This window comes from Pseudomonas sp. B21128, assembly GCF_044218865.1.
Classification (GTDB): Bacteria; Pseudomonadota; Gammaproteobacteria; order Pseudomonadales; family Pseudomonadaceae; genus Aquipseudomonas; species Aquipseudomonas iridis.
This window is the reverse complement of record NZ_CP162590.1, coordinates 4,715,383-4,771,604: the sequence shown is the minus strand read 5'-3', so window position 1 is coordinate 4,771,604 and position 56,222 is coordinate 4,715,383. Positions and strand designations below refer to the sequence as shown.

53 protein-coding genes (1 of these 53 running past the window's edge) are annotated in these 56,222 nt (G+C 59.5%); 22 read left to right on the top strand and 31 right to left on the bottom strand.

Annotated features, from left to right (window positions below; all coding sequences use genetic code 11):
- Positions 1-494 precede the first annotated feature (494 nt).
- From AB4P91_RS21380 to AB4P91_RS21370, 3 genes are all read left to right on the top strand, one after another.
- Positions 495-1,979: an NCS1 family nucleobase:cation symporter-1 gene (locus AB4P91_RS21380; RefSeq protein ID WP_395603621.1), complete on the top strand. Its 1,485-nt coding sequence runs from the start codon at positions 495-497 to the stop codon at positions 1,977-1,979.
- 158 nt (positions 1,980-2,137) lie between these two features.
- Positions 2,138-3,421 carry a Zn-dependent hydrolase gene (locus AB4P91_RS21375; RefSeq protein ID WP_395603620.1) on the top strand — a complete coding sequence of 428 codons (1,284 nt, stop codon included), beginning with the start codon at positions 2,138-2,140 and terminating at the stop codon, positions 3,419-3,421.
- A gap of 126 nt (positions 3,422-3,547) precedes the next feature.
- On the top strand, positions 3,548-4,459 hold the full coding sequence (locus AB4P91_RS21370; protein WP_395603619.1) for a bifunctional oligoribonuclease/PAP phosphatase NrnA: 912 nt from the start codon (positions 3,548-3,550) through the stop codon (positions 4,457-4,459).
- A 10-nt stretch (positions 4,460-4,469) separates the two neighbouring features.
- Here AB4P91_RS21370 and AB4P91_RS21365 read toward each other — a convergent pair whose 3' ends face one another.
- Positions 4,470-5,240, bottom strand: a complete 771-nt coding sequence (locus AB4P91_RS21365) for an alpha/beta hydrolase (RefSeq protein ID WP_395603618.1) — start codon at positions 5,238-5,240, stop codon at positions 4,470-4,472.
- Positions 5,241-5,352: 112 nt separating this feature from the next.
- Here AB4P91_RS21365 and AB4P91_RS21360 point away from each other — a divergent pair, with 112 nt between their 5' ends.
- Positions 5,353-6,297: an aldo/keto reductase gene (locus tag AB4P91_RS21360; RefSeq protein ID WP_191624509.1), complete on the top strand. Its 945-nt coding sequence runs from the start codon at positions 5,353-5,355 to the stop codon at positions 6,295-6,297.
- Here AB4P91_RS21360 and AB4P91_RS21355 read toward each other — a convergent pair.
- Positions 6,294-7,193: a LysR family transcriptional regulator gene (locus tag AB4P91_RS21355; protein ID WP_042558738.1), complete on the bottom strand. Its 900-nt coding sequence runs from the start codon at positions 7,191-7,193 to the stop codon at positions 6,294-6,296. The genes AB4P91_RS21360 and AB4P91_RS21355 overlap by 4 nt on opposite strands.
- A gap of 198 nt (positions 7,194-7,391) precedes the next feature.
- Between AB4P91_RS21355 and AB4P91_RS21350 the strand changes: the two genes are divergently transcribed.
- Positions 7,392-7,868, top strand: coding sequence for a cupin domain-containing protein (locus AB4P91_RS21350; protein WP_395603617.1), 477 nt, complete (start codon positions 7,392-7,394; stop codon positions 7,866-7,868).
- 484 nt (positions 7,869-8,352) lie between these two features.
- Here the strand turns inward: AB4P91_RS21350 and paoC are convergent, their stop codons facing one another.
- The 4 genes from paoC to AB4P91_RS21330 form a co-directional block, all read right to left on the bottom strand.
- On the bottom strand, positions 8,353-10,551 hold the full coding sequence (paoC, locus tag AB4P91_RS21345; RefSeq protein ID WP_395603616.1) for an aldehyde oxidoreductase molybdenum-binding subunit PaoC: 2,199 nt from the start codon (positions 10,549-10,551) through the stop codon (positions 8,353-8,355).
- Positions 10,548-11,501 (bottom strand): xanthine dehydrogenase family protein subunit M, encoded by a 954-nt coding sequence (locus tag AB4P91_RS21340; protein ID WP_150596658.1) that lies wholly within the window; start codon positions 11,499-11,501, stop codon positions 10,548-10,550. Before AB4P91_RS21340 ends, paoC begins: the two co-directional genes overlap by 4 nt.
- Entirely contained in the window at positions 11,498-12,121 is a 624-nt protein-coding gene (paoA, locus tag AB4P91_RS21335) for an aldehyde dehydrogenase iron-sulfur subunit PaoA (protein WP_395603615.1), read from the bottom strand. Before paoA ends, AB4P91_RS21340 begins: the two co-directional genes overlap by 4 nt.
- Before the next feature lie 353 nt (positions 12,122-12,474).
- Positions 12,475-14,229 (bottom strand): L-lactate permease, encoded by a 1,755-nt coding sequence (locus tag AB4P91_RS21330; protein ID WP_395603614.1) that lies wholly within the window; start codon positions 14,227-14,229, stop codon positions 12,475-12,477.
- 243 nt (positions 14,230-14,472) lie between these two features.
- On the opposite strand from AB4P91_RS21330, the gene AB4P91_RS21325 reads away from it, so the two are divergent.
- Positions 14,473-14,679, top strand: coding sequence for a hypothetical protein (locus AB4P91_RS21325; protein ID WP_395603613.1), 207 nt, complete (start codon positions 14,473-14,475; stop codon positions 14,677-14,679).
- Between the two features lie 57 nt (positions 14,680-14,736).
- Here AB4P91_RS21325 and AB4P91_RS21320 read toward each other — a convergent pair whose 3' ends face one another.
- A complete protein-coding gene (locus AB4P91_RS21320; protein ID WP_042558746.1) occupies positions 14,737-15,012 on the bottom strand; it encodes a hypothetical protein in 276 nt (91 codons plus the stop codon).
- Between the two features lie 303 nt (positions 15,013-15,315).
- Between AB4P91_RS21320 and AB4P91_RS21315 the strand changes: the two genes are divergently transcribed.
- Positions 15,316-16,398: a hypothetical protein gene (locus AB4P91_RS21315; RefSeq protein ID WP_395603612.1), complete on the top strand. Its 1,083-nt coding sequence runs from the start codon at positions 15,316-15,318 to the stop codon at positions 16,396-16,398.
- 2 nt (positions 16,399-16,400) lie between these two features.
- Positions 16,401-16,754: a DUF1428 domain-containing protein gene (locus AB4P91_RS21310; RefSeq protein ID WP_042558747.1), complete on the top strand. Its 354-nt coding sequence runs from the start codon at positions 16,401-16,403 to the stop codon at positions 16,752-16,754.
- A gap of 243 nt (positions 16,755-16,997) precedes the next feature.
- On the opposite strand, the gene AB4P91_RS21305 is transcribed toward AB4P91_RS21310, so the two are convergent.
- Positions 16,998-17,192: a hypothetical protein gene (locus AB4P91_RS21305; protein WP_150595484.1), complete on the bottom strand. Its 195-nt coding sequence runs from the start codon at positions 17,190-17,192 to the stop codon at positions 16,998-17,000.
- 107 nt (positions 17,193-17,299) lie between these two features.
- Here AB4P91_RS21305 and thpR point away from each other — a divergent pair, with 107 nt between their 5' ends.
- Positions 17,300-17,839 (top strand): RNA 2',3'-cyclic phosphodiesterase, encoded by a 540-nt coding sequence (gene thpR / locus AB4P91_RS21300; RefSeq protein ID WP_150688651.1) that lies wholly within the window; start codon positions 17,300-17,302, stop codon positions 17,837-17,839.
- A gap of 236 nt (positions 17,840-18,075) precedes the next feature.
- Here the strand turns inward: thpR and AB4P91_RS21295 are convergent, their stop codons facing one another.
- The 5 genes from AB4P91_RS21295 to AB4P91_RS21275 all read right to left on the bottom strand — a co-directional run bounded on the left by AB4P91_RS21295 (position 18,076) and on the right by AB4P91_RS21275 (position 23,338).
- A complete protein-coding gene (locus tag AB4P91_RS21295) occupies positions 18,076-19,173 on the bottom strand; it encodes a polyamine ABC transporter substrate-binding protein (RefSeq protein ID WP_395603611.1) in 1,098 nt (365 codons plus the stop codon).
- 107 nt (positions 19,174-19,280) lie between these two features.
- The gene (locus tag AB4P91_RS21290; RefSeq protein WP_150595481.1) at positions 19,281-20,156 is read right to left on the bottom strand and encodes an ABC transporter permease subunit; all 876 of its coding nucleotides are present in this window, start codon (positions 20,154-20,156) and stop codon (positions 19,281-19,283) included.
- Positions 20,153-21,034: an ABC transporter permease subunit gene (locus AB4P91_RS21285; RefSeq protein WP_395593791.1), complete on the bottom strand. Its 882-nt coding sequence runs from the start codon at positions 21,032-21,034 to the stop codon at positions 20,153-20,155. Before AB4P91_RS21285 ends, AB4P91_RS21290 begins: the two co-directional genes overlap by 4 nt.
- A gap of 29 nt (positions 21,035-21,063) precedes the next feature.
- Positions 21,064-22,206: a polyamine ABC transporter ATP-binding protein gene (gene potA / locus AB4P91_RS21280; RefSeq protein ID WP_042558752.1), complete on the bottom strand. Its 1,143-nt coding sequence runs from the start codon at positions 22,204-22,206 to the stop codon at positions 21,064-21,066.
- 370 nt (positions 22,207-22,576) lie between these two features.
- Complete coding sequence (locus AB4P91_RS21275) at positions 22,577-23,338, bottom strand: gamma-glutamyl-gamma-aminobutyrate hydrolase family protein (RefSeq protein WP_395603610.1); 762 nt, start codon at positions 23,336-23,338, stop codon at positions 22,577-22,579.
- Between the two features lie 282 nt (positions 23,339-23,620).
- Between AB4P91_RS21275 and AB4P91_RS21270 the strand changes: the two genes are divergently transcribed.
- The 4 genes from AB4P91_RS21270 to AB4P91_RS21255 all read left to right on the top strand — a co-directional run bounded on the left by AB4P91_RS21270 (position 23,621) and on the right by AB4P91_RS21255 (position 29,065).
- On the top strand, positions 23,621-24,997 hold the full coding sequence (locus tag AB4P91_RS21270) for a glutamine synthetase family protein (RefSeq protein ID WP_042558754.1): 1,377 nt from the start codon (positions 23,621-23,623) through the stop codon (positions 24,995-24,997).
- Between the two features lie 253 nt (positions 24,998-25,250).
- Entirely contained in the window at positions 25,251-26,741 is a 1,491-nt protein-coding gene (locus AB4P91_RS21265; RefSeq protein WP_150596652.1) for an aldehyde dehydrogenase, read from the top strand.
- Between the two features lie 52 nt (positions 26,742-26,793).
- Positions 26,794-28,077: an FAD-binding oxidoreductase gene (locus tag AB4P91_RS21260; protein ID WP_150595477.1), complete on the top strand. Its 1,284-nt coding sequence runs from the start codon at positions 26,794-26,796 to the stop codon at positions 28,075-28,077.
- Between the two features lie 439 nt (positions 28,078-28,516).
- Positions 28,517-29,065 carry a cupin domain-containing protein gene (locus AB4P91_RS21255; protein ID WP_042558757.1) on the top strand — a complete coding sequence of 183 codons (549 nt, stop codon included), beginning with the start codon at positions 28,517-28,519 and terminating at the stop codon, positions 29,063-29,065.
- Between the two features lie 173 nt (positions 29,066-29,238).
- Here AB4P91_RS21255 and AB4P91_RS21250 read toward each other — a convergent pair whose 3' ends face one another.
- The 5 genes from AB4P91_RS21250 to AB4P91_RS21230 all read right to left on the bottom strand — a co-directional run bounded on the left by AB4P91_RS21250 (position 29,239) and on the right by AB4P91_RS21230 (position 33,591).
- Positions 29,239-30,060, bottom strand: coding sequence for an FRG domain-containing protein (locus AB4P91_RS21250; protein WP_395603609.1), 822 nt, complete (start codon positions 30,058-30,060; stop codon positions 29,239-29,241).
- Positions 30,061-30,339: 279 nt separating this feature from the next.
- Complete coding sequence (locus AB4P91_RS21245) at positions 30,340-31,032, bottom strand: nucleotidyltransferase domain-containing protein (protein ID WP_395603608.1); 693 nt, start codon at positions 31,030-31,032, stop codon at positions 30,340-30,342.
- Positions 31,032-32,126, bottom strand: a complete 1,095-nt coding sequence (locus AB4P91_RS21240; protein ID WP_395603607.1) for a pentapeptide repeat-containing protein — start codon at positions 32,124-32,126, stop codon at positions 31,032-31,034. Before AB4P91_RS21240 ends, AB4P91_RS21245 begins: the two co-directional genes overlap by 1 nt.
- Before the next feature lie 233 nt (positions 32,127-32,359).
- A complete protein-coding gene (locus AB4P91_RS21235) occupies positions 32,360-32,650 on the bottom strand; it encodes a fructose-bisphosphate aldolase (RefSeq protein WP_395603606.1) in 291 nt (96 codons plus the stop codon).
- Positions 32,651-33,159: 509 nt separating this feature from the next.
- Complete coding sequence (locus AB4P91_RS21230; RefSeq protein ID WP_150596649.1) at positions 33,160-33,591, bottom strand: hypothetical protein; 432 nt, start codon at positions 33,589-33,591, stop codon at positions 33,160-33,162.
- A 164-nt stretch (positions 33,592-33,755) separates the two neighbouring features.
- Between AB4P91_RS21230 and AB4P91_RS21225 the strand changes: the two genes are divergently transcribed.
- The 4 genes from AB4P91_RS21225 (at position 33,756) to AB4P91_RS21210 (ending at position 36,417) form a co-directional block, all read left to right on the top strand.
- Positions 33,756-34,145, top strand: a complete 390-nt coding sequence (locus AB4P91_RS21225; RefSeq protein ID WP_150595473.1) for a hypothetical protein — start codon at positions 33,756-33,758, stop codon at positions 34,143-34,145.
- 15 nt (positions 34,146-34,160) lie between these two features.
- A complete protein-coding gene (locus tag AB4P91_RS21220) occupies positions 34,161-34,583 on the top strand; it encodes an HD domain-containing protein (RefSeq protein ID WP_395603605.1) in 423 nt (140 codons plus the stop codon).
- Between the two features lie 85 nt (positions 34,584-34,668).
- Complete coding sequence (locus tag AB4P91_RS21215) at positions 34,669-35,688, top strand: AbrB family transcriptional regulator (RefSeq protein ID WP_395603604.1); 1,020 nt, start codon at positions 34,669-34,671, stop codon at positions 35,686-35,688.
- 282 nt (positions 35,689-35,970) lie between these two features.
- Positions 35,971-36,417 (top strand): hypothetical protein, encoded by a 447-nt coding sequence (locus AB4P91_RS21210; protein ID WP_395603603.1) that lies wholly within the window; start codon positions 35,971-35,973, stop codon positions 36,415-36,417.
- On the opposite strand, the gene AB4P91_RS21205 is transcribed toward AB4P91_RS21210, so the two are convergent.
- From AB4P91_RS21205 to AB4P91_RS21195, 3 genes are read right to left on the bottom strand one after another with little or no spacing between them, the layout of a single operon-like run.
- The gene (locus AB4P91_RS21205) at positions 36,402-37,427 is read right to left on the bottom strand and encodes a DUF2955 domain-containing protein (RefSeq protein WP_395603602.1); all 1,026 of its coding nucleotides are present in this window, start codon (positions 37,425-37,427) and stop codon (positions 36,402-36,404) included. The genes AB4P91_RS21210 and AB4P91_RS21205 overlap by 16 nt on opposite strands.
- Positions 37,417-38,547 carry an HlyD family secretion protein gene (locus AB4P91_RS21200; RefSeq protein ID WP_395603601.1) on the bottom strand — a complete coding sequence of 377 codons (1,131 nt, stop codon included), beginning with the start codon at positions 38,545-38,547 and terminating at the stop codon, positions 37,417-37,419. The genes AB4P91_RS21205 and AB4P91_RS21200 overlap by 11 nt, the downstream gene beginning before the upstream one ends.
- Entirely contained in the window at positions 38,540-40,093 is a 1,554-nt protein-coding gene (locus AB4P91_RS21195) for an efflux transporter outer membrane subunit (protein ID WP_395603600.1), read from the bottom strand. The genes AB4P91_RS21200 and AB4P91_RS21195 overlap by 8 nt, the downstream gene beginning before the upstream one ends.
- A gap of 119 nt (positions 40,094-40,212) precedes the next feature.
- On the opposite strand from AB4P91_RS21195, the gene AB4P91_RS21190 reads away from it, so the two are divergent.
- Positions 40,213-40,731 (top strand): transporter suffix domain-containing protein, encoded by a 519-nt coding sequence (locus AB4P91_RS21190; RefSeq protein WP_150595466.1) that lies wholly within the window; start codon positions 40,213-40,215, stop codon positions 40,729-40,731.
- 326 nt (positions 40,732-41,057) lie between these two features.
- The gene (locus tag AB4P91_RS21185) at positions 41,058-41,843 is read left to right on the top strand and encodes a DeoR/GlpR family DNA-binding transcription regulator (protein ID WP_150596644.1); all 786 of its coding nucleotides are present in this window, start codon (positions 41,058-41,060) and stop codon (positions 41,841-41,843) included.
- A 127-nt stretch (positions 41,844-41,970) separates the two neighbouring features.
- On the opposite strand, the gene AB4P91_RS21180 is transcribed toward AB4P91_RS21185, so the two are convergent.
- The 5 genes from AB4P91_RS21180 to AB4P91_RS21160 all read right to left on the bottom strand — a co-directional run bounded on the left by AB4P91_RS21180 (position 41,971) and on the right by AB4P91_RS21160 (position 48,368).
- The gene (locus tag AB4P91_RS21180) at positions 41,971-43,254 is read right to left on the bottom strand and encodes an NAD(P)/FAD-dependent oxidoreductase (protein WP_395603599.1); all 1,284 of its coding nucleotides are present in this window, start codon (positions 43,252-43,254) and stop codon (positions 41,971-41,973) included.
- Between the two features lie 148 nt (positions 43,255-43,402).
- Positions 43,403-44,767: a glutamine synthetase family protein gene (locus tag AB4P91_RS21175; RefSeq protein WP_395603598.1), complete on the bottom strand. Its 1,365-nt coding sequence runs from the start codon at positions 44,765-44,767 to the stop codon at positions 43,403-43,405.
- A gap of 502 nt (positions 44,768-45,269) precedes the next feature.
- Positions 45,270-46,169 carry a bestrophin family protein gene (locus tag AB4P91_RS21170; protein ID WP_395603597.1) on the bottom strand — a complete coding sequence of 300 codons (900 nt, stop codon included), beginning with the start codon at positions 46,167-46,169 and terminating at the stop codon, positions 45,270-45,272.
- Positions 46,170-46,204: 35 nt separating this feature from the next.
- Positions 46,205-47,203 carry a GTP 3',8-cyclase MoaA gene (gene moaA / locus AB4P91_RS21165; protein WP_047300730.1) on the bottom strand — a complete coding sequence of 333 codons (999 nt, stop codon included), beginning with the start codon at positions 47,201-47,203 and terminating at the stop codon, positions 46,205-46,207.
- A 313-nt stretch (positions 47,204-47,516) separates the two neighbouring features.
- Positions 47,517-48,368, bottom strand: a complete 852-nt coding sequence (locus AB4P91_RS21160; RefSeq protein WP_395603596.1) for a CAP domain-containing protein — start codon at positions 48,366-48,368, stop codon at positions 47,517-47,519.
- A 199-nt stretch (positions 48,369-48,567) separates the two neighbouring features.
- On the opposite strand from AB4P91_RS21160, the gene AB4P91_RS21155 reads away from it, so the two are divergent.
- Entirely contained in the window at positions 48,568-49,188 is a 621-nt protein-coding gene (locus tag AB4P91_RS21155; RefSeq protein WP_395603595.1) for a cell wall hydrolase, read from the top strand.
- Here AB4P91_RS21155 and AB4P91_RS21150 read toward each other — a convergent pair.
- On the bottom strand, positions 49,185-50,072 hold the full coding sequence (locus AB4P91_RS21150) for a LysR family transcriptional regulator (RefSeq protein ID WP_395603594.1): 888 nt from the start codon (positions 50,070-50,072) through the stop codon (positions 49,185-49,187). The genes AB4P91_RS21155 and AB4P91_RS21150 overlap by 4 nt on opposite strands.
- A gap of 103 nt (positions 50,073-50,175) precedes the next feature.
- Between AB4P91_RS21150 and AB4P91_RS21145 the strand changes: the two genes are divergently transcribed.
- Entirely contained in the window at positions 50,176-51,588 is a 1,413-nt protein-coding gene (locus AB4P91_RS21145) for an MFS transporter (RefSeq protein ID WP_395603593.1), read from the top strand.
- 209 nt (positions 51,589-51,797) lie between these two features.
- Here AB4P91_RS21145 and AB4P91_RS21140 read toward each other — a convergent pair whose 3' ends face one another.
- Positions 51,798-52,511 (bottom strand): murein L,D-transpeptidase catalytic domain family protein, encoded by a 714-nt coding sequence (locus AB4P91_RS21140; RefSeq protein ID WP_150595458.1) that lies wholly within the window; start codon positions 52,509-52,511, stop codon positions 51,798-51,800.
- Between the two features lie 151 nt (positions 52,512-52,662).
- Between AB4P91_RS21140 and AB4P91_RS21135 the strand changes: the two genes are divergently transcribed.
- Positions 52,663-54,279, top strand: a complete 1,617-nt coding sequence (locus tag AB4P91_RS21135; protein WP_395603592.1) for a murein L,D-transpeptidase — start codon at positions 52,663-52,665, stop codon at positions 54,277-54,279.
- A gap of 3 nt (positions 54,280-54,282) precedes the next feature.
- Here the strand turns inward: AB4P91_RS21135 and AB4P91_RS21130 are convergent, their stop codons facing one another.
- The 3 genes from AB4P91_RS21130 to AB4P91_RS21120 all read right to left on the bottom strand — a co-directional run.
- The gene (locus AB4P91_RS21130) at positions 54,283-54,798 is read right to left on the bottom strand and encodes a DoxX family protein (RefSeq protein WP_150595456.1); all 516 of its coding nucleotides are present in this window, start codon (positions 54,796-54,798) and stop codon (positions 54,283-54,285) included.
- 304 nt (positions 54,799-55,102) lie between these two features.
- Complete coding sequence (locus AB4P91_RS21125) at positions 55,103-55,732, bottom strand: DNA-3-methyladenine glycosylase family protein (RefSeq protein ID WP_395603591.1); 630 nt, start codon at positions 55,730-55,732, stop codon at positions 55,103-55,105.
- Between the two features lie 94 nt (positions 55,733-55,826).
- Positions 55,827-56,222: the 3' end of a bifunctional transcriptional activator/DNA repair enzyme AdaA gene (locus tag AB4P91_RS21120; RefSeq protein ID WP_395603590.1), read on the bottom strand. The gene runs 687 nt beyond the window's last position; only the last 396 of its 1,083 coding nucleotides appear in the window; its start codon lies off the right edge, out of view; its stop codon occupies positions 55,827-55,829.

Below are 56,222 nucleotides of genomic sequence, written 5' to 3'. Positions count from 1 at the left end.
ATTATTTTTTATAAGCTTATGCCTGATTTAAGTGACTGAAAAATAACGATAAAAACTATAAATCACCAAAATGGTGAGCCTGCTCACCATTTTGACGCACTTGACAGGATGGAAATATGGTCAAGATTTCCTATGTGAAATCAGCCGCTTGAAGTTGAGCTGCGGTTGATCGCTCACAAACAAAAAAAGTGCAGTGCACCAGTTTGAGTCCTGTCTGTTCGGACAACTTGCCAAGCGTTTAGCCTGAGCGCCCAGACAAGTTTCCGAAGGCTCCCCCGGTGAATAATTAAAACCGAGCAATATCAGAAAGTTGCACAGCGTTTAATGCACGGCCCGAGCGCTGAGCGGAACACCCGGCACGTTTATTGATGCCGCCGCTGACACCATGGCCGGTGCATGAAAGTTGTCAGTTCCTCCGGCCATCGTCCGGCTCGCGCCCCATGCGCCAGCCGCCTGATGAGCAAAAAAATAATCAGAAGAACAGTGGAGCGGCCATGCAACAGATCAGATCGCAAGTGACCGAGCGCGACGGCTTGTTTGAGCTCGAAGCCGGCAGCGACGTCCTCGACAGTCCCCGTTACAACCACGACATGGCACCGACCAAGGTGCGCGAACGCACCTGGAACAAATGGCACATCACCGCATTGTGGGTGGGCATGGCGATCTGCGTGCCGACTTACACCCTGGGCGGCGTGCTCACGGCGTATTTCGGCCTGAGCGTCGGTGAAGCGTTGTTGGCGATTCTGTTTGCCAACGTCATCGTCCTGATTCCGCTGACGCTGAATGCTTTTCCCGGCACCAAGTACGGCATTCCGTTTCCGGTATTGTTGCGCTCATCGTTCGGCATTCTCGGTTCCAACGTGCCGTGCCTGATCCGGGCGCTGGTGGCGTGCGGCTGGTTCGGCATTCAGACGATGTTTGGCGGACTGGCCATTCACCTGTTTCTCGGCTCGGTGTTCGAGGGTTGGAAATCCCTCGGCGGCACCGGCGAAGTGATTGGTTTCATGGTGTTCTGGGCACTCAATCTGTGGGTGGTGATCCGCGGTGCCGAGTCGATCAAGTGGCTGGAAACCTTGTCTGCGCCGCTGCTGGTCGCGGTCGGTATCGGCCTGCTGGTGTGGGCGATGCCCAATGTGTCGATGACCGAACTGCTGGCGATCCCGCCCAAGCGCCCTGAGGGGGCGAGCGTGGTCAGTTACTTCGCCGCCGGGCTGACGGCGATGGTCGGTTTCTGGGCCACGCTGTCGCTGAACATTCCCGACTTCAGCCGTTACGCCAAGAGCCAGAAGGATCAGATTGTCGGGCAGATCATTGGCCTGCCGCTGACCATGTTCCTGTTCGCCTCCCTCGGCGTGATCATGACGGCCGCGTCAGTGAAACTGGTCGGCGTGACCGTCTCCGACCCGGTCACCCTGATCGGCCACATCCAGAGCCCGGTATGGGTCGCGGTGGCGATGGCGTTGATCATCATCGCCACGTTGTCGACCAACACCGCTGCCAACATCGTCTCGCCAACCAACGACTTTCAGAACATCGCGCCGAAGGTCATCAACCGCACCAAAGCCGTGTTGCTGACTGGTCTGGTGGGGCTGGTGTTGATGGCCCATGAGCTGCTGAAAAAACTCGGTCTGATCGTCTCCGACGTCAGCCTCGAAACCGTGTATTCCAACTGGCTGCTGGGCTATTCAAGCCTGCTCGGGCCGATCGCCGGGATCATGGTGGTGGATTATTTCCTGATCAAGAAACAACAACTGGACCTGGCCGGGTTGTACCGCGACGACGTTTACCCAGCGTGGAACTGGGCCGGGTTCGTCGCGTTTGGTGTGCCGGTGGTGCTGACCTTGCTGTCGCTGGGCAGTGATGCGTTCAGCTGGTTTTACAGCTACGGCTGGTTCACTGGCTCGGCGTTGGGAGGAATCATTTATTACGGGTTGTGCGTGATGCGTGCGCAGCCTTCAGTCGTGAAATCAGCGGTGTGAGGCAGGGCCCCATCGCTGGCAATCCAGCTCCCACAGAGATCAAGTCGTACACAAAATATGTGTTCACTCAAATACCTGTGGGAGCTGGCTTGCCAGCGATGGCAGCCTCACAAACGCCACAGCCATATCCATAAGAAAAGCAGCCTGAGGAGATCCCCATGAACGCAGCTGTAGACGTTCTGCAATCGACCCATCAGCACATCAACCGCGACCGCTTGTGGGCGTCGCTGATGGAACTGGCCAAGCTCGGCGCCACGGTCAAGGGCGGTGTCTGTCGCCTGGCCCTGACCGACCTCGACCGCCAGGCCCGCGACCTGTTTGTGCAGTGGTGCAAGGACGCCGGGTGCAGCGTCACGGTCGATGAGGTCGGCAACATCTTCGCCCGCCGCGCCGGGAGCAATCCGAGCCTGCCACCGGTGATGACCGGCAGCCATATCGACACGCAACCCACCGGCGGCAAGTTCGACGGCTGCTTCGGTGTACTCGCCGGGGTCGAAGTGTTGCGCACCCTTAACGACCTCGGCGTGGAAACCGAAGCGCCGCTGGAAGTGGTGGTCTGGACCAACGAAGAAGGCTCGCGTTTCGCGCCGTGCATGATGGGTTCTGGCGTGTTCGCGGAAAAATTCACCCTCGAAGAAACCCTCGCCAAAGTCGATGCCGATGGCGTCACCGTCGGCCAAGCACTGAATTCAATCGGCTATGCAGGGCCGCGCAAAGTCAGCGGGCACAAGGTCGGCGCCTATTTCGAGGCGCACATCGAACAAGGCCCGATTCTGGAAGACGAACATAAAACCATCGGCGTGGTGCTCGGCGCGCTGGGGCAGAAGTGGTTCGACCTCAAGCTGCGCGGCGTCGAAGCCCATGCCGGGCCAACCCCGATGCACCTGCGCAAGGACGCGCTGGTCGGCGCCTCGATCATCGTCGGCGCCGTCAACCGCGCCGCCCTCGGCCACCAACCCCATGCCTGCGGCACCGTCGGTTGCCTGCAAGCCTATCCGGGGTCGCGCAACGTCATTCCCGGTGAGGTGCGCATGACGCTGGACTTCCGCCATTTGGAACCGGCGCGCCTGGACTCGATGATCGCCGAAGTGAAGCAGGTCATCGAGGCCACCTGCGAAGAACACGGCCTGACCTATGAACTGACTCCGACAGCCGACTTCCCGCCGCTGTACTTCGAAAAGGGCTGCGTCGACGCTGTGCGCGCTGCCGCCAAGGGTCTGGGCTTGTCGAACATGGACATCGTCAGCGGTGCCGGCCACGACGCGATTTTCCTCGCTGAACTGGGGCCTGCCGGGATGATCTTCGTGCCGTGCGAAGGGGGCATCAGCCACAACGAAATCGAAAACGCCGCACCGGATGATCTGGCGGCGGGGTGTGCGGTGTTGTTGCGGGCGATGTTGGCGGCTTCGGCGATGGTGGCGGGGGGACAACGCGCGGCTTGAAGACCAAAAGATCGCAGTCTGCGGCAACTCCTACACGGGATTTGTTTTTAACGCTGTAGAGCGGCCGCACGCTGTGATCTTTTGCTGTCACTTAAATGTCATGACGCCGTGCGATGTTTGCCGCCCATGAAAATCATCACCTCCGGCGCGGCCTATCTCGATATCGACGCATACGCCTGCTGCATTGCCTACGCAGAGCTGCTCAACGTGCAAGGTTCTCCGGCACGCGCCGTCAGTAGCGCGCAACCCAACGCCAGCGTGTCGAAAACCGTGCTCGGTTGGGGCGCCGGGCTGCATGACTATGTCCCGAAACCGAGCGACGAATTCGTGTTGGTCGACGTCTCGGACTATCACCATTTTGACCCGGTCGTAGTGCTAGATCAGGTAGTGGAAGTCATTGATCATCATCCAGGTTACGAGGCTCACTGGTCGCACAAACTTGGATCAGCCGCTGACATACGCCCGATAGGCGCTGCCGCTACTCAGGTTTTCCAGCGCTGGCAGACGGCTGGACTGTTGCCGCAGATCAGCGAGCAAAGCGCCGCATTATTGGCCACGGCGATTCTGGATAACACGCTCAATTTCACCGGGCAGATGACCACGGAGGCCGACATTGAGGCGTATGCTGAACTCGCTCCTCTGGCGAAACTGAGTCCAGACTGGCCGGAACAATATTTCCTTGAATGCCAAGCCAACATTGAGGCAAACCTTACAGGTGCGTTGGCCGCTGACTTGAAACGCATGAGGCCCGAAAGCAATTTGCCTCAGGTCTTCGCGCAAATGACGGTATGGGATGCCGACGCCTTACTGCACAAACACCGTCCGACGTTCAGCCGCTGGATGGCAGGGCAGGGCGATGACTGGTTGCTGAATGTCATCGGTATTCGCGACCGAAAAAGCTGTCTTCTGGCCGAATCCACTCTCACCCAACAAAAGCTGAATAACCTGTTGTCACTCGATTGGCAGGTTGGAATTGCAGTTTTAAAGCCTTCAATTCTGCGAAAAGAGTTGTTGAAGCTGGGCCTGACAGCTTCCTGATAAACCACCCTCACCGATTCAACACATCCCCCACCCACTGCAAATATTCCCCCCGATCGGAAATCGAGTTGTGCCCCGAATCCGGCACAACCTTGAGCAGCGCAACACCTGTGGGGAAACTGCCCAGCAATCGCTCGGTGCTGACGCGGGGAATGACCTCATCATCACTCGCCGCCAGCAGCAACGTCGGCACGCGGATGTGCGCGGCGTATTTGCCTGACTCGAAGCGATCCTTGAGCAGCCACTTCACCGGCACCCACGGATATTGCCGCGCGGCGATTTCTTCGAGGCTGTTGTAGGGTGTGACCAAAATCAGCTGCTGCACCGGGCGTTGACTGGCCAGGCGAACGGCGACACCCGAACCCAGGCTGCGTCCAACCACGGCGATCTGCGCATGGCTGGCATACACCTGATCGAACAGGGCCAAGGCATCTTCGGCGATCGCCTCTTCGGACGGCGAACCCCCGCTGCCGGCGAAGCCTCGGTAATTGAGCAGGTACAACGCGTACTCGGGAAAAGCTTCGGTGAATGCCGGCAAATTGCGCGACACGTCCTCGGCATTGCCGCCGAAATAGATCAACGCACGCGGGCCGACGCGTTCGCGGGTGGTGACCCAGATATCCGCGTCCGGCATCGACAGTTTCAGTCGCGACTCCAGCGAATCGACCGCGCCGGGCTGCGGGAAATAGATCAGCGAGCGCTGAAAAACGAACAGCGCCGCGCACAGCACCAGGTATGCGGCGACGATCAATGCGACGAGTGACATCAGGGTTCGGGACATTCGGCTACTTTTAACGGGGTATGAAGGTTTGCTGTCGCAGTGTAGTCCAGCGGATGCATGCGGCAGCCTGCGCACACGACGTGCAACAGATACACGCAGCAGGGGAACCAGCATGAGCCACACTGAGGGTTACTCCCGTCGCCGATTGCTCACCCTCGCTGCCGGCGTTTCGGCGGTGTTCACCTTTGATCGGGCGTTGGCCACTGCCACGTCGTCCGCCGCTTCCGGAGGCCAAGCCATGCAGACCCGCGCCATCCCATCAAGCTCCGAGTCTCTGCCCGTGGTGGGCCTAGGCACCTATCGCGGCTTCGACGTCGCGCCGGGCGATCCAGCCTATCGGCAACTGCCGGCGGTCCTCGACGAACTGTTCGCCAAGGGTGGCACGGTGGTCGACAGCTCGCCCATGTATGGCCGCGCCGAAGAAACGACCGGCGAACTGCTGTCGATCCACGAACCGCGCTCGCCAGCATTTTTGGCGACCAAGGTGTGGACGAGGGGACGTAAGGAAGGCATCGCGCAGATGGAGCAGTCATTCAGTTTGTTGCGTACCGAGCGTATCGACCTGATGCAGATTCACAATCTGCTCGACTGGCAAACCCACCTGCCAACCCTGCGCGAATGGAAGGAGCAGGGACGCATTCGCTACATCGGCATCACTCATTACACGTCGTCCGCTTATGAGGAAGTCGAAGCAGTGCTGAAAGCCGAGCAACTGGACTTCCTGCAAATCAACTATGCCCTCGATGATCGTGGCGTGGAAAAACGCATCCTGCCGCTGTGTCGCGAGCGCGGTGTGGCGGTGATTTGCAACCGGCCGTTTGGTGGCGGAGAGTTGTTGGGAAGGCTCAGGGGCAAGCCGCTGCCCGCGTGGGTGTCGGATGTGCAAGTGAGCAGTTGGCCGCAGTTGGCGCTGAAGTTTTTGCTGGCGCACCCAGCGGTCACTTGCGTGATTCCCGGCACCGGTAATCCGCGTTACATGGCGGATAACGTCAAGGCCGGGTTCGGGCCGACGCTCACCGATGCGCAGCGTCATCAGTTGATTGCGTTGGTGAGTTAGTTTTCACCGCGAAATCGCAACGCCTCCAGTAACAGCGCAAATGCCGGTGCCGCCTGACGCCGGCTCGGGTAGTAGAGGTGATAACCGGCAAACGTCGGGCACCAGTCTGCCAGTACCTGCACCAGGCGTCCCTCCGCCAGCAAAGGCGCGACGAGGTTTTCCGGGATGTAGCTCAAGCCGAAACCGTCCAGTGCGGCATCGAGCAATGGATAGACGCCGTTCAAGGTGATTTGCCCGGACACCCGCACGTTCAGGCTTTCGCCGTCCTTTTCGAATTCCCAGGTGTACAGCCCGCCGTTGGTGGGCAGGCGCAGATTGTTGCAGGCGTGCCCGGTCAGATCGCGTGGGGTGTCTGGCGCTGAACGAGTGGCAAAGTAGGCCGGCGAACCGACGACGGCCATGCGCATGTCCGGGCCGATGCGGGTGGCGATCATGCCTTGGGCAACGTCTTCACCCAACCGCACGCCGGCATCGAAACCCTGGCCTGCGATATCGACGAAACCGTAGTCGCAGCAGACCTCCACGGCGATGTCCGGGTATTGCGGCAGGAATGTCTTGAGCACCGGGCGCAGCAGCCAGTCCAGCGAATGGTCGGTGGCACTGATGCGGATCTTGCCGGCCGGGGTTTCACGCAGGTTGCTCAGGGCGGCGAGTTCCTGCTCGATCTCCTCGAAGCGCGGGCCGACGGTTTGCAGCAGATGTTCGCCGGCCTCGGTGGGGGAGACGCTGCGGGTGGTGCGGGTCAGCAGCCGCAGTCCGAGGCGTGCTTCCAGTGCGCGAATGGTATGGCTGAGCGCCGATTGCGAGACGCCGAGCTTAGCCGCGGCTTTGGTAAAACTGCGCTCGCGCGCCACCGCTAGGAAGGCGAGCAGGTCACTGGCGTTTTCACGAAGCATTGATTAGTTTCCTGCATAATTTTTTTCAGATTCTAGTCGATTATCAAAACAGTACGGCCCGGTAAAGTGAACGCATGTCTCGTGTAGGCGCTGTCGCAGGCTGCGATCTTTTGACGTGGTTTTTTAGAATCAAAATCAAGAGATCGCAGCCTTCGGTAGCGCCTACAGGGGGAGTGAATCATTTTTATGGAGAATGTCATGAACCCGATTGCTGCCTCTGCGCTGACCCTTTCCTTGCTCGCTGGCGAGGTTCAAGCCAATGAACCCGCGCGTGTGACCGTGACCCCCAATGGGTCGCAACCTTCGGCCAAGGGGCCGGCAGACTGGTTCACGGGTACTGTGCGCGTTGACGCACCGTTCAAAGGCACCGACGAGGCACGAGTCAGTGGCGCCACCGTGACCTTTGAGCCCGGCGCACGCACGGCGTGGCATACCCACCCGTTGGGTCAGACGCTGATTGTTACAGCCGGTTCAGGTTTTGTGCAGGAATGGGGCCAGCCGATTCGCGACATTCGCCCCGGTGACACGGTGTGGATCGCATCGGGGGCCAAGCATTGGCATGGTGCAGCATCGACGACGGCGATGACGCATATCGCTATTGCTGAAGTGCAGGACGGCAGTGTGGTGGAGTGGATGGAGCAGGTGAGTGAGGCGCAATACCCGCGCACCGAGTAACCCCATGCCCCTCACCCCAGCCCTCTCCCGGAGGGAGAGGGGGCCGACCGAGGTGTCTGGCGTCCTCCATCGACCTGAAAGTGATGTGTCGATTATGGATTCACAGCTGAACGTTCAAGTCGGCGCATCCCTCGAACATCCCCGAACCGGTCCCCTCTTCCTGTGGGAGAGGGTTAGGGTGAGGGGCCGACCGAGGTGTCTGGCGTCCTCCATCGACCTGAAAGTGATGTGTCGATTATGGATTCACAACTGAACGTTCAAGTCGGCGCATCCCTCGAACATCCCCGAACCGGTCCCCTCTCCCTGTGGGAGAGGGTTAGGGTGAGGGGCCGACCGAGTTATCTGCCGCTATGCATCGACCTGAAAGCACGGTGTCGATTATGGATTCACAGCTGAACGTTCAAGTCGGCGCATCCCTCGAACCTCCCCGAACCGGTCCCCTCTCCCAGTGGGAGAGGATTAGGGTGAGGGGCTCTTCAGGTCTTCAGATCATCGCCGGCAAGGATTCGAGAATCTTGTCCAGCGTGATCGGATACTCCCGCACCCGTGCTCCGGTGGCGTTGTAAATCGCATTGGCCACCGCCGCACTCACCCCGCAAATCCCCAACTCACCCACGCCCTTGGCTTTCATGGGCGAGGAAATCGGGTCGGTCTCATCAAGGAAAATCACCTCCTGATGCGGGATGTCGGCATGCACCGGCACTTCGTATCCGGCCAGATCGTGGTTGACGAAGAAACCGAGTTTTTTATCGACCGACAACTCCTCCATCAACGCCGCGCCAACCCCCATGGTCATCGCGCCGATCACCTGACTGCGCGCCGCTTTCGGATTGAGAATCCGCCCGGCCGCGCACACCGCGAGCATCCGCCGCACACGAACTTCGCCCGTCGCCGCATCCACCGCGACTTCGACGAAGTGCGCGCCAAAGGTTGACTGCTGATACTGCTTTTCGAGGTCGGCGAATTCGATGCTGTCTTCAGCCACTACTTCACCATTTTTGGCCGCCTCTCGCAGCGCCACACTCTTGCCGCCGCCCCGCACCTGACCGTCAACAAACTCCGCCTGATCAGCCGCGAGGCCCAATTTTCCGGCGATCGCTTCACGCAATTTCACGCACGCGGCATACACGCCGGCAGTGGAGCAATTGCCGCCAAACTGGCCGCCGGAACCCGCCGATACCGGGAAATTCGAATCGCCCAGCCGTACCACGACATCGTCGATGCCCACGCCCATCATTTCTGCGGCGGTCTGCGCGATGATCGTGTAGCTGCCGGTTCCGATGTCGGTCATGTCGGTTTCGACAGTGATCTTGCCATCACGCTCGAGCCGCACCCGCGCGCCAGACTTCATGAGCAGGTTGTTGCGGATCGCCGCGCCGACGCCCATGCCGATCAGCCAGCGACCTTCGCGACGGCTGCCGGGTGTGGCGTTGCGCTTGTCCCAACCGAATTTTTCGGCACCGGTTTGCAGACATTCGAACAAGCGTCGTTGCGAGAACGGGCGCTCGGTTTTCACCGGGTCGACCTGGGTGTCGTTGAGGATGCGGAACTGCACGGGATCGAGTTTGAGCTGTTCGGCCATTTCGTCCATGGCGATTTCCAGTGCCATCAATCCCGGCGCTTCACCGGGTGCACGCATCGCGTTGCCTTCAGGCAGATCCAGCGGCGCCAGACGCATGGTGACCAGACGATTTTGCGCCGCGTACAGCAACTGGCTTGGCTGCGCCGCGACTTCGACCTTGCCGTCCGCGAGATTGCCTGACCAGCCTTCATGCGCGATGGCGGTGAGCTTGCCGTCCGCCGTGGCGCCCATGCGGATACGCTGGATGGTGGCGGGGCGATGCGTGGTGTTGTTGGCGACCTGTGGGCGGGCGAGGGCGACTTTCACCGGTCTGCCGGCCATGCGCGCACCGAGGGCCGCGAGGATTGCGTCGGCGCGAATGAACAGTTTGCCGCCGAAACCGCCGCCGATGTAGGGCGAGATCAAGCGGACTTTTTCCTTGGGCAGACCGAGGGTTTCAGCAATGTCGCCGACGCTCCAGGCGATCATCTGGTTCGACGTCCACAGCGTCAGTTGATCGCCTTTCCACGCGGCCAGGGTCGCGTGGGGTTCCATCATCGCGTGGGACTGGTCGGGGGTGGTGTAGGTCTGGTCGAATTGCACCGGGGCGCCGGCGAAAGCTGTCGCGAAATCGCCGTGGGTGACGTCGGGCATTTCTTCTTTCTGCTCGACGCCTTGGTCACGCACGCTGGCCAGATCGAACTCGCCTTTGCTCGCGATGTAATCGACCTTGACCAATTGTGCGGCGGCGCGGGCCTGCTCGAAGGTCTCGGCAACCACCAGTGCAACGGCCTGGTGATAGTGCTGAACCTCGGGCCCGGCCAACAAGTGCGCGGCGTTGTACTGGCCCTTGCCAAGCTTGCCGGCATTGTCGGCGGTGACGATGGCCAACACGCCGGGCGCAGCTTTTGCGTCGGCGAGATCAATGTGGCTGATGCGACCCTTGGCGATAGCCGAACCGACCATGAAACCGTACGCCTGGTCGGCCACGGCTTCATGCTGTTCGTAAGCGTAAGGCGCCTGGCCGCACGTTTTCAGCTTGCCTTCGATGCGATCGGTCGGCTTGCCGATCACCTTCAATTGATCGATCGGGTTGGTGGTGGCGGGCGTGTCGAATTTCATGCTTCTTCCCTCGCTTGCGCCAACACCGAACCGAGCGTGCGCTCGACCAGGGTCAGTTTGAATTGGTTGTCGTGGGTTGGTGTGGCGCCGTCGAGCAAGCGTTCGCTAACGGCTTTTGCGCCCTTGGGCAGCAGCGCTTCAGCCGCTTCCACGCGCCACGGCTTCGGCGCAATACCGCCGACTGCGACGCGACCGCTGCCGTCCTTTTGCAGGATCAAACCGACGGACACCAAAGCAAACGCGTACGACGAGCGATCACGCACCTTGTGATAGATATGGGTGCCACCCACCGGCGCAGGCAACGTCACGGCCGTGATGAATTCGCCGGCGCCGAGGCTGGTTTCGATGTTCGGCGTGTTGCCCGGCAACAGATGAAAATCCGCCATGGCGATGCTGCGGGTGCTGCCATCGGGTTTCACCGTTTCAATCTGCGCATCTAACGCGCGCATCGCAATCGCCATGTCGCTCGGGTGCGTGGCGATACAGGCGTCGCTGACGCCGATGATCCCCAACTGCCGGGTGACCCCGCCAATGGCCGAACAGCCACTGCCTGGATTGCGTTTGTTGCAGGCCTGATTTGTGTCGTAGAAGTACGGGCAGCGGGTGCGCTGCAACAGGTTGCCGGCGGTGGTCGCCATGTTGCGCAGCTGCCCGGAAGCACCGGCGAGCAAGGCGCGGGACAACAGCGCATAGTCTTTTCTGACCCGGGCGTCGGCCGCCAGATCGGTGTTGCGCACCAGCGCGCCGATGCGCAAACCGCCCTCGGGTGTGGCGTCGATCGTGTCGAGGCCCAGGTGATTGACGTCGATCAGGTGCAGCGGGGTTTCGATGTCGAGTTTCATCAGGTCGAGCAGGTTGGTGCCGCCGGCGATGAACTTCGCGCCCTCGATCTGCGCCGCTTGTGCAGCGGCGGCGGGGGAGTCGGCGCGTGTGTAATTGAACGGTCTCATGCCGACACCTCCGCGACTTCAGTGATGGCTTCGATGATGTTCGAGTAGGCGCCGCAGCGGCAGATATTGCCGCTCATGCGCTCCTGGAATTCGGAAGCAATCAGCTTTGGCGACTCGGTCAGGCTGGGGCTGACGTGGCTGGGAATGCCGTCACGGATTTCCTTGATAACGGCGACTGCCGAGCAGATCTGCCCCGGCGTGCAGTAACCGCATTGATAGCCATCGTGCTTGATGAACGCGGCTTGCATCGGGTGCAGGTTGTCCGGCATGCCGAGGCCTTCGATGGTGGTGATCTCACTGCCCTCGTGCATCACCGCCAGCGTCAGGCATGAGTTGATCCGCCGACCATCGGCGATCACCGTGCAGGCCCCGCACTGGCCATGGTCGCAGCCTTTTTTGCTGCCCGTCAGGTGCAGGTGTTCGCGTAGCGCGTCGAGTAGGGTGGTGCGGGTGTCGACCTCAAGGGACTGAGGTTTGCCGTTGACTTGAAGGGTCACTTTGTTCATGGCCGGTTGCTCCAGGTTGGCGGCGTAGGCCTTGAGGCTGATGAATGGGGGCATCGCAAACGCCGTTGCGGTCACGGCGCCGAGAATCAAAAATTTACGTCGGGAAATCGGCATGGTTCGATTCCTATTTCTCTCAATCAGGCGGCAGGGCTGTAAATAGCCCATAAGGGCTTGCCGGCATGTTTGCCAGTCTCGTTCTAGGAGTGACCGCTGAAGAGAGCAAAAGGTTTTTGCGGATTTTCGCTATAGAGTTATTTGCTCAGCTCATGAATTAACGCTGATGTACATCCTGTGGGAGGGAGCTTGCTCGCGAAGACGTCATTCAATTCAACCTTTGCGTCGACTGACACTATGCATTCGCGAGCAAGCTCGCTCCCACAAGGTGTTGCGTTGTGAGTTGAATTTCGCTCACAACGCCCGACCCTGTGGGAGCTGGCTTGCCAGCGATGAGGCCGGCATATCCAGCATCAATGGCCGCCGACGACCATGCGGGTGAACGGTGAAACGTAGGCCTGCAACGTCACCAACCCACCCACCAGAATTGCCAGGACAATCGAGTGGAAGAACACGTAGCGCAAAATCTCGCCCTCATGCCCATACCAACGGGTTGCGGTCGAGGCGACCACAATCGACTGCGCATCGACCATTTTGCCCATCACCCCACCGGAACTGTTGGCCGCCGCCATCAGTACCGGGCTGATGCCGAGCTGTTCCGCCGTCACCCGTTGCAGTCCGCCGAACAGCACGTTGGACGCGGTGTCGGAACCGGTCAACGCCACCCCTAGCCAGCCGAGCAGGGTGCCGAACATCGGGTAGAAAATCCCCGTCGCCGCGAACGCCAGGCCCATGGTTGCGTCCAGCCCCGAGTACCGCGTGAGGAATCCGAGCGCCAGCATCGCCGCGATGGTGATCAGCGAAAAACGCACCACCCACAGCGTGCGCAGGTATTGTTTGATCAGTTGCGGGATCGAATAGCCCATCAGCAAACCGCCAACAATCGCCGCCAGTAAAATTCCGCTGCCGGTGCTGGTCAACCAGGTGAACTTGTAGACCGCCTCTTCGGTTTTCGGCGCAGGCACCACAGGCGGCACTTTCTCGACCTGTTGATGCAGCGTCGTGAACACGATGGCCGGGGCGAAGATCGGGTTGGCCTCGCGCATCGGCTTGCCTTGCGGATCGAGTTTGGCCGATTGCGTGACCGGATCAATTGCCGGCCGAGTGTCGAACAGGTTCTTGAAACCCTGCGTGCCCCAAGCGAACACGAATACTGTGAGGATGAACCACGGCATCCACGCGCGCATCACGGCCGGGCGCGCCTGATCGCTGAATGCGGCGCTGGCGGTGACTGTTTCTTCATCGACCCTGGAGTTGTCGACCCGACCGGACAGCGCCGCCGAGGTGTGAATGGTCGCCGGTTTCCAGACCTTCAGGAACAGTGTCAGGCAGGCCATGGAAATCAACGCGGCGATCACGTCCACCAACATCGGGCCGTGGTAGTTCGATACCAGAAACTGCGGCACGGCGAAGCTGACCCCGGCCACCAGAATCGCTGGCCAGACCTCAAGCATCTTGCGCCATCCGGCGAACGCCCAGATCAGCCAGAACGGCACCAGCACCGAGAAGAATGGCAATTGGCGGCCGACCATCATCGACAGCTCCATCTCGTCCAGCCCGGTGACTTTCGCCAGAGTGATGATCGGTGTGCCGAGTGCGCCGAAAGCCACCGGCGCCGTGTTGGCGATCAGTGCCAGGCCAGACGCGGCCAATGGCGAAAAACCGAGGCCGATGAGGATGGCCCCGGTCACCGCCACCGGTGTACCGAAGCCTGCCGCACCTTCGAAGAACGCGCCGAAGCAAAAGGCGATCAGCAGCAACTGCAAACGGCGATCATCGGTGATCCGCGCCAGCGAGTCCTGCAGCACTTTGAACGAACCGTTCTCGGTGGTCAGGCGATGCAGAAAGATGATGTTGAGCACGATCCAGCCAATCGGCAGCAAGCCATTGGCCGCGCCGAACAGCGCCGCCGAACCGGCCATGGAGGCCGGCATGCCGAACGCGAAGATCGAGATCAACAGCGCTGAAGCCAATGCCAGCAGCGCCGCCAGATGCGCCTTGACGTGAAAGAACGCCAACGCCGCCAGCATCACCACCACCGGGACGGCGGCCATGAGCGTGGAGACCACCGCATTGCCAAACGGGTCGTAGATTTGCTGCCAGACCATGGTCCACCTCTGCTTGTTGTTATTGAGGGTGCAGATCCATTGCATGGGGTTGGGCTGCAAGCAGTATAGGTGGCATTTCGCCGCTGTTCGGGATGGGCGGGCGAGGCGATAAACGGTCATGAGTGGCCACTGAATCATCGCTGTTTTACCCGGTCGTATTGACGGCTGCGCGCACCGCGTCCTGAAGGCGAGGGCGGCGTGGCCGATTCCGTCGTCAAGACCTTGGTTTTAGGGATGTGTTGAATGAAGCGCGCTACAACGATGCTGCTGACCGTGACCGCCGCCGTATTGCTCGGCGGCTGTGTGGCAGATTTTGATGATGACCACCGCCACGGCCGGCATTGTGACCGCGACCATGGGCGCCATTACGACAATGACCGGCGCTGGGACGACCGCGATGACGACCGCCGCGATGGCCGTCGCTATCACCGCGATCGGGATGATGATTGATTGAACACAAGAGGGCGTTCCCGCAAAGGAACGCCCTCGATCATTGGCCCTCAGTCATCAAATAAAACGAGCGCTCGCCTGGACGCGGGAACGCGCAGGCACAGAGGCCTCGAGATCCAGCAAATGGGTGGCGAGGATGTCGCTCAGAAAGCGGAACTGATCGTTGATGCCGACCACTTCATTACTGAAATGATTGGTCGCGGCGGGCATCAGCAGATCTTCGAAATCTTCGTTGAACACCAGTGATTGTGCCTTGTGCGACACAGGTTGCTGATCGTAGTAGTTGCTGCCGAACACCGGAAAACTCACGGAGAGTGCGATGGTGTGAATCATGATGTGAACTCCTCGTTGCGGTGCGGATGTGGCCATCGTGCCTTGCGTGGGCGGCAGACGAAAGGTGATCGTGGCGATGGTGAATATCGACGGCGTTGATGGTCGAGTTTTGCGGCGCTTTGGCTGGCCCCATTGCTGGCAAGCCAGCTCCCACAGTGATCTTCGGTGAATACAAATTCAGGAACGACGCGAAACCTGTGGGAGCTGGCTTGCCAGCGATGCGGCCAGAACATCCAGCAACACCACTGACTCACCCACCTATACTCAAATCTGCTCCCTCCTCATTTAAAGGACACACCCATCGTGAGCCTGCGTGCGCTGGTCGTCGCCGCGCTGTTTTTGCTGGCCGGCTGCGCCACGTCGGCCCGGGCTCCAGTGACCGCTGTGCAGGCCGTGGTGGTGTCGCCCGCGACCTGGCAACAGATCGACCGCGAAATCGTCAGCGCCTCGCAACAAGCCACCGAGCAGGTCAAGTTGTTCGCCCGGGGCTCGATGGAACATTGGCGCACTCGCGTCTATCAGCAAACTGAAGAAAATTTCATCCCGTGGTTCAGCAGCTACTGGACCCAGGAATGGCTGTCGATGAAGGTCAGTTGGTACACGATCAGCGCCGGTGGCGAGCAGGATGCCTCGGCCAAGCGCCTGGCGACGTATCTGCTTGATCAGTATCAGAAAAGGGTGCTGGCGCCGGTGGCGGTGGAGGTTGATCCGGATGCGATCCTGGGCCAGGCCACGGCGTTCTATGCAGAGCTGATGGCTCGGCAGATGCCGCTCATCGCCCAGCGTCACCGCGTGCCGGTTGCCCAGCTCAACAGTCGTTTGCAGAAGATCCCGGCCATTGCCCTCGGACCACCGTCGGCGCGGGACGCCTCGCTGTACAAAGTCATCAGCACCGAACCATTGAACACCCTGCCGGCGTACGCGGCCCTGATCGACAAGATTCACACCGACGGCGGCGCCAAAGGCATTGCCTCGACCGACGCCGGCATGGCACCCGTCGCCAAGCGGGCGAGCCAGCGAATGGAGGCGGAAATGGCTCCCCGCGGTGCTGCCAGTGCAGTCGCGGCAGCGGCAGGCAAACTGGCCGGGGCGATGATTTCCGTCGGCGTGATGGGCATCCGCGCGATCCTCCAGGCCAACGACCGGCCCGACAGTGAGGCGCTGATACGCAGCAGCCTGGGCAACACCTTCGATAAGGCCTGGCTGAAACTGGTGCAGAACCCGACCACTGGCGTGATGGCCGGCACGCTGCACATGGCCGGGCAGGTCGAGCGCAATCTCGGTGGGCTTGATGAGCCGTCGGTCGGGTTTGGGGCGAATCGTGTCGAATGGCGTCCGCCGGAATCGACTACCCAGCAGATCGAACCCAACGTACCAGGAGAATGATCATGGCTTACATCGACATTTTTGTAGCGCCGGTCCCGACCGCCAATCGCGAGCAGTACAAAAAGCACGCTGAAATCGCAGCGGTGATCTTCAAGGAATACGGCGCCTTGAGCGTGGCCGAATGCTGGGGTGATGATGTGCCGGACGGCAAGCTCACCTCGTTCCCGATGGCGGTAAAACTCAAGGAAGGTGAAACCGTCGCGTCCGGCTGGCTGATCTGGCCCGACAAGGCTACTCGTGATACCGGCATGGCGAAAATGATGGAAGACCCGCGCATGCAACCGGACGTCAACCCGATGCCGTTTGATGGACAGCGGATGATCTTCGGCGGCTTCCAGTACCTCATCGAACCTTGAAAAAAAACCCAGCAGGGGAGAGCCTGCTCGCGATAGCGGTGTGTCAGCCAGCACCTATTTCAACGGACCCACCGCTATCGCTGGCAAGCCAGCTCCCACAGGTTTCTCAGGTATTAACAAAAATACAACGTCCATCAAAGCCCTGTGGGAGCTGGCTTGCCAGCGATGGGGTCGATACAGCCAACAGCTTCATTGCCAGAGGCGCCGCCATCGCGAGCAGGCTCACTCCTGAACGGGCGGGATTCACTCAGAGGAGGGGGTGATTCGGCAGCCTTTACGGTTACGAATCTGTTCGTCCGTGGGTCGCTCGCGGACGAATTCAAAACGTGGCTCACCCTCGCTGTAATGCACCAGCCAGCCCCATTCCAGTTCGGCTTCATCCTGCCCGGGACGTGGTGGTCGTGCCCACCACGGTTCTTTGCTGAGGACCTCGCGCATGACGGCCTCCGGTTGATGGCAATCCTTGAACTATAGACCGGTGTCGCGAGTCGTCAGATCAGGCTGTGTAGAATCACGCCGATCACCCGCTACGAAGGAGCCCGGCCATGACCGATGACGCGCACAGGGATGAACCCTCCAAACGCCTGTTTTTTGCGCTGGACTGCCCGCCGGCACAGCGTAAGGCCATTGCGCAGTGGCGCGCGGAGCTGGGCCTGAGAACCGGCAAACCCGTGCCGGCAGACAACTTTCATCTGACGCTGCTGTTTCTCGGCGCCGTGCCGCTGGCGCAGATCGGCGAAGTCTGCGAAACCGCCGGCAACGTGCGCACGCCGGGGGAGGCATTGCGGATTTCACTGGATCGCCTGCAGGTCTGGCACCGTGCCGGGGTGTTGGCATTGGCGCCGGATCAGGCTCCGCAAGCGTTGCTGCGATTAGCCTATGGACTTGAACAGGCGATGCTGCCATTCGGTTTTGAAGAGACGGCCCATGAGTTTCGTCCGCACCTGACACTGGCCCGTGACTACCGGGCGCCGGAGCCGGAATCGGCCACGCCGCCAGAGTTTTTCCTGCGTGCCGAGCGCTTTGCGTTGTTTGAATCGCACAAGGGCCGCTACCGGATTCTGCAGGATTGGCCATTGACGTGAGCGACAAAAAAAGGCGCCCGAGGGCGCCTGAAATTCACCTGAGCCGAGGGAGCCAGGTGAGGCCGTTCCTATGCAGGGTGCAGCGGTGGTAAGGCGCTGCGAGAACGGAAAAGCACTGCACAAAACCCGTGTGGGAGCGAGCCTGCTCGCGAAAGCTGTGGGTCAGGCAATGAATCGGTTAAGTGTGCCGACGCCTTCGCGAGCAGGCTCGCTCCCACAGTTGATTTGCGCTTGAATCACTTGCCGAGTTTCACCCGCGTCCAGCCGCGAGTCATGATCCGCTGGGTCGCAATCGGCTGATCCGGCACCGCATACAGCGTCGCCATCACCGCTTGCGAGGGGTACGAGCCCGGGTCGTTGCGGATCGCTTCGTCGACCAATGGCGTCGCTGCCGAGTTGGCGTTGCTGTAGCCGTTGCTGTTGGTGATCTCGGCGATGATGTCCGGACGCATCAAACAGTCCATGAACAGATACGCGTTGTCGACGTTCGCCGCATCACGCGGGATGGCGACCATGTCGTAGAAACTGCCGGCGCCTTCCTTGGGAATGCTGTAGTCGATCTTCACCGTGTTGCCCGATTCCGCCGCGCGGGCCTTGGCTTGCAGGACGTCACCGGAGTAACCGACCGCCACGCAGATGTTGCCGTTGGCCAGGTCCGAGATGTACTTCGAGGAATGGAAATACGCCACGTAGGGGCGGATCTTCATGAACAGCGCTTCGGCTTCCATGATGTGCGCCTTGTCCTTGTCGTTCACCGGGTAACCCAGGTAGTGCAGGGCGGCCGGGATCATTTCGGTCGGCGAGTCGAGGAAACTGATGCCGCAGGCCTTCAGCTTTTCAGCGTTTTCCGGCTTGAACAGCAAGTCCCAGGAGTTGGTCGGGGCGTTGGCGCCGAGTACTTCCTTGACCTTGGCCGGGTTGAAACCGATGCCGATCGAGCCCCACATGTACGGGAACGCGTGAGCGTTGTCCGGATCACTGGCGGCGGCATTTTTCAGCAGCACCGGGTTGAGATTCTTCCAGTTCGGCAGCTTCGATTTGTCCAGCGGCTGATAGACGCCAGCCTTGATCTGCTTGGCCAGGAAACTGTTGGACGGCACGACGATGTCGTAGCCGGATTTGCCCGCCAGCAAGCGCGCCTCGAGGGTCTCGTTGCTGTCGAAGACGTCGTAGGTCACGCGGATGCCGGTCTCGTCTTCGAACTTTTTGACGGTGTCCGGCGCGATGTAATCGGACCAGTTGTAAACACGCAGCACTTTGTCGTTGGCCTGGGCGCCCATGACGATTGCGCCCATTAAGGACAGTGTCAGCAGAGTCCTGCCAAACATTTTCATCGGTACAACTCCATTTTTTTATTCACATTACGCAAAGCCCCCTCAGCCTCACCCTCTCCCAGGGGGAGAGGGGACTGACCGAGGGGCTGATTCCAGTTCCTGCAGGGTTATGCGGTGGCGGCGCGTGGCGGCTGCTGCCACGACTCGTTCGCCGTCTGATCCATCGCTTCCTGAATCGCCCGCTTGCGATTGGCCTCAGCCTTGCGGCCGAAGTACCAGACCAGGAAAGTTACCAGCGACACCGCCAGCAGAATCAGACTCGCCACCGCGTTGATCTCCGGCTTCACGCCCAGTCGCACTGCCGAGAACACTTCCATCGGCAGGGTGGTGGAGCCGGGGCCGGAGACGAAGCTTGCCAACACCAGGTCATCCAGCGACAAGGCGAACGACATCATCCCGCCCGCCGCCAGCGACGGCGCGATCATCGGAATGGTGATCAGGAAAAATACCTTGAACGGCTTCGCGCCCAGATCCATCGCCGCTTCTTCAATCGACAGGTCCAGTTCACGCAGGCGGGCGGAGACTACCACCGCCACATAGGCTGCACAAAACGTGGTGTGGGCGATCCAGATCGTGACAATGCCACGTTCCTGCGGCCAGCCGATCAGTTGCGCCATCGCCACAAACAGCAGCAACAACGACAGACCGGTGATCACTTCAGGCATCACCAACGGCGCGGTGACCAGGCCGCCAAACAACGTGCGGCCCTTGAAGCGCGTCACCCGAGTCAGCACGAACGCAGCCAGAGTGCCGAGTGCCACAGCAGCAATCGCGGTGTAGCAGGCGATTTCCAGCGAGCGCACCACCGAACCCATCAGTTGCGTGTTGTCGAGCAGACCGGTGTACCACTTGATCGACCAGCCGCCCCACACCGTCACCAGTTTCGAGGCGTTGAACGAGTAGATCACCAGGATCAGCATCGGCAGATAGATGAACATCAAACCGAAGATCAACATGAACTTTGCAAAACCGAAGCGTTTCATCCCCGTGCCTCCATCTCTTTGGCCTGGCTGCGGTTGAACAGCAGAATCGGCACAATCAGGATCAACAGCATCACTACCGCCAGGGCAGACGCCACCGGCCAGTCGCGGTTATTGAAGAATTCTTGCCACAGCACGCGACCGATCATCAGCGTCTCCGGGCCACCCAACAGTTCGGGAATCACGAACTCGCCCACCACCGGAATGAACACCAGCATGCAGCCTGCGATGATGCCGTTCTTGGCCAGCGGTACGGTTATTTTCCAGAAATTATTGAAGTTGCTCGACCCCAGGTCCGACGCGGCTTCCAGCAGACTGCCGTCGTGTTTCACCAGGTTGGCGTACAGCGGCAACACCATGAACGGCAGGTAGGCGTAAACCACGCCGATATACACCGCCGTGTTGGTGTTGAGGATTTCGATCGAGTGATCGGTCAGGCCAGTCCACATCAGGAAACTGTTGAGCAAACCGTTGTTGCTGAGAATGCCCATCCACGCGTAAACGCGGATCAGGATCGCGGTCCAGGTCGGCATCATGATCAACAGCAGCAGGACGTTTTGCGTTTCCTTGCCGGTCTTGGTGATCGCGTATGCCATCGGGAAGCCGATCACCAGGCACATCAGCGTGCTCAGCGCCGCGACCTTCAGCGAACCGAGATACGCCGACAGATACAGCTCGTCTTCGCCGAGCAGGGTGTAGTTGCCGATGTTCAGCAGCAGCTGGAATTTCTGTTCGGCGTAGGTGTAAATCTCCGAGTACGGCGGGATCGACAGCGCAGCTTCCGAGAAGCTGATCTTCATCACCAGGAAAAACGGCAGCATGAAGAACAGGAACAGCCAGATGAACGGAATACCGATCACCAGTTTTCGGCCACTGGGCACCAGGCGCAGGAATTGCTGATTGAACGTTCTCATGAGCGCAGTACCACGCCGCTGTCGTCTTCCCACCAGACGTAAACCTTGTCGTCCCAGGTCGGTCGCGCGCCACGGCGTTCAGCGTTGGCCATGAACGACTGGACGATTTTGCCGCCCGGCAATTGCACGTAAAACACCGAGTGACCGCCGAGGTAGGCGATGTCATGCACTTTGCCTTCGGACCAGTTGTAGCGGAACTCGGGCTGGGTCGTGCTGACGAGCATTTTTTCCGGACGGATCGCGTAGGTGACCGACTTGTCCTGCACCGAGGTGCTGACGCCGTGACCGACGTAGATCTTCTGCTGCAAGTCCGGGCTGTGAATGATTGCGTGGCCTTCGAGGTCCTCGACCACAGTGCCGTCGAAGGCGTTCACGTTGCCGATGAACTCGCAGACCATACGGCTGACGGGGGCTTCATAGATATCAATCGGGCTGCCGATCTGGGCGATCCAGCCCAGGTGCATGATCGCGATCCGCTCGGCCATGGTCATGGCTTCTTCCTGGTCGTGAGTCACCATCACGCAGGTCACACCGACGCGCTCGATGATCTCAACCAGTTCCAGCTGCATTTGCGAACGCAGCTTTTTATCCAGCGCACCCATCGGTTCGTCGAGCAGCAACAGCTTTGGCCGTTTCGCGAGCGAGCGGGCGAGGGCGACACGTTGGCGCTGACCACCGGAGAGTTGATGCGGTTTGCGTTTGGCGTATTGGGTCATGTGCACCAGGCGCAGCATTTCTTCAACACGGGCGTCGATTTCACTGGCTGGCAAACGGTCTTGCTTGAGGCCGAAGGCGATGTTCTGCGCGACGGTCATGTGCGGGAACAGCGCGTAGGACTGGAACATCATGTTGATCGGCCGCTCGTACGGCGGCATGTCGGTGATGTCCACACCGTCGAGCAGAATCCGCCCTTCAGTCGGGCGCTCGAAACCGGCAAGCATGCGCAGCAGGGTCGATTTCCCCGAGCCGGAGCCGCCGAGCAGGGCAAAGATTTCGCCCTGATGGATCTCCAGGGATACATCGTCCACTGCGATGGTTTCGTCGAACTTCTTGGTGACACGATCGATTTTCACCAACACCTTTTTCGGTTGCTGATGACCTTCAAGTGCCTTCCTGTAAGTGCTGGAGGCGTTTGCCATGTGAAACTCCCAACAGGTTTCAGTGCCTGGCCAATGTGGCCTGGCTTAAGTGGATTGCAAGCCTGTAAGCACATTCCCGGGCGGATCACCGCAAAACCCTGTGGGAGGTGGCTTGCCAGCGATGAGGCCGTCACCTTCAACATAAAGGGTGACTGACCCACCGCCATCGCTGGCAAGCCAGCTCACACAGGGTTTTGCATTGATCCAACGGGTATTGCTCTTACCGATCCGGCTTGTTCGGCGCCGCCGTCCTGGCTGCCTGGGTCGTACTTGTTGTTATTACGGGTGTTGTTTTTCACGAATGACGGATGTGCGCAGGCACACCCGACTTGCGTGGGGGCAGTAAATCTTCAGGTGTTCTTTGCTGATATCAGCGCGGGTTGCGTCGCGCCGCCCGTTGCCGGCAAGCCTCACCGAAGGCCTGAAAAATCTTCAGGTAGTTCGGGTTGTCCAGCACCTGCCACTCTGGGTGCCATTGCACGCCGAGGGCAAAGGTCGGGCTGTGCTCCACCGAGATCGCCTCGATCAGACCATCCGGCGCCACCGCTTCGGCATGCAGGCCGGGCGCGAGGCGGTCGATGCCCTGACTGTGAATGGAATTGACCTGGAACTCGCCGGGCAACTCCAGCGCTTCGAACACGCCGCCGCCAAGCACCGTGACCGCATGAGCCGGTGCGTATTGCACGGCCACATCCGGGCTGTCCGCTTCGCGGTGATCGAGCATGCCCGGCAGCTCGTGCACCTTCTGATGCAGGCTGCCGCCAAATGCCACGTTCATCTCCTGGAAGCCACGGCAAATGCCCAGCACCGGAACGCCTGCCGCAATGGCTGCGCGCAATAAAGGAAGGGTCGTGGCATCCCGCGCCGGATCGTGATCCGTGCCGGGTTCGCTGGCCGGGCCTTGATAGTGGAAAGGTTCCACGTTGGAAGGCGAACCGGTCAGCAACAGACCGTCGAGTTGACCGAGCAGGTCCTCGATTTCAGTCAGGTTGCCAAGGGAAGGAATGACCACTGGCAGCCCCTGGGCGCCAACGCTGACAGCACGTACGTACTTGTCGCCGCTGATGTGATAGGGGTGCAGGCCAATCTGTTTGACGCACGCAGTAACGCCGATCAATGGCTTGAATGCCATTTTTATTCACCTCGAAGTTTGACACTTGAACGAGCTTCTCCGGAGCTTAGCGTCGTTGATTTTAATTAACAACTCCCGTGTAAAAAATTCTAAACGCCGTTCATCAAATCTTCATGATTGGCAGGCATCTGGCGCCTGTTTTGGCACGCGGGTGTCAAGAAAAGCCCTAAAAATAAAGGCTGAGCGGCAGGGTGTTCGCTATTGACTTCACTTTGCCGTTCGGGTTGACTGGCTCGGCGAAACAGCAGTGAACATAATAATTAACAGCTAAATAGGTGCATCATGTCGGTCCCTCTGCGTACCGTTCAACTCAACGAAGCAAACGCATTCCTTAAGAAATATCCTGAGGTTTTGTACGTCGACCTTCTGATTGCGGATATGAACGGTGTGGTGCGCGGCAAGCGCATCGAACGCACCAGTCTTCATAAGGTTTACGAGAAAGGCATCAACCTGCCGGCCTCGCTCTTTGCCCTCGACATCAACGGCTCTACGGTGGAAAGCACGGGCCTGGGCCTGGACATCGGCGACGCCGACCGCATCTGCTATCCGATCCCCGGCACCCTCAGCATCGAGCCGTGGCAGAAGCGCCCAACCGCACAACTGTTAATGACCATGCACGAGCTCGAAGGCCAGCCGTTCTTCGCTGACCCGCGTGAAGTGCTGGCCAACGTGGTACGCAAATTCGACGACCTCGGCCTGACCATTTGCGCAGCGTTCGAACTCGAGTTCTACCTGATCGACCAGGACAACGTGAACGGCCGTCCGCAGTCGCCGCGCTCGCCGGTTTCCGGCAAGCGCCCGGTGTCGACTCAGGTCTACCTGATCGACGACCTCGACGAATACGTCGACTGCCTGCAAGACATCCTCGAAGGCGCGAAAGAGCAGGGCATTCCTGCTGACGCCATCGTCAAGGAAAGCGCCCCGGCGCAGTTCGAAGTCAACCTGCATCACGTCTCCGATCCGATCAAGGCCTGCGACTACGCCGTCCTGCTCAAGCGTCTGGTGAAGAACATCGCCTACGACCACGAGATGGACACCACCTTCATGGCCAAGCCGTATCCGGGCCAGGCGGGTAACGGTCTGCACGTACACATTTCGATCCTGGACAAAGAAGGCAACAACATCTTCGCCAGCGAGGATCCCGAGCAGAACGCCGCACTGCGACATGCGATCGGCGGTGTGCTGGAGACCCTGCCTGCGCAAATGGCCTTCCTCTGCCCGAACGTGAATTCGTACCGTCGTTTCGGCGCACAGTTCTACGTGCCGAACTCGCCGAGCTGGGGCATCGACAACCGCACCGTTGCAGTGCGTGTGCCGACCGGTTCTGCTGACGCCGTGCGCATCGAGCATCGTGTCGCCGGTGCCGACGCCAATCCGTACCTGCTGATGGCCTCGGTGCTGGCCGGTATTCACCACGGCCTGACCAACCAGATCGAACCGGGCGCTCCGGTTGAAGGCAACAGCTACGAGCAGAACGAACAGAGCCTGCCGAACAACCTGCGCGACGCATTGCGTGAGCTGGACGACAGCGAAGTCATGGCCCGCTACATCGACCCGCTGTACATCGACGTGTTTGTCGCGTGCAAGGAGAGCGAGCTGGCCGAGTTCGAAAACTCGATTTCTGACCTTGAGTACAACTGGTATCTGCATACGGTCTGAAGATCAAAAGCCCCTCACCCTAACCCTCTCCCGGAGGGAGAGGGGACTGACCGCGTCGTCTGGCGATATTCGGCGACCTGAACGATCCAGTCGATGATGGATTCGGCAAAGATTTTTCAGGTCGGCGCAGGTATCAGGCATCCCCCGATCGGTCCCCTCTCCCCTTGGGAGAGGGCTAGGGTGAGGGCAGCGATTCCCAGCCAGACAAAGCAACCAGACCAACCCCCAATTCCCCCTTGTCGAGCTTAAAACAATGACTACAACCCGCAACGACTGGGAACAACGCTTCCAGTCCCTGACCATTGAGTCCCGCGCGTTCATCAACGGTGAATACCGCCCGGCGATCAGCGGCGACACCTTCGAATGCCTGAGCCCCGTTGACGGCCGTTTTCTGGCCTCCGTCGCCAGCACCGATGAAGCCGACGCCAACCTCGCCGTGGAAGTCGCGCGCCAGTCTTTCGAATCCGGCGTGTGGGCCAACAAAGCCCCGGCCGAGCGCAAGCGCATCCTGATCCGCTTCGCCGATCTCATCCTGCAAAACCAGGAAGAACTGGCGCTGCTGGAAACCCTCGACATGGGCAAACCGATCAGCGACTCGATGAGCATCGACATCCCGGCGACCGCCAACGCGATTCGCTGGAGTGCCGAAGCCGTCGACAAGATCTACGACGAAGTCGCGGCCACACCGCACGACCAGCTCGGCCTGATCACTCGCGAACCTTGCGGCGTGGTGGCGGCCATCGTGCCCTGGAATTTCCCGCTGATCATGGCCAGCTGGAAATTCGCCCCGGCCCTGGCGGCGGGCAACTCGTTCATCCTCAAGCCTTCGGAAAAGTCGCCGCTGACCGCGATCCGCATCGCCCAGCTGGCACTGGATGCTGGCATTCCGAAAGGCGTATTCAATGTCTTGCCAGGCTTCGGCCATACCGTCGGCAAGGCGCTGGCGTTGCACATGGACGTCGACGTGCTGGCCTTCACCGGCTCCACGGCGATTGCCAAGCAACTGATGATTTATGCCGGCCAGAGCAACATGAAACGCGTCTGGCTCGAAGCCGGCGGCAAAAGCCCGAACGTGGTGTTTGCCGACGCACCTGACCTGCGCGCCGCGGCACAAGCAGCGGCCGGCGCCATCGCCTTCAACCAGGGCGAAGTCTGCACTGCCGGTTCGCGTCTGCTGGTCGAGCGTTCGATCCGTGAGCAGTTCATTCCGTTGCTGGTGGAAGCACTGCAAGCGTGGAAACCCGGTCACGCCCTCGACCCGGCGACCACCGTCGGTGCCGTGGTCGATCAGCGCCAACTCGACAACGTGCTGCGCTACATCAGCATCGGTCGCGAGCAGGGCGCCGAGCTGATTGCCGGCGGCCAGCGCACCCTTGAAGAAACCGGTGGCCTTTACGTGCAACCGGCGATTTTCGACGGCGTGACCAACGCCATGACCATCGCTCAGGAAGAAATCTTCGGCCCGGTGCTGTCGCTGATCACCTTCGACACCGTTGAAGAAGCGCTGCAGATCGCCAACGACAGCATCTTCGGCCTCGCCGCTGGTGTCTGGACCAGCAACCTGAGCAAGGCGCACACCTTCGCTCGCGGCCTGCGTGCCGGCAGCGTCTGGGTCAACCAGTACGACGGCGGCGACATGACCGCGCCGTTCGGTGGGTTCAAACAGTCGGGCAACGGTCGCGATAAATCGCTGCACGCGTTCGATAAGTACACCGAGCTGAAGGCGACCTGGATCAAGCTCTAATTCTTTTACAGCGGCGGTTGCTGGCGTGTGCCTGCGACCCTCGGAGAACCGTATGAAACAACAACACGTAAACAGCTACTACGCCGCCACTCGCAACGAAGTCATCGACTTTCCGACCCTCGAAGAAGCGGTGGATTGCGACGTCTGCATCATCGGCGCTGGTTACACGGGGCTGTCCTCGGCACTGTTCCTCGCCGAGGCGGGCTATAAAGTCACGGTGCTGGAAGCGGCGAAAGTCGGCTACGGCGCGAGCGGGCGTAACGGCGGGCAACTGGTTAACTCCTACAGCCGCGACGTCGACGTGATCGAAGAGCGCTACGGCGACAAGACCGCGGAAATCCTTGGCAGCATGATCTTCGAAGGCGCCGACATCATTCGATCGCGCATCAAGGACTACGACATCAAATGCGACTACCGCCCTGGCGGTATCTTCGCGGCGATGAACAAGAAACAACTGAATGGTCTGGCCGAGCAGAAGAAAAACTGGGAACGCTACGGCAACCGCAATCTGAAGATGCTCGACGCTGCGGACATTCGTCGCGAAGTCGGCTCCGACGCCTACGTCGGTGGTCTGCTGGACTTGCAGGGCGGCCACGTACACCCACTTAACCTGGCCCTAGGGGAAGCGGCGGCCATCGTGAGTTTGGGCGGCAAGATCTATGAGCAATCGGCCGCGGTGGAAATCACCTACGGCGAGCCCAATGTCGTGCGCACCGCCAAAGGTCTGGTCCGCGCCAAGTACCTGTTGATCGCTGGCAACGCCTACCTGCCGCAAGGCCTCGACAACCGCGTCACTGCGAAAAGCATGCCGTGCGGCTCGCAAATCGTCGTCACCGAACCGTTAACCGAGAAACAGGCACGCAGCCTGATCACCAACAACTACTGCGTCGAAGACTGCAACTACCTGCTGGATTACTACCGCCTGACCGCCGATAACCGTTTGCTGTACGGCGGCGGCGTGGTCTACGGCGCGCGTGAACCGGATGACATCGAACAACTGATCCGCCCGAAGATTCTCAAGACCTTCCCACAGCTCAAAGACGTGAAGATCGACTACCGTTGGACCGGCAATTTCCTGCTGACCATGTCACGCATGCCGCAATTCGGCCGTATCGAGAAAAACGCCTACTACATGCAAGGCTACAGCGGCCACGGCGTCACCTGCTCGCACCTGGCCGGCAAACTGATCTCGGAAATGATCCGCGGCGATGCCGAACGCTTCAACGCGTTCGCGTCCTTGCCACACATGCCGATGCTCGGCGGCCGCACCTTTTCCGCGCCACTGACCGCTCTCGGCGCCGTTTACTACTCGCTGCGCGATCGTTTCGGCATCTAAGCTAGCAATGTTCAAAATGTGGGAGCTGGCCTGCCGGCGATGGCGCCTGTAAAGACGCCATCACTCCCACTGACAACTACAAAACCTGTGGGAGCTGGCTTGCCAGCGATGACGGCCTGACAACCTCCACAAAGCCAACTGACACAAAAGAGATCCAGCTGTGGGAGCGAGCTTGCTCGCGAAGAGGTCATATCAGCCAACATCGCCGTCGTCTGACACACCGCTTTCGCGAGCAAGCTCGCTCCCACAGTGACTCTACTACCAAGGTCAGGAGGACTTTTCCCCCGCCACCCATCGAACCTGCTGAGCAACACCACCAAACGTGATTTAATAGCCGCCTTTCACGGTTCCGGGACACGGGAGCAACGTGACCCGCGCCCCGGCGCGTCACCCGCCACCCACCCCCATCGCCCTTAAGTCGTTCTTACATAAGGCAGTCATGGATACGGGTTCTCGACTCAAACTAGTACGCGAAAGCTACAAACTCTCCCAGCGCGAGCTGGCCCGGCGTAGCGGCGTGACCAATGCCACCATCTCCCTGATCGAACAGAATCGCGTCAGCCCCTCCGTCAGCTCATTGAAAAAGCTGCTCGAAGGCATCCCGATGTCCCTGGCCGACTTCTTCACCTTCGACCAGCCGCCGCGCGAACATCAATACGTCTTCCGCGCCAACGAACAGCCCGACCTCGGCCGCCACGGCCTGCGCCTGCTGCTGATCGGCGCCTCGGTACCAAGCCGCCAGATGCGCTTGCTGCGCGAGCAATACGCACCAGGCGCGAGCTCCGGGGAAGAGCCGATTGTTCACTCGGAAGGTGAGGAGTGTGGGCTTGTGACGCGCGGGACTGTCGAGTTGACCGTAGATGGCTCGGTGAGTGTGCTGAATGCCGGGGATGGATATTACTTTCCTACGACGTTGCCGCATAAGTTTCGCAATATCGGCGCGGATGAGGCTGAGATTATTAGTGCGAATACGCCGGCGAATTTTTGATATCTGAGATGTCGAATGCTTTAATTTAAATTGCCTACTATAAATAATGATAAGTCGGTATCGCTCAGATTCCGACTTTTTAAGTGTCATTTTTAGTAATTGAGGGTTTAAAAATCTCGTTTCTCCCCAAGAATAAAGTATGCATGGCTTTAGTTTTCAAGAGGTGATATGGGTCAGTCGTGGAGGTCCTGTTTGGATTGTTGTAGGGCGCTCAAGTCGATATGGCATGTCATTGTCACTATTTGGTGCTTTCCAGAATGTACAGGGTCGTAGTTAAGGCTTTTAACCTCTGACGCGATTCCTGCAAGTCCAGGGTAGATGAAAGAAGTCGAAACTCCCATTTTTTTGAGTCTTTCTCTGAGTTGTGGTTTAAGGTTTTTATCAAAATTAATCTTAATCATGTTTTCTATTTCTAATGGTGTATAAGGGTCTTGAGGGCATGAGAAAACTGATTTTTGGTTTTGATATCTACGATCTTTGTACTTGGGTCGCACGAAAATAACTGTCCCTTGATTCGGTTGAATTGAAAATAGGCTAGCTGGGGCTTTCTTGTGTTCGGTTGTGTAATTGGCAGTCCTAAAGTCAAAGAGTTCGTATTGGTCTGTTACAGCTCTCGGGGTTATGTATATGGCTCCGTCTGTGTCGTCGTCCTTTTCTACCGCGAAGAATAACGCGACAAGTGGATTTGTTGACCAATCAAGGAGTCGAGTCGGCAGTCCATAGTGCTGAGCAAGAAACATCCATTCGAAATCATTATTTGGTGGTGTGTCTAGTTCAGGTATCGAAAGCCTCTTGAACTCTGTCATGAGCGTGTCTTCCAGCGTCGAAATATTGTTGTCCGTATATTCGCGTCTGTGGCGCCCGATAGATGGGATTAGTGGGTGGTCCTTGTTTGTTATGCCACGAAATATTAATTCAGGCCCTCCAAATTCAGTATTGAAAGCTTCACGTAAAAATAAGTTCCAGAATTCCTCTAGATGTTGATGTGTATGCATTGTTCGCTCTGCCTTGAGTTAAAAATTTAGATTGGCCGTTTCAATAGGGTAGTGATGTCGTTAAAAGTTCCGAATTTAACTGCGTGAGTTTTTTATTTTTGGTATTGGGATGTCTATTGTTAGTGCGGTTAAGGTGGCTTTTTGGGCAGCAGGTTGGTGAGGTTGCATCCTTGTGCTGAAAATTCGATTTGTGTGTGCGTCTAGTGTAGCTCGCTGCTTCTGAATATGGTGATGTCTAAGTTACGATATCTCGCGTCTTCAGTTTTTTAGTCTTCTGGTTTATGTGTAATTTTCTGAAGTTGCATCTCCCTGAACTGACTGTAACGTTTTTAGACCCATGATGTTTTCTGATTGTGCGAAGAGCCAAGCATAGTCATCGATCTTGCTCGTGCCCGATAAGTTTGGCTTTGGTTTTCCAAAAGATTGCAAGAATAAGACTAGCTCTCTTATTAGTTCGGGTCGGAAAACTGTTTCGTTTTTTCCTTGTATCAGCTTCGCTGTTCGAGGCGTGCCTGAAAACTTAGCTAGCTCTAGAGAGGAGAATACCGCGGACCTAGCCTCGGCAGATTTTGCTATCAAGATAGTGCGAACGCACCAAGCTATTCGTTTATTTAGGAGCGTGAAATTTCGAAAGTTTGACCCGGACTCAACCAGAAACCATGCGAGATCCGATGCCATGGATATTTCACGCTCGTAATCGTTTTTATATTGGAATAAATCTCGCAAGTCCGAAAGCTCAGAGTTGGTGCTGTATAATTCTTTTGCCTCCAGGCATATGTGCAATATAAACAAATCTCCATCTTTAGCTCTTTCTACGGCTAAACTTAGTGGGTAGCAAGCAATGTTAGTATTTCCGGTCACCATCATTTTATAGTCGCTATCATCGGTTATGGCAAAGAAATCAATGTCAGAATGTTCATTGCTATCGCCGCGAGCACGGCTTCCATATAGTGCTAGTGCCAAAATCGCCATTAGCGTACCCTGCAAATTCGATTCATTACTGTGGGGACGAATATTGCATACCACCAGAGTCCTAGCAGCGCGTTGGCACCATATAAAGCTTGAGTTTTCCAACCTAGGGCCGCAGTGGCGTGTTTTGTGTAGCCTACAAGTAGCGTGATGTCAAAAGATTTTATCAGTGCTAATTTCCATGTGAGTGGAGTCGTCTCTGGTTGGCCTAATATGAAGTAGGCTACAGCGAATATCGCCATCAGTACTATTCCAATGAAAGTTGCTCGGGCGAGATTTCCTCCCCAGCCATTCAGCATGCCAGAAACGCCAATTACAAACTCTTCGAGTTTGCATAGCAATATACTTCCTGCGCTGCGAATTCTGTTCGGTTTGTTGCTGTATTGATGTAGTAGTTGTTGTTGTTTTGCTTTGAGCGCTTGGAGAAGATAAACTTTCACGGACTCGTAATAGACGGAGTCCTCGGCATTTCTTTCGTTGTTTGAAAGAACTGCGCGAGCCAGTTTCATTTTTGTTTCTTCGAGTCGCATTAGTTGATAAGCAGGTGTTGTGCTGCCATTTTGACTAAGGACGTTAATGTCTGAGTTAGTGTATCCAGAGTTGATGAAATTTTCGGGATTTCCCACCACGGTGTCAAAGAGTTTGGTTTCTGTTCCCGAGAGTCCTGAGTTAGTCCAGCTGCAACTATTGAATTGGCATTGTTCAAATGTGGCTAGTGTAAATGAACATTTTTTGAATGTGCAGTTGGTGAACTTGGTTCCTCTCCAAGTAGTTGAACCTAGATCGCAGTTTTCAAAGTTATAGCTGTTAAATGCAAGGCCTGGGTCGAAGTGTCCGATAAAGTCGCAATCGGTAAATCCATAAGATTTAATCGTCCAGCCTCTGGCTCCAACTGTTGATAGCAATTTTTTAAGAGTTTCAGATTTACAAAGCGCCGCTTTAACCCCGGTTGTCTTTCGCGTATCCCACAGAAAAACGCTAGTCGTACCTTTAAATTTTGGGTCGTATATGGGCTCCCAATAGCTTTTTATACGCTTGGTTCGCGGGCCATGTACGCGATCTGTTGGTTTTGGACTATCGTTGGTTGTATCGTCCATCGCTGTGCTCGTCATCCTTGAGGGATATGTAAGTGAGTTCATTGTTAGAGCATCTTGTAAAGCTTTAAATCCAGAGTTGCAAATTTTTTAGAATTTTAGAACTTTTTCACGACCAGCGCGAGTCTGAATCATTTCATTTGGGGCCCTCGTGACATCCCGTTTTTTGTAGGACCGAATAACGATCAGATCAGAAGCCTGCAGCATCGCAGGCTTTTTAGGTTCTGGTAATCGCTCTACTCTGCGGATGCACCAAACCCACGCTGCTCAATCACCCGAAACACATCACTGACATCCTGCACCATGATCCTGGCGATGTTAGTCACGGTATTGATGTCGTGTTCAGCGTAGTCGGGAAGGCTGGTGCAGGCGATGAGGTCGAGGTATTTGAGGACGGCGTTGAGGCGTTCGGCGAGGCAGGCGTGGAGTTCGCGCAGTGGGGCGTCGGCGTCGATCAGGAGGACAGGGTGGTCGGTGGCGGGGTGGGACATGTGGGCGTAGTGGTGGAGCGGTTTTTTGATCGTCATAAGATTGCTCTTCAAATAATTAAGAAGTGCCACCTTTCTGCTGCGAAACAAATGGGTGGCAGCTGTATGCGGGTTCGCAGACCGGAGAAGAGTCAAACCGGCAGACCCGAAGGTCTCCCACACACAGCCGCCATATAACGAAACGGCGGCGAATTTTGCCACAGTTGTCATCTAGCGGTGTGTGTCACTTCTGAGGGCTGCGAAACCCATCGCCAACTGCGGTCAGCGACAGCCCCACTCTAGGCAGCAATTCCAGCCGCCACAACCGACCTGTAGGACGCAAATCCGACCCTGTGGCGAGGGAGCTTGCTCCCACTCGGTGACGCATTCGTCGTAATCCGTGGCCTGCGGCGTGTCTGGCGAAATGAGCTCGCCGGTTTGGGGCCGCTTCGCAACCCATCGGGTATGAATCCCCTCACCACAAGGGGTGTTTTCCTACGCATTTTTCAGACTTCAAATTCGGTCAAATCTCAAGGCATGGCTTTTGTTTGGTACACGGGCCACAACCATTACTTCGCCTTCCAATGCCCACCACCACTTTCACAATCAATCTTCGCCTGCCCCAAATCCTCCGCACCGTAGTAATAGGTAGTCACCTGCGCACCATCCGGGATGTTCAACGCCTTGGCGTTTTTATCCTTGCTGGTGGAGTGCGGGTTGGCGAGGGATTCCTGGGTGAGAGTGGCGATGCAAGTGGCCTGGTAGTGGTCGTCGCACTGCTGCACCTTTTTCTTGACGGCGTTGACCATATCTTTGCTTTCGTTGCTGCACGACCAGTCGATGGCGTTGACGGGCGTGCCTTCGTATTCATAGCAACTGTGGCTCGAGACGGTAGGCACAGAGGCGCTGGACGAGCGGGTTTCGACGTCGCAGCCTTCGGCCATGACGCAGGTGGGGATGACGCAGAACGTGGCGAGCAGAAGCAGGAATCGAATGTTCATCGGGCTTTCCTCTTCAAGAGCGCCGGTTCTGATCAATGTGTGGGCGCTTATGGTTTCGAGATTGCACAGGACAAGGAGGTTCAATCAGGTTTTTGATTTGCGCTGTTCGCGTAGACTGCGAAACAATCGGACACATCTAGCGCCCAAGGATTGGAATATTGCCCATGATTGAAATCGGCAGCCGCAACAACGCCCCCACGTCGCAGCACCCAACCCACGACGTCTACATTTTCAACATCGACCTGTCCCGAGCCGCCACGCCTTTCTGCTTCGAACAGTCGACGGCCGGCGGGCATGGTGGGCAGGGCGGTGCGCGCTGGTTGGCGCTGGATGAGCTGGAGGCATGGCCCGGTGAGTGGCGTGAGCATTTGAAGAAGGCTGATTGTGCCTGGGTCGCTGAGTTGATCGATGCGCATCCTGGTGTGGATCAGGTGACATTGGTGTCGATGATTCTCAAGCGTCACTCCGAGCCAGCGAAGCCAGTCGGTCGCTTGAAGGCCATTGGCGCCTGGCTCAAACGCAATATCCACGTTGGCGGCCGGTATGGCATTTAACCTGCGGAGATTCTCATGACTCAGACGCTTGAACGCGCAATCGCCATCGCCGCTGCCGCCCATGCTGGGCAGGTGGACAAGGGCGGGGCGCCGTACATTCTGCATCCGTTGAAAGTGATGCTGCGCATGACCACGCTGGAAGAACGCATCGTCGCCGTGCTGCACGATGTGGTCGAGGATTGCGATATCAGTCTGGATGACCTGCGTAAGGAAGGTTTCAGCGAAGAGGTGCTGACGGCGATCCAATCGGTGACCAAGGTGCCGGGCGAATCCTATGAGGATTTCGTCGAACGCGCCGCGCAAAACCCGATCGGCCGGGTCGTGAAACTGGCCGATCTGGAGGAGAACAGCGACCTCTCGCGGATAGCCTCGCCGAGTTGGGATGACCTGGAACGAGTCGAAAAATACCGTCGCGCAATCGCCAGGTTGCGCTCATAAAAATGATCACGCCCTTGTAGGAGCTGCCGAAGGCTGCGCCTACACGGGATCGTGTTGGGTCAGTTGAATAGCCAGGAAGGCGAATATGAAATCCATTCTGTGTCTGTTGATCGCTGCCGGTTTCGGTGCGGTATTGCAAACTCTTTGTGTACCGCACGGCTTGCTGTTGGGTTCGATCCTTGTCACGGCACTGGTCGTGACAAAATCGGGTTTCGCACCCACGACGCCTTATGGGCTGGGTTATATCCAGGTCACGTTGGGCATCGCCACCGGGCTGATGTTCGAGGCGTGGGACAGTGCGACGGCGTCGACGATGTTGCCGAGCCTTGGCGTGTTGCTGCTGTGTCTGACGGTGCAGATTGCCCTGGCCAGTTGGTGGCTGACGCGTGGGGCAGGGTGGAATCGCACGGATGCGTTGTTGGCGGTGTACCCAGGCGCGCTGGCGGCGGTATTCGATTTGCTCGAGTCGGAGAAGGCGTCGAGCAAGGTGATCATCGTGCACCTGATGCGGTTACTGCTGATCACGGTGCTGGTGAGCTTTTTAATTCCGGGGCAGGTGTCGGTTGCTGCTGTTGAAAGCGATCCGTTGACCACCGGCATGGCGTTGACGGTTCTCTCGGTAATCGGCTTGAGCGTCGTGCTCGGTCGATTGCTGCTTGTGATCGGCGTGCCCGCGCCCTTCATGCTCACGGCGATCATCATTACGGCGGTTTTCATCAAAGCAGGGTGGCTGCACGGCTTTCACATGCCGGAGTGGAGTTTGAATCTGGCGGCACTGATTCTTGGCATGCGCATCGGCGCGCGGTTTCAGGGATTGGGCGTCAGGGAATTGGGCCTGCATGGCCGCACGGCGCTGGTGTCGGTGGGGTTGATGATCGTGGTCGCGGCGGGATTTGCGGAAGTGGCGGCGCGATTTTTGGTCAGTGATCCGCTGTCGCTGTGGCTGGCGTATATGCCGGGGGCGATCGAGACGATTGCGATTGTGGCGTTCGCGGGTGGACTGAATGTGGTGTTTATCCTCACTCACCACTTGGCGCGGATGGTGCTGCTGCATTTTGCGCCGGCGCTGTTGGTGCAGGTGCGGCGGGTGCGGGAAACTTCCTGATTTGGACTGTGTCAGCTCAATCGCCGCCCTCACCCCAGCCCTCTCCCGGAGGGAGAGGGAGCCGACCGTGGTGTTTTGCGCGATGCATCGACCTGAATGACCTTATTGATTATGGATTCACAGCAAGGAATTTCACGTCGGCGTACTACTTGAATATCCCCCACTCAGTTCCCTCTCCCTGCGGGAGAGGGCTAGGGTGAGGGGGCTCTTGATCCAACACCATGAACTACACTCCCTCATTACCCCGCACCACCGCCAACCCCAGGCCCGCCGGAGGTAATCATGAATCGCCTAACGTCCATCGCGCTGATGACCGCTGCCCTCTACGCCACTCAGGCCAGCGCCGAATCCGTTGTCCCGCTTAAAGGCCAGAGCTCGCAACAAACCCAGATCGACATCAACGACTGCCACTCCATCGCTTCGTCTTCGCCGACTTCAACACCCCAAGCGGGTGGTCGTCTGAAGGGGGCCGCTGTCGGTGCCGCCGCCGGAGCAGTAGGTTCTGAAGTCCGCGGCCGTCAACACGACGAGGTTTACGACCGCGTCGACGATGATCGCAAACAGGATTACCGACAGAACCGGGCCCAGCAAACCGCTGCGGCCGGTGCGGTAGTCGGTGGCTCTCGACAGCGGCAAGAACGTCGCGCGCAGAGCAAAACCGATGCAGCGGCCAGTTCCAGTGCCTACACCGGGTGTTTGCAAGGACGCGGCTATCAGGTCACGCCCTGACGGCGGGTTCTGTGCCCTTGGAGCAGGTGCATCATCAATACGCCGTAAAGCGTAACCAGAATAAACAGGGCCATGCGCACGGCAAACGCTGTGTAGACGTCTTTGCCTGCTGCGCTGTCCTGCACTGATTGGCCGAGCAGGATGATCATCGTTATCAGGGTGTTGAGCCAGAACCCCGGGCTGAGTTGCGTCGGGCTGAGGCGATAGAGTTTGCGCGCCAGCCATAGCCCGATCAGCAGCGTCCACAGAAAGAACATCCACAGGTGCACGAAAAGGCTTAATCCGCACCACACCAGCACCGCCAAAACGCCGGCGAGCAGGGTCGAACCGAGCAGTTCACGCCCCGCGTGATGAGTGTTGGTCGTGGAGCTTTGTTGGCCGAGGCTGACAGCTTTGAGGATGATCGGCAGGTAGCTGGCCGGGTCGCTCAGGGCCAGCAAAAAGGTTGGCAGCACGATCAACGTGGCGCGCAGGGCCACACGCGGGACTTCGTCGCCGGGCATGGCGGGCGGCTTGGGTGGGAGGGGGCTGTTTGCCGGTTCCGGGAATAATGCGTGGCTGACGCCGACCACCGCCACCGCCAGCGACAGGCCTTTGACCAGCGCACCAATCACCGCCATCGCCAGATCGAATTCGGCGAACCCGGCGGCGGAGATCATGGTCATGCCGATCACCAGAAAGGTCACGATCAACGGGTTGCCGCCGCGCAAGCCAAAGCGGAACACCAGAAACAGACCGAGGCCGATCAACAACACGCCACTCACCGGGTAGTAACGCAGCAGCGGCATCAGCAGCAGCCCGATGCTGGTGGTGAGCGCCGCGACCAACGCCAGCACCAGCGCACCTTTGAGCGGCAATGGCCGGGGCAGACTGGCCAGCAACAACACCGCCAGCACCGGCGAAATAAACGCCAGCGGCAGCGCCAGCGCATAACTGACGGCGGTGCACAACGCGGTGCCGAACGCCAGGCGCAACGCCCGTTGCGCCGGGACGCTGTGCTCAGTAGGCATACGACAGCCAGCTCATGAGCCCGACAAACAGCCGCCCCAGCGGATTGAGCGGGTTGCCTTCGCTGGGGAAGGCCATGACTTCAGCCTGACCACCGGCACGGATCGCGCGGTTGTCCACCAGGCGTTTTTTCGCCTCCTCAGTGAACTCGATAATCACCGGGAAACGCTGCGCCGGACGCAACCAGTCGCGGCTGTTCTGGATACTCGGCAAGGTGCCCGGCGCTGGCGTCTGGCCGACGCTGACGCCATAGCCGACGCTGCGCACTCGGCCATCGAGGACTTCGCCGGGCAGCGCGTCGAGGACGATGGCCACCGGTGTTCCGGGTTGCACGCGGCCGAGGTTGTTTTCGGTCAGATCGGCGCTGATCCACACATCATGAATGGCGATCAAGGTCATCACCGGGCTGCCGACAGCGGCGAACTGGCCGACATCGGTGCGCAGGTCGGTGATCAATCCGGCCGAACGTGCGCCGATGCGAGTGTTGGCCAGATCCAGTTCGGCTTTGGCCAGTGCCGAGGCCGCGCTGCGCAGCTGCGCGTTGGTGTCGGTGTTGCCACCTTCCTGCTCCTGCGCGCGCTGCACTTCGGCGCGGGCGGCGGCGACCTGGGCGACCGCCTGTTCGCGGTTGGCTCGCGACACTTCGAGCAAGCGCACGGAGATGGTGCCCGGATCCTGTTTGTACAAGCCTTCGAGGCGTTGATTGTCTTGCCGCGTCTTGAGTTCGTTGGCTTGCGCGGCGCGCAGCGAGGCTTGCGCCGAAGCGATGCCGGCGGTGCTGGCGCCGACCTGACGGCGGGTCGATTCCAGATCGGCTTTCGCCCGATCCACGGCGATTTGCAGCGGCTGCGGATCGAGTTCAAAGAGCACGTCGCCAGCCTTGACGTCTTGGTTGTTGCGCACGTTGACCCGGATCACCCGGCCGGCGACTTCCGCTGCGACCGGAATCACGAATGCGCCGACCCGCGCCTGCTGGGTGTAGGGCGTGTAGCGGTCGGCGAGCAGGTACCAGGCCAGGCTCAGCACAATCAACAGCAGCACCCAGCGGATGCCTTTTTTTGCCGGATCGGCCGGAGCTGGCGCGGGAGTCGGAGCCGGGGCGGGAGGTGCGGCGTCAGTCATGGCGGCGGTCCTGCGACGGGAGTGGATACAGCGGTTGGGCGGGCGGCGCGGTGAGCAAGTCGCCCCAATTAGTGCGTTGTTGCATCTGTTCGCGGGTCGGTTCGTCGATCTGCGGCGAAGTGCTTTGCCAACCGCCGCCAACGGCTTTGTAGAGGGCGACCAGGTTGCTCACGGCATTGCTGCGACTGACCAGATAGTTGTCCTGCAATTCCAGCAGCGCGCGTTGCGCGTCGAGCACGCGCTGGAAGTCCGAATAGCCTTCGCGGTATTGCGTGTTGGCCAGCACCAGTGAACGCCGCGCGGCGCCTTCGGCCTCTCGCAGAATCCGCTCGCGTTCCAGCGCTTTGCTCAAGCCACTGGCGGCGTCGTCGGCCTCGCGTGCGGCTTGGCGGACCTTGTCGCGATAGGCTTCGATCAGTTGCTGCAAGCGTGCGTCCTGCACCCGGATGTTGTTGCGGATGCGCCCGTAATCGAAGAGGTTCCAGCGCAGGCTCGGCCCACCGATCAGGTCGAGGCTGCGCGGCGTGGCGCTGAGGGAGTCGGTGGACCAGACGATGCTGCCGAGCAAGGTCAGCGACGGATACAGATCGGTTTCAGCGACACCGACCAGCGCCGATTGCGCAGCGACATTCAGTTCCGCCGCGCGCACATCCGGACGGCGCAGCAGCAGGTTGGCCGGTACGTCTTGCAGCACGGCGCGATCCACCAATGGAATCAGCCCTGATTGTTCGGCCAGCAACGCCGCGCCACCGGGCGGCTGGCCAACCAGCACCGCCAGCGCATTGCGCGTGCGCAGCAGCTGATCTTCAAACGCCGGGATGCTGCTCAGCGTGCCAAGGTATTGGGTTTTCGCCTGCTGCAGATCGAGTTCGGCGCTCTGGCCGCTGTTGAAGAGTTGTTCGGTGATCTCGAAATTACGCTTCTGCTGTACAGCGTTTTCCCGGGCGACGCGCAGCCGCGCTTCAGTGGTGCGCAGGGAAAAGTAGGTGTCGGCGACTTGTGCACGCAGCAATACGAGGGCGTCTTCGTAGTTGGCTTGCGCGGCGAAATATTGCGCGTCGGATGACTCGATGGCGCGACTGAAGCGGCCCCAGAAATCCAGTTCCCAACCGACATCAAACGCGGCGCTGTGCTGCCAGAAGTGCAGATCCTGCGGATTGTTGCCGCCAGACTGGTGACGGTCGACATACAGGCTGTCGACGCCGACCTGTTGCAATTGCGGGTAGCGGCCGCTTTCGGCGATGCCCAGTTGTGCGCGGGCTTCGAGAACTCGCAGGCCTGCGATTTTCAGGCTGCTGTTGCGCGCATCGGCTTCGCTGATCAGGCGATCCAGCGCCGGGTCACCGAAGACCTGCCACCATTGGCGCAGATCGGGATGGGCGGCGCGTTCACTGGCCTGCTCCAAAGCCGTGCTGTTCCATTGTTTGCTCCATGCTTCGGCGGGCGGCTGGAAATCCGGCCCCAGGCGCACGCAACCGCCCACACTCAAGACACCGAGCAATAACAGATGACCGGATCGCGTCAGCAGTGCTGTTGTTGCAGGCATTGCTTGTTTCCCGGGCCGTAAATATCAGTGGAGCATAGACGGCCAATTGCAAGTTGTTCGGGCGAATCTGCTGCTACGCTTTTGAGGCATCGCAACTCCACCCAGACAGGTAAGAAACCATGGACACTGCCCAAGATCCGCTGACCCCGGCGGCACCCGCAACCTGGCGCTTCAAGGTTGGCGTGGGGATCATTTGCCTGATGCTTGGTTCGTGGTTGATGGTGCCGCTGGCGGCCGCGCTTGATGTGCCTGGCTCGAAAGTCGCCGCGCTGACCGGCGTGCTGTTTATCAGCAACAAGGTGTTGTTGCTGGTGGTGATCGCGGTGATGGGCAAGGCCGGATTTGCCGAGCTCAAGCACACGATCGGGCGTTATGTGTCGGGGATCATTCCGGCCCCGGTGGACGAGGTCGGGCCGACGCGCCATCGCATCGGCGTGGTGATGTTTTGCCTGCCGTTGCTGTCGTCCTTTCTGGAACCGTACTTCGATAACTTCTGGCCAGGGTTGCGGCCCAATCTGTGGCAACTGCAATTGCTTGGGGATTTGATGTTTGTTGGCAGTTTCTTTGTGCTGGGGGGGAATTTCTGGGACAAGGCTCATGCGCTGTTTGTGCGCAAGGCGCGGGTGGTCAGCGTTTGAGAGAGCGTGAAACCATGTCGGAGAGGGGATAAATCCCCTCGTCACGATCCTGATATGCGCGTGGAGAATGTGACCGCATCACGCATGCCCGAGGGCAACCGCGAACGACACAACGATCATGCAAGCGAAGGCGAAATTGAGATTCATGCGGGGTCCATCCTGGCCTGTTTAGAGTGGCGTCATTCTGAACAGGTTGAATGCAAAGGAAAAATTCGCCTTGTCGATTCCAATGATCAAAGTAATCGATACCTGCCTGTTTGTGTTTGCTCGAGGCTTTCGCTAATCTGCGCGGAAACCTGCAACTACAAGCACAAACAGGCAGAATCATGCACGATCATTCCGTCACCGAACTGCCGTCCCTGCGCCGACAGAAAATCCTTTTGATCCTGGAACGCGACGGTAAGGTCATGGCGTCCGAGCTGAGCCAGCATTTCGCGGTGTCTGAAGATACGATCCGCCGCGACCTCGCCGAACTTGATAACGCCGGGCTGGTGCAGCGAGTACACGGCGGAGCGTTGCCGCGCCCCAAAGACACCGGCAAGGATTACTTCACCCGTATCAGCGAAACCGATGAAGTGAAGACCCGCCTGGCGCAGCTCGCTGCCGGACGGGTCAAGGACGGCCAGATCGTGCTGTTCGATTCCGGTACCACCACGTTGCAGATCGCGCGCTCGTTGCCTGCGGACATCCGGATTACCGCCGTTACCACCTCGCCAATGACCGCGATCACACTCGCCGAATACCAAGGCATCAAGGTGATTCTTGCGGGCGGGCAACTCAATCTGGCGACGATGTCAGTCAGCGGCCACGAGACCGTGCGGCTGCTGCAAAGTATCAAGGCTGACGTGCTGTTTACCGGGGTCTGCGCGATTCACCCGGAGGTGGGGCTGAGCTCGCTGTATTTCGATGAGGTGCCGGTGAAGCAGGCATTGTTCGAGAGCGCCGCCCAAGTGATTGCAGTCACCACGGCGGACAAGCTGGGGGCGGTCGAGCCGTTTGTGGTGACGCCGTGCGATCGCGTGCATACGCTGATTACCGAGCAGCATCTGGCATCGGGCAGTGTCGAGGATTATCGGCGGTTGGGGATTGAGGTGGTGCAGTTGCCGGATTGAGGTTTTGTGTTGAGGCTAATGCCGCCATCGCTGGCAAGCCAGCTCCCACAGTGTCCGCATCGTACACAGAGTTCATGTACACCCAAAACCTGTGGGAGCTGGCTTGCCAGCGATAGGGCCAGTGCCGTCAACGCAATTTTTCAAGCATCTGGTAATACCACATCCCCGCCGCCAGCAACGGATTGCCGAGCAAATCCCCCATCGGCACGCGAATGTGCTGACACGCCGCGAACGTATCGTACTGCGCCATCTGCCCGGTAATCGCCCGGCTCATGATTTCGCCCATGATGTGTGTCGTGGCGATGCCATGCCCCGAGTAACCCTGGCAGTACCAGACGTTGTCCGAGAGTTTGCCCAGTTGCGGGATACGGTTGATGACGATGCCCATCGCGCAACTCCACTGATAGTCGATCTGCACGCCTTTGAGCGCCGGGAAAGTCTGCTCGATGCACGGGCGCAGTTCGGCGGCGATGTCGCGTGAGTCCTTGCCGCTGTAGTTGGCGCCTCCGCCAAACAGCAGACGGCCGTCGGCAGTGAGACGGTAGTAGTCGAGGACGAAACGGCAGTCGTAGACCGCGAGGTCTTCGGGGTTGATCTGCTTGGCCAGATCGCCCAGCGGCGCGGTGGTGACGATGCCGCCCATGGCCGGGAAAATCTTGCCCTTTAGCTGGCCAGGTTCGAGCTTGTGATAAACGTCGCCGGCCAGCATCACCTGGTTGGCGTCGATCTGGCCGTGGGCAGTTCTCACGCCTGGGGTGTCACCGTGAATGATCTCCAGCACTTCGCTGTTTTCGAAGATCAGCGCACCGAGACTTTCCGCCGCCCGCGCTTCACCGATGCACAGGTTGAGCGGGTGCAGGTGCATGTTGCGGGTGTTCTTGATCGCACCGTGGTAGAGGTCGCTTTGCAGCAAATCGCGCACCTGGCTGCGGTCGAGCAGGCTGACCTCGTCACCCAGACCGCGACGCACCGCTTCTTCGTAATCCTTACGCAGATCGGTCATGTGGCTCGGCTTGTACGCGGCGTGCAGGTGGCCGTGTTTGAGGTCGCACTCAATGGCGTATTTTTCCATGCGCTGTTTGATGATTTCGTGTCCGCGCCAACGCAGATGCCAGATGAAGTCGTCGACCCCATCACCGAGTGTCGGGCGCATCTGTTTGCGCATCGCGCCGTCGCCGGAGAGGCTGCCGGTGACTTGCCCGCCGTTGCGCCCGGTGGCGCCCCAGCCGATCTTGTTGCTTTCGACGATGGCGACCTTCAAGCCTTTTTCGGCGAGTTCGACAGCGGTGGCGACGCCGGTGAAGCCGCCGCCGATGATCACCACATCAACCTTGTGCCGGCCCTGCAGGGTCGGGTAGTCGGTCTCTTGGTTGAGGGTGGCGGTGTAGTAGGAATTGCAACGCTTGGTCATTTTAATTTCCACACAAATTCGGGAGACAGGATGCAGTCCCCTGTGGGAGCTGGCTTGCCAGCGATAGCGCAGTGTCAGTCACCAGAGGTGCTGAAGGTGCCGACCCCATCGCTGGCAAGCCAGCTCCCAAAGGTTGCAGTGGTGTAAATCAGGCCTCGGTCAGATACCAGCGCCAGTCCTGTTCACCCACTTCAGCCATGAACTGCCGATACTCGGCGCGCTTCACTGCCAGATACACCCCGAGAAATTCCTGCCCCAAGGCATCCCGAGCCCACGCTGAATGTTCCAGTGCCTGCAACGACGTCAGCCAATCGGTTGGCAGCAGTTCCTTGGCTTGCGCATAGCCGTTGCCCTCAACCGGCGCGCCCGGATCAAGGTTTTCCCGAATGCCACGATGGATGCCGGCAAGGATCGCCGCCGCCGCCAGATACGGGTTGGCGTCGGCGCCGCAGATGCGGTGCTCGATGTGCCGGGTGTTGGCCGGGCCGCCCGGTACGCGCAGGCTGACGGTGCGGTTGTCGACGCCCCAGGTCGGCGCCAGTGGCGCGTAGCTGTTGGCCTGAAAGCGTCGGTAGGAGTTGGCGTTCGGGCAGAACAGCAGCAGCGAATCGAGCAACGAGGCGAGCATGCCGCCAATCGCCGTGCGCAGCAGCGGTGTGCCGGCCGGATCTTCGGAGGCGAACAGGTTGCGCCCCTCGCCATCGGCGAGGCTGACATGCATGTGCATGCCGGTGCCGGCCAGATCATCGAACGGCTTGGCCATGAATGTCGCCTGCATGCCGTGCTTGTGCGCCACGGCTTTGACCAGACGCTTGTAGCGCACCGCCTGGTCCATTGCCTCCAGCGCATCACCGTGTTCGAGGGTGATTTCCACCTGACCCGGTGCGTATTCCGAGATTGCCGTGCGCGCCGGAATGCCGTGCAGTTTGCAGGCGCTGTAAAGGTCGGCGAGGAACGGTTCGATCTGCTCCAGCTCGCGCAAACCGTAGACTTGGGTATGTCGCGGTCGACCACCATCCGCATCGAGTGCCGGTTGCGGACGACCGTTGTGATCGCGTTTGGCGTCGAGCAGATAAAACTCCAGCTCGCAGGCCATCACCGGGTTGTAGCCCTCGGCCTTGAGGCCGTCGATGACCTTGATCAGCAGGTGTCGCGGGTCGGCAATGCTGGCGGGCATGCCCTCGGTCGGGTGCATGCTGACCTGCACTGCAGCGGTCGGAATCTTGCGCCACGGCAGGCGCACCAGACTGCCTTCCAGCGGATAGGCGCGGCAGTCGATATCGCCGACATCCCAGACCAGGCCGGAGTTCTCGACGTCCTCACCCTGCACAGTCAGACCGAGGATGGTGCTGGGCAGCGGGCGACCGCTTTCATACACGGCGAGCAGTTCTTCGCGGTGCAGCAGCTTGCCGCGCGGCACGCCGTTGGCGTCGAGGATGAACAGCTCAATCATGTCGATGTCGGGGTTTTGTTCAAGGAACAGGCGTGCGTCTTCAATGGCTGCGAATTTCATGGCAAACACTCACGTTGGCGCCGCACAGGCGCGCAGATTCAGGCCGGACGCGGCGCAAGAATAGGCGCGGGCGTCCTGGCAGGGAATATCAGGGAGCAGGGGACTGTCGCGGGTTTTAAACGGGCGCGATCAGAGTGTCCGGGCGATATCCGGCGGGCGTGCGGAGTGACGCAGCTTGGAACGGCGCAGGGCCATGGGGAGATTGACGATACGATTCATACGCCGCCCCTGTGAGAGAGGGCGCGCGCAGTAGAGACGGTCAACGATTCTGGTTGTTGTAGTGACGTGCTCATAACGCATGTTTCCGTTGGCGGAAAACGTCGGCGGCGGGACTGACCCGTCGACCGGTGTGCCCGGATAGTAAGGGGGAATCCGCGGGCGTGTAAACGACTGTTTCCGGGATGCGCTGTGACCGGTTACTCAGCGCAGCAGACGAACGCCCGGTCTCACGGAGACGCAAACGATCAACATGACATGGCTCCCGCGCTTGGAAACGGAGTGATCAGCTCAGTACATACTCGATCGGCTTCAGCGGCGGCGGAAGATCCGCCACGCCGAGTTCGGCGAGAATGTCGCGCTCGATCGTGCGCACCAGCGCGTCGGTCGGCAGATCATTCTCATCGCGGCCAAACGGGTCTTCCAGTTCATCGGCAATCGCGTCCAGACCAAAAAAGGTGTAGCTGACAATCGCGGTGAACAAGGGCGTCAGCCAGCCCAGCGGTTCGGCCATGGCGAACGGCAGCAGGATGCAGAACAGGTAGATCGTGCGGTGCAACAGCAACGTGTAGGGAAACGGCAGTGGCGTGGTTTTGATGCGCTCGCACACGGCTTGCGCCTGGGTCAGGCTGGTCAGGTGATTGGCCAGCAGCATGTAGCGCCACTCGCTCAGCTCACCGTTTTGATGCAGGTCGCAACACTGCTGACCGACCTGTTGCAGGATCCGCGCGCTGTAATCCGGCACCCCCGCATCGTGTTTTGGGGTGACCCACTGACGGCTGGCGTCGGCTTCACTCTCCTTGCGCAACCGCGCATTGAGCGCGTGGGCGAACCCGCACAGGTTGAGCAGCAGCGGTTTGCGTTCTGCGGATTCGCGGATGACATGGGTTTCGCGGATGACCGACCGAATGTGCACGATCACCTCACCCCAGGCCTTGCGTGCCTCGTACCAGCGGTCGTAACAGGCGTTGTTGCGAAAGCTCATGAAGATCGACAGCGACAAGCCGAGCAAAGTGAACGGCGTGGCGTTGACCTTGGTGAAACTGCTCGGATGAAGGATTTCGACCAGCACGATGGCCGAGGCCAGCAGGGTGACCATCAAGGTGCGCAAGGCGATGCGCTTGGCAATCGAGCCCTTGAGGGTGAAGAGAATGGCGAACTGGCTGACCCTGGGTCTGATGATCATGCAGAGCGGTCCCGATAACGCAGGAAAGTGGCGGATCAGCCGCCGGTCATGTTCATGAAACGTACGACCTGGACGTCGTCGTTGATTTCGAAATTATGCCGATACGGTTTGATTTTCATCGCCTCGATGATGGCGTTCTCCAGGCGTTGCGGATGCCCCGGATGAGCGCGCAGCACTGCTTTCAAATCCACCGAATGTTCGTTCCCCAGACACAGTAGCAGACGACCTTCGACGGTGAGCCGCACCCGATTGCAGGTGCCGCAGAAGTTGTGGCTGTGCGGCGAGATAAACCCCAGGCGAATCTGCGGAGCCTCGGCCAGCCGCCAATAGCGCGACGGGCCTTGAGTCGATTCCGTAGAGTCGATCAGCGTGTAGCGCTCGGCGATTTTTTCACGGACCTGCACGCTGGAAAAAAACGACTCCGCGCGGCTGTGGTCGCTGATGATCCCCAGTGGCATTTCCTCGATGAAAGAAATATCGAGCTGCCGGTCGATGGCAAAGCTCACCAGATCATTGATCTCGTGATCGTTGCGGCCCTGCATCACCACGCAGTTGAGCTTGGTGCGGGTGAAACCGGCCTGGCGCGCGGCATCGATGCCGTCGATCACTTGCGCCAGATCGCCGGTGCGGGTCATCTGCTTGAAGCGCTCGGGATCAAGGCTGTCGAGGCTGATGTTCAGGCGCTTGACCCCGGCGTCGAACAGCGGCGCGGCGAGTTTGCCCAGTTGCGAGCCGTTGGTGGTCAGGCACAGTTCACGCAGGCCGGGCAGCGCGGCGATCTGTTCGCACAACTGCACCACGCCGCGACGGATCAGCGGCTCGCCGCCGGTGAGGCGAATCTTGCGGGTGCCGAGCGCGACGAAGCTCTGCGCCAATTGAAAGATTTCTTCCAGCGTCAGCACTTGCTGGCGCGGCAGAAACTGCATGTCTTCAGCCATGCAATAGACACAGCGGAAGTCGCAACGGTCGGTCACCGACATGCGCAGATAGTCGACGCGGCGGTTGTGAGCATCGATCAGGACGCGCTCTGTCATGACAGCCTCGCAGTATTGAAACCGCTGAACGGGTTTGGACGGGCAGGGTAGGCGTAATGGCCGTAGGCGTCCAATCAGTGAAAGTTAACGGCTGATTGATCGCGTCGATGATCAAGTGTGGGAGCTGTGTTGGTCGAAAATAGGTGAACACCGCAAGACCCTGTGGGAGCTGGCATGCCAGCGATGAGGGCCGCACAGTCGACATTGATGTTGGCTGACCCACCGCCATCGCTGGCAAGCCAGCTCCCACACATTTTGTGGTGTGCACAGAATCAGTACACATCACCGAACATTGCAGGCGTGAGCCTGAGGGTTATTGCGCACCAAACATCGCGGTCCAGTAAATCCCCGCATCGCTTTTCGGGTCGGTCGCATAAGCGGCACCCAGTTCCTTGTACTGCGGGTTCATCAGGTTGGCGCAATGGCCGGGGCTGGCTAGCCAACCGTCGACGACTTTGCCCACGGTGTCCTGGCCGGCGGCGATGTTTTCGCCAACCAGATGCCCGCTGTAGCCCGACAGTTCAGCGCGATCGCCGGGGGTGCGGCCGTCGCGGTCTTTGTGGTCGAGGTAGTTTTTGTTGGCCATGTCGCGGCTGTGATCCTGAGCGACAGTGCCCAAGGTCGCATTCCACGCCAGCGGTGCGGCGGCGGCAAAGGCCTGGCCGCCACACTGGCGTGGCTGGCTGCGTGCGGTGTTGAGTTGTTCGAGCAATTTTTGCCCTTCACTCTGTGCGTCGCCGAGTTTGGCTGACAGCAGCGGCCGCGCCAGCACAATGCGCCAGTCGCGATCGGCGCGGCTGACGCCGACATCGACAAACTGCGGATCCAGCACCACCTGACAGAAGCTCTCCTGAATCGCCTTCATTGCCGACGCCGCATCGCGTGGACCGTTGAGGGTGATCGCCTGTACGTTGACCATCGGGTAACTGGCGCTGGCCATGGCTTGCTGCAGATTGACGGCGCCGCTGGCCGGCAACCGCAGGCGTGGATCAGCCGACAGAGGCGGCAACTCACTGGACGCCTGCGTGCCACAACGTTGCGGCTGGCTGCGATAGCTGTTGATCGACTCGATCAGTTGCAACTCGTCGGTGGCCAAGGCCGAGGCGGCAAACATCAGGCCTGCGGACAGCGCGGCAAATCGCAAAACGGACGGCATGAAGCGCATGGAATTCTCCCTTGAGCTGAATGCGCCCATGATGCGCGAAACGCCCCCGGTGGGTGCAATGTCTTTTTCTTGCGTCGACAGTTTTTTCTACGGAACGCTGCGGTTGATTTAGCCGTCTACACTCAGCCAAGACCCCGGGATCCGGGCGTCTCCCCGACGTAACACCTTGCCCGCACCGGGCCCTGCCGGAAGAATTAACATGGGATTGAAATGGTTGGCTGGCTGTTTCGCATTCACCCTATTGGTCAGTGCTGCCTGGGCCACCGATCAAGCGCCGATCAAAGCCAAGGCTGAAGAGAAGGCCCAGGTGCTGGAAGAAAAAGCCGCCGATAAAGTCAGCGCGGCACCGGCGCCGAAATCCGAGGCGATCACCCCGAAGGAAGTACAGGCAGTAGACCCTGCCGGCGCCGCGCCGCTGGATGATCCGATCACGTGTCTGGCACGCAGCATCTACTGGGAAGCCAAAGGCAAGGACACGCCGGAAATGGAGGCCGTGGCCAGTGTGGTGATGAATCGCCTCGGCCATGAAGGTTTTCCAGACACGGTGTGCGCCGTGGTCAAGCAAGGTTCGGAAACCAGGAGCTGCCAGTTTTCCTGGTGGTGTGACGGGCGTCCGGATCAGGTCAAGGAAGACGCCGAATACGCGCTCGCCAAGGAAGTTGCCGGCAGGGCGCTGAACCGTCAGCTCAAGGATCGCACCAACGGCGGGTTGTATTTCCACGACCGCAACGTCCACCCGAGTTGGGCCAGGGAATACCGGAAAACCGCCGAGACGAAAAAATTCCTCTTTTATAAACCCGCTGGCGGCGATGCGCGTTAGGCGCAGACTTCCCGCACACAATCGCGCAACCAGCGATGCGCCGGATCGGCATCCATGCGCGGATGCCAGAGCATCGACACGCTGATCTGCGGCATCTTCAATGGCAGCTCGAAACTGTGCAGGCCCGTGCGCAGTTTGCTGGTGTGACGTTCCGGGACGGTGGCAATCAGGTCGGATTCACGAACCAGCGTCAGTGCCGCCGAAAACCCGCCGAACGACGTGACGATGTCCCGTGTCAGTCCGCACGCGAGTAGCGCTTCGTCTACCGGGCCGCTGCTGCGTCCGCGCCTTGACACCAGAATATGCTGGCCGGAGGCTAAGCGTTTGGCGCTGACCTTGCCTGCGCTCAAGGGATGGCCCTCACGTACCACACCGATCCAGTGATCGTGAAACAGGATACGGCTGTGCAGCGTCGGGTCGGTGCTGTCGTCGACGACACCCGTCTCAAGATCCACCCGGCCTTCGCGCAGCAGCGTGCTGTCCTTGTCGGCTTTCTGCACAAAACGCAGGCGCACGTTGGGCGCCTCGGCGGCAATGCGGGCGAGCAGGGCGGCGGCGAAGGTTTCAACAAACCCGTCGGTATTGCGCAAGGTGAAGGTGCGTTGTAACCGGGCGGGATCAAGCACTTGCGCGGGGCGCAAAACCGCCTCGGCTTCCTGCACCAGGTGACTGACCCGTTCGCGCAATTGCAGCGCGCGCGGCGTTGGCACCAAGCCTCGACCGGCGCGCACCAGCAAAGGATCTGCGGTGGTTTCGCGCAGTCGGGCCAGGGCACGACTCATGGCCGAAGGGCTCAGCCGCAGGCATTTGGCGGCGCGGGCGACGCTGCCTTCACGCAGCAGCACGTCGAGGGTGATCAACAGGTTCAGATCCGGCGTGGTCATGACATGGCGTTCCATGCAGGTATTGAGTGCAAAGCATGCGTCTTGCGCCTTGTATTGTCGAGGCTCAGGCTATGGCGCAGGTCCTTTGTACAGTGAGCACACCATGCCCAGACAACTCCTCAACACCCATGCCCGCTGGGCGCTGACCAGTCTGGCGCTGTCGATGCTGATGCCGTCGCTGGACACCAGCATCGCCAACGCCGGGTTGCCAACACTGGCGGCGGCGTTTGATGCGACGTTCCAACAGGTGCAATGGATTGTTCTGGCGTACCTGCTGGCAATCACCACGTTGATTGTCAGCGTCGGACGTCTGGGCGATGGCTTGGGTCGGCGGCGATTGCTGTTGATCGGGATAGGCATTTTCACCAGTGCTTCATTGTTTTGCGCGCTGGCGCCGGGGCTAGGCTGGCTGATCGGCGCGCGGGCGGTGCAAGGCGTTGGCGCAGCGATCATGTTTGCGTTGACGGTCGCACTGGTGGCCGATGCGGTGCCCAAAACGCGAGCGGGCAGTGCGATGGGGTTGCTGGCAACGATGTCGGCCACCGGCACCACCCTCGGTCCGTCGCTGGGTGGGTTGTTGATGGCGCATGTTGGCTGGCAGTCGATATTTTTACTCAACGTGCCACTGGGACTGCTCAATGCATGGCTCGTGTACCGCTATCTGCCGGCAGATCGGGCCGCAGGGTCGCGAGTTGCGTTTGATTACCTCGGCAGCGGGGTGCTGGTGTTGACGCTGGCGACCTATGCGCTGGCGATGACACTTGAAGGTTTCACGCTGAGGTTGCTGTTGATCAGCCTGTGCGGCGCGGGATTGTTCATCGTGGTCGAGATGAAAGCCAGGGCACCGCTGATTCGCCTGTCACTGTTCGCCGATCTGCGCCTGAGCGGCAGCCTGGCGCTGACATTGCTGGTGACGACCGTGATGATGACCACGCTGGTGGTCGGGCCGTTTTACCTGAGTCGCGGTTTGGGTCTCAGCCACACCGTGGTGGGGCTGGTGTTGTCGGTTGGGCCGTTGCTGGCTGCGCTCGGTGGCGTGCCGGCCGGACGGCTGGTCGATCGTTTCGGCGCACAGCGGGTGGTGCCGGGCGCCTTGCTGGGGATGGTTTGTGGTTGCGGGTTATTGGCGCTGCTGCCGATGAGTTTCGGATTGCCTGCTTACGTGTTGCCGATGACGGTGATCGCCGGCAGTTACGCGCTGTTCCAGGCGGCCAACAATACCGGGCTGATGGCGGCGGTCAGTCAGGACCAGCGCGGCGTGGTCTCGGCGCTGCTCGGGCTGGCTCGCAATCTGGGGTTGATCACGGGCGCGGCGGCGATGGGCGCGGTGTTTGCCGTGGCCACCGGTAACCCGACACAAGCGCCTGCCGGCGTCATCGGCAGTGGCATGCACATCACCTTCGGTGTGGGCACGGCATTGATGGTCATGGCCCTGATCATCAGCCGAATGCAGATCAACGACAGGCGCGAGCCTGCTCGCGATGACGTCGGCACAGCGAAAACAACCGGTGACTGAGACGCCGCTCTCGCCAGCAGGGGATCTGTTTGGGCCGAAAATTTGTGGACACCACTAATCCCTGTGGGAGCTGGCTCGCCAGCGATGGGGTCGGCACAGTCGACATTGATGTTGACTGACCCACCGCCATCGCTGGCAAGCCAGCGCCCACAGCTGGTTTTCGCAGTGCGGGGGGCACACCGCTCCTACAGGGTTTTGTGGTGTTTCTCTTAGCTGGCGTGGGTACTGATGATGCTCGCCACCTGCTGCGGCTGGCAGTTGAGATACGGCGACTTCCGCAACCAGCGCTGATCCGGGTACCACGAGAACATGAACTGGCCGTTCTTCAGTTTGTCGATCACCTGCTTCGCAATCTGTGGGCGGACGGCCGGGCAGCCCTGGCTGCGACCGATGCGGCCCTGACGCTTGCTCCACAACGGATTCACGTAATCGGCGGCGTGAATGACGATAGCGCGATCACGCGCCAGATCATTGAAGCCGGGTTCCAGACCATCCATGCGCAGCGAGTAACCATGAGTGCCGCTGTAGCTTTCCTGGGTGCGGAACAGGCCGAGGCTGGACTGATAGCTGCCTTCGACATTGGAAAACTGGGTGGCGAAGTTTTCCCCGGAGTTGGAACCGTGGGCGACCAGATCGCGCAGTACCAGTTTTTTCCGGTTGAGGTCAAAGATCCACAGTCGGCGTTCGGTGGACGGTTGCGAATAGTCGATGATCGCCAGGTGACGGGACGGCTTGGCTCCGCTGTTGACCGCACATTGCATGGCGCTCAAGGCACCTTTCAGCGCCTGGGGATTGAGTTCTGGTGCAGCGTGGGCGAGGCTGGTGAAGAGAACCGGCGATGGGTTGCCGGCGGCAAAAGCTGGACTGCTCACGGCGACAAGGGTCGCGGTGGTCAGCAGAAGTCGGCGCAAATACGTCAACATTTATAAAGTGTCCTCAACTGGCTACTTATTTGGCACTTTGGCTCCTGACGTCCAGTCGTAACCTGCAAGCCCGAAGTTCGAGCCTGACTGTTCAGCGCACCTGATGTAAGGTTGGCCATCATCAAGGTGGCCATGGATTGGAGTAAAGCAGTTGTTCAAAAAGTACGCATGCTACTTGAGCATTTGTTTGCTCGCAGCGCCGTTTGTCGCTTGTGCCGATGAATCACTGCCGCCATTGCAGACACTGCCGACGTCTCCTGCCGAAATGCCGGTCGAGTTGCAAAGTCCATTGCATGCCGTATTGATCGGTCTGCCACAGACCTGCCCGGCGCTTGCAAAGCAGCTCAGCGGCCCGTCATTGCAACAGTTGCAGGCCTTCTATCAGCAGCAGGAATGGATGCCGGTCTGGACCAGCGAATCGGGACGATTGCAGGCTTTGCAGTCGCAATTGCCGTTGTTGGCCGACGATGGCCTCAGCCCGCAACGCTATCCGGTCGCGGTGAACGCGCCACAGGATGGCGAGTTGTGCGCCGATATCGATATCAGCCGCTATTACCTGCAAGCCCTGCAGGATCTGCATTACGGCCGTCTCCTGCAATCACACTTCGAGCCGTTGTGGCATGCCGATGACACTCAGCATGACCGTCAGGCCGAATTGCTGGCGATAGCCGTGCCGGGCATGCATGACATTCCGGCGGCGTTTGACCTGGCCCGTCCGCGTCTGGCGCAATATCAGAAACTGCGCCAGCTCTATGCCGCGCAACGCCTTACAGCCTTGCCGAAATGGCAGTCGGTGGGCAGCGGGCCGCTGTTGCGCCCCTCGATGGAAGACAAACGCGTGCCGGAACTGGCCCAGCGCTTGTACAGCGAAGGCTATCTGAGCCACGCGGTCGGCACCACCGACACTGTTTACGCAGGCGCGTTGGTGGACGCGGTGAAAAGCTTCCAGGCCAATCATTCGTTGCAGGCTGACGGTGTGGTCGGGCCGGGGACGATTGCCGAACTCAACATCAGCCCGCTGACCCGCCGTGAACAACTACGGGTCAACCTTGAACGTTTCCGTTGGCTGGCCCAGGACATGGAACCCGATGGTTTGGTGGTCAACGTCGCAGCGGCGGAATTGACCTTGTATCAGGGCGGCGAACCGGTGTGGCAGACGCGCACCCAGGTCGGCCGTGCCGAGCGCCAGACGCCGCTGCTCAAATCCCGCGTCACGCGCCTGACGCTGAACCCGACCTGGACCGTGCCGCCAACCATCTGGAAGGAAGACAAACTGCCGGAAATCCGCAAGGACCAGACCTTCCTCAGTCGGCATAATCTGCAAGTGCTGGATGCCAACGGTCAGCCGTTGGCGGCCGCAGACATCGACTGGGACCACCCCGGCAACATCCTTTTGCGCCAGGACGCGGGGCCACGTAACCCGTTGGGGCAGATGGTCATTCGCTTCCCCAATCCGTTCTCGGTGTATCTGCATGACACGCCGAGCAAGGCGCTGTTCGAAAAAGGGCCGCGGGCGTTCAGCTCAGGCTGCGTCAGGGTCGAGCACCCGCTGCAACTGCGCGATTTGCTGCTCAGCCCTGCGGAAAAGGCGCGCACCGACACCTTGCTCGCCACCGGCGCCACCCATGAGTTTCGCTTGTCGGCGCCGGTGCCGATCCTGATGACCTACTGGACGGCGCAGGTCGACAGCGCCGGTCATGTGCGTTATTCGCCAGACATCTACAGCCGTGACAGTGCCTTGTTGGTGGGCCTGGATCGCGCGCGTTGAGCTTCAGCGGTCGCGGCGATTCCACCACACCCGCGCCAGCCACGCATCGATGCTCAACTGGCCGGCGCCGGCGAGCACCAGCGGCACCAAAGCGGCCAGGTAAATCGCCGGCAGCTTGAAGTTGCCGAAGCCTTTGTTGGTGATCGCGTAACCCTGCGCCAGTTCACTCAATGACGACCAGTCGGCGGGCCAATGCACGGCAGCGGTGGCGACGACGGTCACCACGATCAGCGAAATGGCCGAAATTCGCGTGCCGAAACCGATAAGAATCGCCAAGGCGCAGATCAGTTCGGCCCACATCGACAGTTCCCAGTTCAGCGTCGCCGGCAGGTGATCGAAGGGAAACGGAAATTTGTCCTGAATGTCTTCAAACCAGTTCTGCCCGTTGAACTTCTCGAGCCCCGACTCGAAAAATTCCCAGGCGATAAACACGCGCAGGGTCAGCGGCGCCAGCCAGGCACCGGCGCGGTCAAGGTTCAGGTGCAAGCCTTTGACGGCGCTTGAGAGGGTGGTGGTCATGGGGAATCTCCGGTGGATCGGGTGAGTGGGATCGACCGGGTGATTTGAGCGTTCGAGTGTGTCGGCGATGTGTCGCCTGGGTGGGGAATAGTGGACTTGGTATGTCTGCGGCGGGGCTGGATACAGTGCGATACAGCAGTCCCTCACCCCAACCCTCTCCCGGAGGGAGAGGGAGCCGACCGAGTTGTCTTGCGTCAAACATCGACCTGAAAAATCGAGTCGATTATGGATTCCCACAACATCGGCCACGTCGGCGTAACGCTTCAATATCCCCCAGTCAGTCCCCTCTACCTCTGGAAGAGGGTTAGGGTGAGGGCAGCAGTTTCGGCACCCGCCACAAATACCAAGCCGCCGCCGTCCGATACGGACTCCAGCCCAAACCAATCTCAACCATCTGCTTACGCGTCGGCTGCACCTCTAACCCCTTCAACCGCCGATACCCCTCGCGCACGCCAAAATCATCCGCCGGCAGGATATCCATCCGCTCAAGGCTGTAAATCAACAACATCTCCACCGTCCAGCGCCCGACCCCGCGCAGGCTGACCAACCGCTCGATCAGCGCTTCATCATCCATCGCCAAAGCCGTGGCGTAATCCGGCACTACGCCATCCAGCGTCGCCTGGGCGATCCCCTGAATCGTCGCAATCTTGCCCGCCGAAAACCCACAGCTGCGCAGGTGATCAAACCCGGTTTCGAGGATTTGCTCCGGTCGTGGAAACGATTGCCCGGGAAACAACCCGACCAACCGACCGACAATCGCATCTCCAGCCTTGGCATGCAGTTGCTGATAGGCAATCGCCCGCACCAGCGATTCGTACGGATCGCGCGCCGGATGCGGTTGATGCAGGCAAGGGCCGACCGCGGCGATGTGTCGTTGCCAGTCGGCATCAAGCGCTGCGAGGAATGAGCTGGCCGCTTTATAAGCGTCAGGCACGCTGACAGCCCGGGCGATTGATTGCCCTGTCGAAATCAATCCGAGTGTTGCAGGCGTTCATCTAAATCCCTTTTTTATAAGTCGATTCAAGTCGTCAGAAAGCCAGTTGCTGCGTGAGTTGCACAGCGGCGTTTTCCAGCCTCAACAGGAACGCCTTGCGCGGCTGACCTCCACCATAGCCGGTGAGCGAGCCGTCCGCGCCGATCACCCGATGACATGGCACGACAATCGATAGACGATTTTGACCGTTGGCCAGGCCCACCGCGCGACTGGCGCCGGGTTTGCCCAAGCCTGCGGCAACGGCGCCGTAGGTGCTGGTGTGACCGTAAGGGATTTGCTGCAGGGCCGACCAGACTTGCCGGGCGAACTCGCTGCCGGGCAGGTGCAAGGCGACGGTAAACGCGGTCAACCGGCCGGCGAAATACTGCGCCAGTTCACGCTCGATCTGCTGCAAATGCGCGTTATGCCCCGGCGCGACCACGTAGCCATA

Bases quoted from the DNA above. Each gene is read 5' to 3' on its own strand.
- AB4P91_RS21380 (WP_395603621.1), top strand. From the start codon at position 495: ATGCAACAGATCAGATCGCAAGTGACCGAGCGCGACGGCTTGTTTGAG.
- AB4P91_RS21375 (WP_395603620.1), top strand. From the start codon at position 2,138: ATGAACGCAGCTGTAGACGTTCTGCAATCGACCCATCAGCACATCAAC.
- AB4P91_RS21370 (WP_395603619.1), top strand. From the start codon at position 3,548: ATGAAAATCATCACCTCCGGCGCGGCCTATCTCGATATCGACGCATAC.
- AB4P91_RS21365 (WP_395603618.1), bottom strand. From the start codon at position 5,240: ATGTCCCGAACCCTGATGTCACTCGTCGCATTGATCGTCGCCGCATAC.
- AB4P91_RS21360 (WP_191624509.1), top strand. From the start codon at position 5,353: ATGAGCCACACTGAGGGTTACTCCCGTCGCCGATTGCTCACCCTCGCT.
- AB4P91_RS21355 (WP_042558738.1), bottom strand. From the start codon at position 7,193: ATGCTTCGTGAAAACGCCAGTGACCTGCTCGCCTTCCTAGCGGTGGCG.
- AB4P91_RS21350 (WP_395603617.1), top strand. From the start codon at position 7,392: ATGAACCCGATTGCTGCCTCTGCGCTGACCCTTTCCTTGCTCGCTGGC.
- paoC (WP_395603616.1), bottom strand. From the start codon at position 10,551: ATGAAATTCGACACGCCCGCCACCACCAACCCGATCGATCAATTGAAG.
- AB4P91_RS21340 (WP_150596658.1), bottom strand. From the start codon at position 11,501: ATGAGACCGTTCAATTACACACGCGCCGACTCCCCCGCCGCCGCTGCA.
- paoA (WP_395603615.1), bottom strand. From the start codon at position 12,121: ATGCCGATTTCCCGACGTAAATTTTTGATTCTCGGCGCCGTGACCGCA.
- AB4P91_RS21330 (WP_395603614.1), bottom strand. From the start codon at position 14,229: ATGGTCTGGCAGCAAATCTACGACCCGTTTGGCAATGCGGTGGTCTCC.
- AB4P91_RS21325 (WP_395603613.1), top strand. From the start codon at position 14,473: ATGAAGCGCGCTACAACGATGCTGCTGACCGTGACCGCCGCCGTATTG.
- AB4P91_RS21320 (WP_042558746.1), bottom strand. From the start codon at position 15,012: ATGATTCACACCATCGCACTCTCCGTGAGTTTTCCGGTGTTCGGCAGC.
- AB4P91_RS21310 (WP_042558747.1), top strand. From the start codon at position 16,401: ATGGCTTACATCGACATTTTTGTAGCGCCGGTCCCGACCGCCAATCGC.
- AB4P91_RS21305 (WP_150595484.1), bottom strand. From the start codon at position 17,192: ATGCGCGAGGTCCTCAGCAAAGAACCGTGGTGGGCACGACCACCACGT.
- thpR (WP_150688651.1), top strand. From the start codon at position 17,300: ATGACCGATGACGCGCACAGGGATGAACCCTCCAAACGCCTGTTTTTT.
- AB4P91_RS21295 (WP_395603611.1), bottom strand. From the start codon at position 19,173: ATGAAAATGTTTGGCAGGACTCTGCTGACACTGTCCTTAATGGGCGCA.
- AB4P91_RS21290 (WP_150595481.1), bottom strand. From the start codon at position 20,156: ATGAAACGCTTCGGTTTTGCAAAGTTCATGTTGATCTTCGGTTTGATG.
- potA (WP_042558752.1), bottom strand. From the start codon at position 22,206: ATGGCAAACGCCTCCAGCACTTACAGGAAGGCACTTGAAGGTCATCAG.
- AB4P91_RS21275 (WP_395603610.1), bottom strand. From the start codon at position 23,338: ATGGCATTCAAGCCATTGATCGGCGTTACTGCGTGCGTCAAACAGATT.
- AB4P91_RS21270 (WP_042558754.1), top strand. From the start codon at position 23,621: ATGTCGGTCCCTCTGCGTACCGTTCAACTCAACGAAGCAAACGCATTC.
- AB4P91_RS21265 (WP_150596652.1), top strand. From the start codon at position 25,251: ATGACTACAACCCGCAACGACTGGGAACAACGCTTCCAGTCCCTGACC.
- AB4P91_RS21260 (WP_150595477.1), top strand. From the start codon at position 26,794: ATGAAACAACAACACGTAAACAGCTACTACGCCGCCACTCGCAACGAA.
- AB4P91_RS21255 (WP_042558757.1), top strand. From the start codon at position 28,517: ATGGATACGGGTTCTCGACTCAAACTAGTACGCGAAAGCTACAAACTC.
- AB4P91_RS21250 (WP_395603609.1), bottom strand. From the start codon at position 30,060: ATGCATACACATCAACATCTAGAGGAATTCTGGAACTTATTTTTACGT.
- AB4P91_RS21245 (WP_395603608.1), bottom strand. From the start codon at position 31,032: ATGGCGATTTTGGCACTAGCACTATATGGAAGCCGTGCTCGCGGCGAT.
- AB4P91_RS21240 (WP_395603607.1), bottom strand. From the start codon at position 32,126: ATGGACGATACAACCAACGATAGTCCAAAACCAACAGATCGCGTACAT.
- AB4P91_RS21235 (WP_395603606.1), bottom strand. From the start codon at position 32,650: ATGACGATCAAAAAACCGCTCCACCACTACGCCCACATGTCCCACCCC.
- AB4P91_RS21230 (WP_150596649.1), bottom strand. From the start codon at position 33,591: ATGAACATTCGATTCCTGCTTCTGCTCGCCACGTTCTGCGTCATCCCC.
- AB4P91_RS21225 (WP_150595473.1), top strand. From the start codon at position 33,756: ATGATTGAAATCGGCAGCCGCAACAACGCCCCCACGTCGCAGCACCCA.
- AB4P91_RS21220 (WP_395603605.1), top strand. From the start codon at position 34,161: ATGACTCAGACGCTTGAACGCGCAATCGCCATCGCCGCTGCCGCCCAT.
- AB4P91_RS21215 (WP_395603604.1), top strand. From the start codon at position 34,669: ATGAAATCCATTCTGTGTCTGTTGATCGCTGCCGGTTTCGGTGCGGTA.
- AB4P91_RS21210 (WP_395603603.1), top strand. From the start codon at position 35,971: ATGAATCGCCTAACGTCCATCGCGCTGATGACCGCTGCCCTCTACGCC.
- AB4P91_RS21205 (WP_395603602.1), bottom strand. From the start codon at position 37,427: ATGCCTACTGAGCACAGCGTCCCGGCGCAACGGGCGTTGCGCCTGGCG.
- AB4P91_RS21200 (WP_395603601.1), bottom strand. From the start codon at position 38,547: ATGACTGACGCCGCACCTCCCGCCCCGGCTCCGACTCCCGCGCCAGCT.
- AB4P91_RS21195 (WP_395603600.1), bottom strand. From the start codon at position 40,093: ATGCCTGCAACAACAGCACTGCTGACGCGATCCGGTCATCTGTTATTG.
- AB4P91_RS21190 (WP_150595466.1), top strand. From the start codon at position 40,213: ATGGACACTGCCCAAGATCCGCTGACCCCGGCGGCACCCGCAACCTGG.
- AB4P91_RS21185 (WP_150596644.1), top strand. From the start codon at position 41,058: ATGCACGATCATTCCGTCACCGAACTGCCGTCCCTGCGCCGACAGAAA.
- AB4P91_RS21180 (WP_395603599.1), bottom strand. From the start codon at position 43,254: ATGACCAAGCGTTGCAATTCCTACTACACCGCCACCCTCAACCAAGAG.
- AB4P91_RS21175 (WP_395603598.1), bottom strand. From the start codon at position 44,767: ATGAAATTCGCAGCCATTGAAGACGCACGCCTGTTCCTTGAACAAAAC.
- AB4P91_RS21170 (WP_395603597.1), bottom strand. From the start codon at position 46,169: ATGATCATCAGACCCAGGGTCAGCCAGTTCGCCATTCTCTTCACCCTC.
- moaA (WP_047300730.1), bottom strand. From the start codon at position 47,203: ATGACAGAGCGCGTCCTGATCGATGCTCACAACCGCCGCGTCGACTAT.
- AB4P91_RS21160 (WP_395603596.1), bottom strand. From the start codon at position 48,368: ATGCGCTTCATGCCGTCCGTTTTGCGATTTGCCGCGCTGTCCGCAGGC.
- AB4P91_RS21155 (WP_395603595.1), top strand. From the start codon at position 48,568: ATGGGATTGAAATGGTTGGCTGGCTGTTTCGCATTCACCCTATTGGTC.
- AB4P91_RS21150 (WP_395603594.1), bottom strand. From the start codon at position 50,072: ATGACCACGCCGGATCTGAACCTGTTGATCACCCTCGACGTGCTGCTG.
- AB4P91_RS21145 (WP_395603593.1), top strand. From the start codon at position 50,176: ATGCCCAGACAACTCCTCAACACCCATGCCCGCTGGGCGCTGACCAGT.
- AB4P91_RS21140 (WP_150595458.1), bottom strand. From the start codon at position 52,511: ATGTTGACGTATTTGCGCCGACTTCTGCTGACCACCGCGACCCTTGTC.
- AB4P91_RS21130 (WP_150595456.1), bottom strand. From the start codon at position 54,798: ATGACCACCACCCTCTCAAGCGCCGTCAAAGGCTTGCACCTGAACCTT.